At 69.2% G+C, this 55950-nt stretch carries 54 protein-coding genes (2 of these 54 running past the window's edge); 35 read left to right on the plus strand and 19 right to left on the minus strand.

The genetic code is table 11. The features are described 5' to 3' along the window. The 7 genes from fabZ to GGR66_RS00280 all read left to right on the plus strand — a co-directional run. On the plus strand, window positions 1-35 hold the 3' portion of the coding sequence (gene fabZ, locus GGR66_RS00250) for a 3-hydroxyacyl-ACP dehydratase FabZ (protein ID WP_160970832.1). 421 nt of this gene lie to the left of the window's left edge; 35 of the gene's 456 nt are visible here — the last part of the coding sequence; its start codon lies off the left edge, out of view; it ends in the stop codon at window positions 33-35. 19 nt (window positions 36-54) lie between these two features. Then, complete coding sequence (gene lpxA, locus GGR66_RS00255; protein ID WP_160963990.1) at window positions 55-846, plus strand: acyl-ACP--UDP-N-acetylglucosamine O-acyltransferase; 792 nt, start codon at window positions 55-57, stop codon at window positions 844-846. Next, window positions 843-2153, plus strand: coding sequence for a lipid-A-disaccharide synthase (gene lpxB, locus GGR66_RS00260; RefSeq protein WP_184446803.1), 1311 nt, complete (start codon window positions 843-845; stop codon window positions 2151-2153). Before lpxA ends, lpxB begins: the two co-directional genes overlap by 4 nt. Further along, window positions 2150-2842 carry a ribonuclease HII gene (locus GGR66_RS00265; protein WP_184446804.1) on the plus strand — a complete coding sequence of 231 codons (693 nt, stop codon included), beginning with the start codon at window positions 2150-2152 and terminating at the stop codon, window positions 2840-2842. Before lpxB ends, GGR66_RS00265 begins: the two co-directional genes overlap by 4 nt. Window positions 2843-2999: 157 nt before the next feature. Beyond that, window positions 3000-6590 carry a DNA polymerase III subunit alpha gene (gene dnaE, locus GGR66_RS00270; RefSeq protein ID WP_160969942.1) on the plus strand — a complete coding sequence of 1197 codons (3591 nt, stop codon included), beginning with the start codon at window positions 3000-3002 and terminating at the stop codon, window positions 6588-6590. A gap of 56 nt (window positions 6591-6646) precedes the next feature. Further along, complete coding sequence (locus GGR66_RS00275; RefSeq protein WP_184446805.1) at window positions 6647-7510, plus strand: hypothetical protein; 864 nt, start codon at window positions 6647-6649, stop codon at window positions 7508-7510. Window positions 7511-7593: 83 nt separating this feature from the next. Beyond that, the gene (locus GGR66_RS00280; RefSeq protein ID WP_160969946.1) at window positions 7594-8553 is read left to right on the plus strand and encodes an acetyl-CoA carboxylase carboxyltransferase subunit alpha; all 960 of its coding nucleotides are present in this window, start codon (window positions 7594-7596) and stop codon (window positions 8551-8553) included. Between the two features lie 162 nt (window positions 8554-8715). Here GGR66_RS00280 and GGR66_RS00285 read toward each other — a convergent pair whose 3' ends face one another. Next, window positions 8716-9171 carry a CopD family protein gene (locus tag GGR66_RS00285; RefSeq protein WP_184446806.1) on the minus strand — a complete coding sequence of 152 codons (456 nt, stop codon included), beginning with the start codon at window positions 9169-9171 and terminating at the stop codon, window positions 8716-8718. Window positions 9172-9252: 81 nt separating this feature from the next. On the opposite strand from GGR66_RS00285, the gene GGR66_RS00290 reads away from it, so the two are divergent. Together GGR66_RS00290 and phaZ are read left to right on the plus strand one after the other, a co-directional pair. After that, the gene (locus GGR66_RS00290) at window positions 9253-9858 is read left to right on the plus strand and encodes a class I SAM-dependent methyltransferase (protein WP_184446807.1); all 606 of its coding nucleotides are present in this window, start codon (window positions 9253-9255) and stop codon (window positions 9856-9858) included. 63 nt (window positions 9859-9921) lie between these two features. Beyond that, window positions 9922-11232, plus strand: a complete 1311-nt coding sequence (gene phaZ / locus GGR66_RS00295) for a polyhydroxyalkanoate depolymerase (RefSeq protein WP_184446808.1) — start codon at window positions 9922-9924, stop codon at window positions 11230-11232. A gap of 44 nt (window positions 11233-11276) precedes the next feature. Here the strand turns inward: phaZ and GGR66_RS00300 are convergent, their stop codons facing one another. After that, complete coding sequence (locus tag GGR66_RS00300; RefSeq protein WP_184446809.1) at window positions 11277-12197, minus strand: sensor domain-containing protein; 921 nt, start codon at window positions 12195-12197, stop codon at window positions 11277-11279. Further along, window positions 12194-12559 (minus strand): PadR family transcriptional regulator, encoded by a 366-nt coding sequence (locus GGR66_RS00305; protein WP_184446810.1) that lies wholly within the window; start codon window positions 12557-12559, stop codon window positions 12194-12196. Before GGR66_RS00305 ends, GGR66_RS00300 begins: the two co-directional genes overlap by 4 nt. 170 nt (window positions 12560-12729) lie before the next feature. Between GGR66_RS00305 and GGR66_RS00310 the strand changes: the two genes are divergently transcribed. Both GGR66_RS00310 and GGR66_RS00315 read left to right on the plus strand, forming a co-directional pair. After that, a complete protein-coding gene (locus tag GGR66_RS00310; protein WP_184446811.1) occupies window positions 12730-14508 on the plus strand; it encodes an XVIPCD domain-containing protein in 1779 nt (592 codons plus the stop codon). A gap of 101 nt (window positions 14509-14609) precedes the next feature. Next, window positions 14610-15530 (plus strand): peptidylprolyl isomerase, encoded by a 921-nt coding sequence (locus GGR66_RS00315; protein WP_184446812.1) that lies wholly within the window; start codon window positions 14610-14612, stop codon window positions 15528-15530. A 24-nt stretch (window positions 15531-15554) separates the two neighbouring features. On the opposite strand, the gene GGR66_RS00320 is transcribed toward GGR66_RS00315, so the two are convergent. Together GGR66_RS00320 and GGR66_RS00325 are read right to left on the minus strand one after the other, a co-directional pair. Continuing rightward, on the minus strand, window positions 15555-16067 hold the full coding sequence (locus GGR66_RS00320) for a DinB family protein (RefSeq protein ID WP_184446813.1): 513 nt from the start codon (window positions 16065-16067) through the stop codon (window positions 15555-15557). Between the two features lie 99 nt (window positions 16068-16166). Then, the gene (locus GGR66_RS00325; RefSeq protein ID WP_184446814.1) at window positions 16167-17090 is read right to left on the minus strand and encodes a DMT family transporter; all 924 of its coding nucleotides are present in this window, start codon (window positions 17088-17090) and stop codon (window positions 16167-16169) included. 216 nt (window positions 17091-17306) lie between these two features. On the opposite strand from GGR66_RS00325, the gene GGR66_RS00330 reads away from it, so the two are divergent. Further along, window positions 17307-18248 (plus strand): LysR substrate-binding domain-containing protein, encoded by a 942-nt coding sequence (locus GGR66_RS00330; RefSeq protein ID WP_184446815.1) that lies wholly within the window; start codon window positions 17307-17309, stop codon window positions 18246-18248. Between the two features lie 337 nt (window positions 18249-18585). Here the strand turns inward: GGR66_RS00330 and GGR66_RS00335 are convergent, their stop codons facing one another. Beyond that, a complete protein-coding gene (locus GGR66_RS00335) occupies window positions 18586-18972 on the minus strand; it encodes a hypothetical protein (protein WP_184446816.1) in 387 nt (128 codons plus the stop codon). Between the two features lie 209 nt (window positions 18973-19181). Between GGR66_RS00335 and GGR66_RS00340 the strand changes: the two genes are divergently transcribed. The 5 genes from GGR66_RS00340 to GGR66_RS00360 all read left to right on the plus strand — a co-directional run bounded on the left by GGR66_RS00340 (window position 19182) and on the right by GGR66_RS00360 (window position 23465). Continuing rightward, window positions 19182-20288, plus strand: a complete 1107-nt coding sequence (locus tag GGR66_RS00340) for a histidine kinase (protein ID WP_184446817.1) — start codon at window positions 19182-19184, stop codon at window positions 20286-20288. After that, the gene (locus tag GGR66_RS00345) at window positions 20285-21064 is read left to right on the plus strand and encodes a LytTR family DNA-binding domain-containing protein (RefSeq protein ID WP_184446818.1); all 780 of its coding nucleotides are present in this window, start codon (window positions 20285-20287) and stop codon (window positions 21062-21064) included. The genes GGR66_RS00340 and GGR66_RS00345 overlap by 4 nt, the downstream gene beginning before the upstream one ends. A gap of 262 nt (window positions 21065-21326) precedes the next feature. After that, window positions 21327-21641 (plus strand): metalloregulator ArsR/SmtB family transcription factor, encoded by a 315-nt coding sequence (locus GGR66_RS00350; RefSeq protein ID WP_017909067.1) that lies wholly within the window; start codon window positions 21327-21329, stop codon window positions 21639-21641. 30 nt (window positions 21642-21671) lie between these two features. Further along, window positions 21672-23105, plus strand: coding sequence for a DUF2867 domain-containing protein (locus tag GGR66_RS00355; protein ID WP_184446819.1), 1434 nt, complete (start codon window positions 21672-21674; stop codon window positions 23103-23105). A 66-nt stretch (window positions 23106-23171) separates the two neighbouring features. Continuing rightward, window positions 23172-23465 (plus strand): hypothetical protein, encoded by a 294-nt coding sequence (locus GGR66_RS00360; RefSeq protein WP_160969972.1) that lies wholly within the window; start codon window positions 23172-23174, stop codon window positions 23463-23465. 335 nt (window positions 23466-23800) lie between these two features. Here GGR66_RS00360 and GGR66_RS00365 read toward each other — a convergent pair whose 3' ends face one another. Beyond that, a complete protein-coding gene (locus tag GGR66_RS00365) occupies window positions 23801-24613 on the minus strand; it encodes a DUF4349 domain-containing protein (protein ID WP_184446820.1) in 813 nt (270 codons plus the stop codon). A gap of 281 nt (window positions 24614-24894) precedes the next feature. On the opposite strand from GGR66_RS00365, the gene GGR66_RS00370 reads away from it, so the two are divergent. After that, window positions 24895-26709: a DUF885 domain-containing protein gene (locus GGR66_RS00370; protein WP_184446821.1), complete on the plus strand. Its 1815-nt coding sequence runs from the start codon at window positions 24895-24897 to the stop codon at window positions 26707-26709. Window positions 26710-26951: 242 nt separating this feature from the next. Here the strand turns inward: GGR66_RS00370 and GGR66_RS00375 are convergent, their stop codons facing one another. The 3 genes from GGR66_RS00375 to GGR66_RS00385 form a co-directional block, all read right to left on the minus strand. After that, window positions 26952-28799 carry a S8/S53 family peptidase gene (locus GGR66_RS00375; RefSeq protein WP_184446822.1) on the minus strand — a complete coding sequence of 616 codons (1848 nt, stop codon included), beginning with the start codon at window positions 28797-28799 and terminating at the stop codon, window positions 26952-26954. A 314-nt stretch (window positions 28800-29113) separates the two neighbouring features. Then, the gene (queA, locus tag GGR66_RS00380; RefSeq protein ID WP_184446823.1) at window positions 29114-30163 is read right to left on the minus strand and encodes a tRNA preQ1(34) S-adenosylmethionine ribosyltransferase-isomerase QueA; all 1050 of its coding nucleotides are present in this window, start codon (window positions 30161-30163) and stop codon (window positions 29114-29116) included. A 136-nt stretch (window positions 30164-30299) separates the two neighbouring features. Beyond that, on the minus strand, window positions 30300-30731 hold the full coding sequence (locus GGR66_RS00385) for an Lrp/AsnC family transcriptional regulator (RefSeq protein WP_160969980.1): 432 nt from the start codon (window positions 30729-30731) through the stop codon (window positions 30300-30302). A 128-nt stretch (window positions 30732-30859) separates the two neighbouring features. Here GGR66_RS00385 and GGR66_RS00390 point away from each other — a divergent pair, with 128 nt between their 5' ends. The 5 genes from GGR66_RS00390 (at window position 30860) to GGR66_RS00410 (ending at window position 38314) form a co-directional block, all read left to right on the plus strand. Then, on the plus strand, window positions 30860-32356 hold the full coding sequence (locus tag GGR66_RS00390; RefSeq protein WP_184446824.1) for an aminotransferase class III-fold pyridoxal phosphate-dependent enzyme: 1497 nt from the start codon (window positions 30860-30862) through the stop codon (window positions 32354-32356). Between the two features lie 226 nt (window positions 32357-32582). Then, window positions 32583-33626, plus strand: coding sequence for a hypothetical protein (locus tag GGR66_RS21060; RefSeq protein WP_255421537.1), 1044 nt, complete (start codon window positions 32583-32585; stop codon window positions 33624-33626). A gap of 547 nt (window positions 33627-34173) precedes the next feature. Then, window positions 34174-36468: a catecholate siderophore receptor Fiu gene (locus GGR66_RS00400; RefSeq protein ID WP_184446825.1), complete on the plus strand. Its 2295-nt coding sequence runs from the start codon at window positions 34174-34176 to the stop codon at window positions 36466-36468. A 63-nt stretch (window positions 36469-36531) separates the two neighbouring features. Continuing rightward, a complete protein-coding gene (locus GGR66_RS00405; protein ID WP_184446826.1) occupies window positions 36532-37224 on the plus strand; it encodes a Fe2+-dependent dioxygenase in 693 nt (230 codons plus the stop codon). Between the two features lie 169 nt (window positions 37225-37393). Further along, window positions 37394-38314 carry an FAD:protein FMN transferase gene (locus GGR66_RS00410; protein WP_184447418.1) on the plus strand — a complete coding sequence of 307 codons (921 nt, stop codon included), beginning with the start codon at window positions 37394-37396 and terminating at the stop codon, window positions 38312-38314. Between the two features lie 617 nt (window positions 38315-38931). Here the strand turns inward: GGR66_RS00410 and GGR66_RS00415 are convergent. The 3 genes from GGR66_RS00415 to GGR66_RS00425 all read right to left on the minus strand — a co-directional run bounded on the left by GGR66_RS00415 (window position 38932) and on the right by GGR66_RS00425 (window position 40929). Next, window positions 38932-39624 carry a response regulator transcription factor gene (locus tag GGR66_RS00415; RefSeq protein ID WP_160970010.1) on the minus strand — a complete coding sequence of 231 codons (693 nt, stop codon included), beginning with the start codon at window positions 39622-39624 and terminating at the stop codon, window positions 38932-38934. 132 nt (window positions 39625-39756) lie between these two features. Then, window positions 39757-40386, minus strand: a complete 630-nt coding sequence (locus GGR66_RS00420; protein ID WP_184447419.1) for a HutD family protein — start codon at window positions 40384-40386, stop codon at window positions 39757-39759. Between the two features lie 210 nt (window positions 40387-40596). Beyond that, a complete protein-coding gene (locus GGR66_RS00425; protein WP_160969990.1) occupies window positions 40597-40929 on the minus strand; it encodes a ComEA family DNA-binding protein in 333 nt (110 codons plus the stop codon). A gap of 204 nt (window positions 40930-41133) precedes the next feature. On the opposite strand from GGR66_RS00425, the gene GGR66_RS00430 reads away from it, so the two are divergent. The 4 genes from GGR66_RS00430 (at window position 41134) to murU (ending at window position 44974) form a co-directional block, all read left to right on the plus strand. Then, the gene (locus GGR66_RS00430; protein ID WP_184446828.1) at window positions 41134-42624 is read left to right on the plus strand and encodes a M20 family metallopeptidase; all 1491 of its coding nucleotides are present in this window, start codon (window positions 41134-41136) and stop codon (window positions 42622-42624) included. A gap of 250 nt (window positions 42625-42874) precedes the next feature. After that, window positions 42875-43144 (plus strand): GlsB/YeaQ/YmgE family stress response membrane protein, encoded by a 270-nt coding sequence (locus tag GGR66_RS00435; protein WP_010344083.1) that lies wholly within the window; start codon window positions 42875-42877, stop codon window positions 43142-43144. A 73-nt stretch (window positions 43145-43217) separates the two neighbouring features. Further along, entirely contained in the window at window positions 43218-44246 is a 1029-nt protein-coding gene (locus tag GGR66_RS00440; protein ID WP_184446829.1) for a phosphotransferase, read from the plus strand. Continuing rightward, on the plus strand, window positions 44243-44974 hold the full coding sequence (murU, locus tag GGR66_RS00445) for an N-acetylmuramate alpha-1-phosphate uridylyltransferase MurU (RefSeq protein WP_184446830.1): 732 nt from the start codon (window positions 44243-44245) through the stop codon (window positions 44972-44974). The genes GGR66_RS00440 and murU overlap by 4 nt, the downstream gene beginning before the upstream one ends. A gap of 59 nt (window positions 44975-45033) precedes the next feature. On the opposite strand, the gene hda is transcribed toward murU, so the two are convergent. From hda to GGR66_RS00460, 3 genes are read right to left on the minus strand one after another with little or no spacing between them, the layout of a single operon-like run. Then, window positions 45034-45765: a DnaA regulatory inactivator Hda gene (gene hda / locus GGR66_RS00450; protein WP_184446831.1), complete on the minus strand. Its 732-nt coding sequence runs from the start codon at window positions 45763-45765 to the stop codon at window positions 45034-45036. After that, window positions 45762-46931 carry an AI-2E family transporter gene (locus GGR66_RS00455; RefSeq protein ID WP_184446832.1) on the minus strand — a complete coding sequence of 390 codons (1170 nt, stop codon included), beginning with the start codon at window positions 46929-46931 and terminating at the stop codon, window positions 45762-45764. The genes hda and GGR66_RS00455 overlap by 4 nt, the downstream gene beginning before the upstream one ends. Then, entirely contained in the window at window positions 46928-48031 is a 1104-nt protein-coding gene (locus GGR66_RS00460; RefSeq protein WP_184446833.1) for a DUF2066 domain-containing protein, read from the minus strand. The genes GGR66_RS00455 and GGR66_RS00460 overlap by 4 nt, the downstream gene beginning before the upstream one ends. A 140-nt stretch (window positions 48032-48171) precedes the next feature. Between GGR66_RS00460 and purM the strand changes: the two genes are divergently transcribed. From purM to GGR66_RS00490, 6 genes are all read left to right on the plus strand, one after another. Next, window positions 48172-49194: a phosphoribosylformylglycinamidine cyclo-ligase gene (purM, locus tag GGR66_RS00465; protein ID WP_184447420.1), complete on the plus strand. Its 1023-nt coding sequence runs from the start codon at window positions 48172-48174 to the stop codon at window positions 49192-49194. 6 nt (window positions 49195-49200) lie between these two features. Then, a complete protein-coding gene (locus GGR66_RS00470; protein ID WP_184446834.1) occupies window positions 49201-49830 on the plus strand; it encodes a DUF2238 domain-containing protein in 630 nt (209 codons plus the stop codon). 8 nt (window positions 49831-49838) lie between these two features. Beyond that, window positions 49839-50285, plus strand: coding sequence for a hypothetical protein (locus GGR66_RS00475; RefSeq protein WP_184446835.1), 447 nt, complete (start codon window positions 49839-49841; stop codon window positions 50283-50285). Next, complete coding sequence (gene purN, locus GGR66_RS00480) at window positions 50282-50935, plus strand: phosphoribosylglycinamide formyltransferase (RefSeq protein WP_184446836.1); 654 nt, start codon at window positions 50282-50284, stop codon at window positions 50933-50935. The genes GGR66_RS00475 and purN overlap by 4 nt, the downstream gene beginning before the upstream one ends. 62 nt (window positions 50936-50997) lie before the next feature. Continuing rightward, complete coding sequence (locus GGR66_RS00485; RefSeq protein ID WP_184446837.1) at window positions 50998-51852, plus strand: DUF3108 domain-containing protein; 855 nt, start codon at window positions 50998-51000, stop codon at window positions 51850-51852. A gap of 2 nt (window positions 51853-51854) precedes the next feature. Next, a complete protein-coding gene (locus tag GGR66_RS00490) occupies window positions 51855-52538 on the plus strand; it encodes a DUF3108 domain-containing protein (protein ID WP_184446838.1) in 684 nt (227 codons plus the stop codon). Window positions 52539-52862: 324 nt separating this feature from the next. On the opposite strand, the gene GGR66_RS00495 is transcribed toward GGR66_RS00490, so the two are convergent. From GGR66_RS00495 to GGR66_RS00505, 3 genes are read right to left on the minus strand one after another with little or no spacing between them, the layout of a single operon-like run. Next, entirely contained in the window at window positions 52863-53177 is a 315-nt protein-coding gene (locus GGR66_RS00495; RefSeq protein ID WP_184446839.1) for an EF-hand domain-containing protein, read from the minus strand. Then, entirely contained in the window at window positions 53174-54448 is a 1275-nt protein-coding gene (murA, locus tag GGR66_RS00500; RefSeq protein ID WP_160970870.1) for a UDP-N-acetylglucosamine 1-carboxyvinyltransferase, read from the minus strand. Before murA ends, GGR66_RS00495 begins: the two co-directional genes overlap by 4 nt. Before the next feature lie 48 nt (window positions 54449-54496). Next, entirely contained in the window at window positions 54497-54739 is a 243-nt protein-coding gene (locus tag GGR66_RS00505) for a BolA/IbaG family iron-sulfur metabolism protein (protein ID WP_184446840.1), read from the minus strand. Between the two features lie 52 nt (window positions 54740-54791). Between GGR66_RS00505 and GGR66_RS00510 the strand changes: the two genes are divergently transcribed. Continuing rightward, window positions 54792-55793, plus strand: coding sequence for a KpsF/GutQ family sugar-phosphate isomerase (locus GGR66_RS00510; RefSeq protein ID WP_184446841.1), 1002 nt, complete (start codon window positions 54792-54794; stop codon window positions 55791-55793). A 90-nt stretch (window positions 55794-55883) separates the two neighbouring features. Next, a protein-coding gene (locus GGR66_RS00515) for an HAD hydrolase family protein (protein ID WP_017910666.1) crosses the window boundary here: on the plus strand, window positions 55884-55950 show its 5' end (the start). It continues 482 nt past the right edge of the window; 67 of the gene's 549 nt are visible here — the first part of the coding sequence; its start codon is at window positions 55884-55886; its stop codon lies off the right edge, out of view.

Genomic DNA, 55950 nt, shown 5'->3' on the forward strand with positions numbered 1-55950 from the left:
GCGCCGAAGTGCTGTGCGCCGGCACCCGCGAATGACCCTGGCAGGAGATCTGCGATGAGCGCCAACGCCCCTCTGATCCACCCGTCCGCCGTCATCGACCCTGCGGCGACGCTGGCGGCCGACGTGCGCGTCGGCGCCTTCACCGTGATCGGCGCCGAGGTGGAGATCGGCGAAGGTTGCGAGATCGGCTCGCATTGCAGCATCGTCGGCCCGACCCGGCTCGGCCGCGACAACCGCCTGGTCGGCCACGTCGCGCTCGGCGGCGACCCGCAGGACAAGAAGTTCGCCGGCGAACGCACCGAACTGGTGATCGGCGACCGCAACGTGATCCGCGAGTTCGTCACCATCAGCCGCGGCACCGGCAGCGGCGGCGGCATCACCCGCGTCGGCAGCGACAACTGGTTCCTGGCCTACACCCACGTCGCCCACGACTGCATCGTCGGCAATCACTGCGTGTTCTCCAACAACACCACCCTGGCCGGGCACGTGGAAGTGGGCGACCACGTGATCATCAGCGGCTTCGCCGGCGCGCATCAGTTCTGCCGGATCGGCGATCACGCCTTCCTCGGCATGGGCGCGCTGATCAACGGCGACGTGCCCCCGTTCACCATGGTCGGCGGCAATTCGCTGGGGCGCCCGCGCGGCATCAACAGCGAAGGCCTGAAGCGCCGCGGCTTCGACCCCGAGCGCGTGGCCGCGATCAAGCGCGCCTACCGCGCGCTGTACGTGGCCGGCCTGCCGCTGGCCGAGGCCAAGCACCAGCTGGCGGTGCTGGCCGAAGGCAGCGAGGACGTGCGCGCGATGCTGGAATTCATCGAATCCAGCGAGCGGCCGTTGTTGCGATGAATGCCGGGATTCGGGATTCGGGATTCGGGATTGGTAACGGCGGCGCTGCCGGCGCCGATAGCCCCGCTTCCGCTGTTGCGAATCCCCACTCCCCACTCCCCAATCCCCGCGCAGCACCGCTGCGCATCGCCCTGGTCGCCGGCGAAGCCTCCGGCGACCTGCTGGGCGCGGGGCTGATCGAGGCGCTGCGCGCGCGCTACCCCGACGCCGAGTTCGCCGGGGTCGGGGGCGAGGCGATGCGCCAGGCCGGTTGCCAGACCTGGTTCGACGCCAGCGAGCTGGCGGTGATGGGCCTGCTGGAAGTGCTGCGGCACCTGCCGCGCCTGCTGAAGCTGCGCCGCGCGCTGCGCGAGCGGCTGCTGGCCTGGCGCCCGGACGTGTTCGTCGGCATCGACGCCCCCGATTTCAATCTCGGCGTGGAGCGCTGGCTGAAGCAGCGCGGGCTGCGCACCGTGCATTACGTCAGTCCGTCGGTGTGGGCCTGGCGCGAGCAGCGCGCGGCCAAGATCGGCGCCAGCGCCGACCGAGTGCTGTGCCTGTTCCCGATGGAGCCGCCGATCTACGCCAGGCACGGCGTGGACGCGCGCTTCGTCGGCCACCCCATGGCCGACGCGATCGCGCTGCACGAAGACCGTGGCGCGGCGCGCGCGGCTCTCGCTGTGCCCGCCGACGCACCGGTGCTGGCGGTCCTGCCGGGCAGCCGCCTGGGCGAGATCGGCAAGCTCGGCGACACCTTCTTCGCCGCCGCCGCACGGGTGCTGCAGCAGCTTCCGAACGCGCGCGTGCTGGTGCCGGCCGCCAATGCCGCATGCAAGGCACTGATCGCCGAGCAACTCGCGCGCTCGGCCTTGCCGCCGGCCGCCACCCAGGTGCTGGACGGCCAGGCGCGCGCCGCGCTGCTGGCCGCCGACGCGGTACTGCTGGCCTCCGGCACCGCGACCCTGGAAGCGATGCTGGTGAAGCGGCCGATGGTGGTCGGCTACAAGGTCGCCCCGCTCACCTACCGCATCGTCAAGGCGCTGGGATTGCTGAAGGTAGACCGCTACGCCCTGCCCAATATCCTCGCCGGCCATGACCTGGCGCCGGAGCTGATGCAGGACGCCTGCACCCCCGACGCGCTGGCCACCGCGCTGCTGCACTGGCTGCGCAATCCACAAGCGGTGGCGGCGCTGCAGCCCGAATACGAACGCCTGCATCTGCTGCTGCGCCAGGACGCCTCGGCGCGCGCGGCCGATGCGGTGCTCGAGTTGCTTGAGAGCCGGGAGTCGGGAGTGGGGATTCGGGATTCGAGAGAAGCAAAGGCATGAAGCGCCCAGACTCCCCATCGCCGCAGCAGGAGCTGCTCTGCGAATCCCCACTCCCCAATCCCCAATCCCGGCTCTACGCCGGCGTCGACGAAGCCGGCCGCGGACCTCTCGCGGGGCCGGTGGCGGTAGCGGCGGTGGTGTTCGATCCGGCGCGCACCCGCATCAACGGGCTGGACGATTCCAAACAGTTGACCGCGGCGCGGCGGGAGACGCTCTATGCGCGCATCGTCGAGCGTGCGCTGGCCTGGCAGGTGGTGCTGATCGAGGCCGAGGAGATCGACCGCCTGAACATCTACCAGGCGACCATGCTGGGCATGCGCCGCGCGGTCGAGGGCGTGGCGCACGTGGCCGGCTTCGCCCGCATCGACGGCAACCGGGTGCCCAAGGGTCTGCCCTGCGCCGCCGAGGCGCTGGTCGGCGGCGACGGCCTGGACCGCGCGATCATGGCCGCCTCGATCGTCGCCAAGGTCACCCGCGACCGGATCATGCAGCGCCTGCACGACGAACACCCGCACTACGGCTTCGACCTGCACAAGGGCTACGCCACCCCGGCGCACCTGGCGGCGCTGGCCGCGCACGGCCCCTGTGTCCACCACCGGCGCAGCTTCGCGCCGGTCCGGATGGCCCTGGCGGGCCGGGATTCGGCAGTAGAGATTCGGGATTCGATGGAATCGCTGCAGCTGGCGTAGGACGTTCAGCGGAATCCCGGGCAATCGCGCGCACTCAACGCCCAGTGAGACCGCAACGAATCCCCAATCCCCACTCCCGAATCCCCGCCTCCACCTGTCAAGCCTTGCCCGGCTCGCCCCCCGCCGCTACCCTGCCCGGGCATCGCTCTGGTTCCGCATGTCCACTTCCCGCTTCGCCCATCTGCACATCCACACCGAGTTCTCGCTGGCGGATTCGACCATCCGTGTGCCCGAGAAACCGGATCAGGCTGACCCGAAGAAAGCCAAGCAGGCCAACCTGCTCAGCCGCGCGGTGGAGCTGGACCTGCCCGCGCTGGCGGTCACCGACCTCAACAACCTGTTCGCGCTGGTCAAGTTCTACAAGGCCGCCGAAGGCGTGGGCATCAAGCCCATCGCCGGCGCCGACCTGCTGATCGCCGACGGCACCCAGGCGCCGTGGCGGCTGACCGTGCTGTGCCGCAACCGCGACGGCTACCTCAGCCTGTCGCGGCTGCTGACCCGGGCCTGGCTGGAAGGCCACCGCAACGAAGGCGGCGTGGCGCTGCGCCCGGAATGGCTGCAGACCGGCAGCGACAACCTGTTCGCTCTGGCCGGCCGCGAGAGCCTGGCCGGGCGCCTGGCCAGCGAAGGCCGCCACGACCTGGCCGAGCAGCAACTGGCCGACTGGCAGCGCATCTTCGGCGACGGCCTGCACCTGGAACTGACCCGCACCGGCCGCGACGGCGAGGAGGCGTTCAACCAGTTCGCCCTGCACGCCGCCGGTACCCGCGGCCTGCCGGTGGTCGCCAGCAACGACGTGCGCTTCCTGTACGCCAGCGACTTCGCCGCGCACGAGGCGCGCGTGTGCATCTCCTCCGGTCGCGTGCTCGACGATCCCAAGCGCCCGCGCGACTACAGCGACCAGCAGTACCTGAAGTCGGCCGAGGAAATGGCCGCGCTGTTCGCCGACATCCCCGACGCGATCGACAACACGCTGGCGCTGGCGCAACGCTGCAACATCGAGATGCAGCTGGGCACCTACTTCCTGCCCGCCTACCCGGTGCCCGACGACGAGACGCTGGACAGCTGGATCCGCAGCCAGTCGCGCGACGGCCTGGCCGCGCGCCTGGAAAAGAATCCGCTGGCGCCCGGCAAGACCCGCCAGGACTACGTGGACCGGCTCGAGTTCGAGCTGGACACCATCATCAAGATGGGCTTCCCCGGCTACTTCCTGATCGTGGCCGACTTCATCCAGTGGGGCAAGAACCAGGGCATTCCGATCGGCCCGGGTCGCGGCTCCGGTGCCGGCTCGCTGGTGGCGTGGGCGCTGCAGATCACCGACCTGGACCCGCTGCCGTACAACCTGCTGTTCGAGCGCTTCCTCAACCCGGAACGCGTGTCGATGCCCGACTTCGACATCGACTTCTGCATGGATCGCCGCGACGAGGTGATCGACTACGTGGCGCGCAAGTACGGCCGCGACCGGGTCAGCCAGATCATCACCTACGGCACCATGGCGGCCAAGGCAGTGGTGCGCGACTGCGGCCGCGTGCTCGGCTTCCCGTACGGCCTGGTCGACGGCGTCGCCAAGCTGATCCCCAACATCCTCGGCATCACGCTGAAGGATGCGATGGGCGAAGGCAAGGACAGCGAGATGGCCTCGCCGGAGCTGATCCAGCGCTACCAGGCCGAGGACGACGTCCGCGACCTGATGGACCTGGCGCGGCAGCTCGAGGACCTGACCCGCAACGCCGGCAAGCACGCCGGCGGCGTGGTGATCGCGCCGACGCCGCTGTCGGACTTCTGCCCGCTGTTCGCCGAACACGACGTCGACAACTTCGGCAAGAACCCGGTCACCCAGTTCGACAAGGACGACGTCGAGCAGGTCGGCCTGGTCAAGTTCGACTTCCTCGGCCTGCGCACCCTGACCATCATCGATTGGGCGGTGAAGGCGATCAACGTGCGCCACGCGCGCGCCGGCATCCCGCCTGTGGAGATCGCCGCGATCCCGCTCGACGACGCGCCGACCTACAAGGGCATCTTCGCCTCGGGCAACACCGGCGCGGTGTTCCAGTTCGAATCCTCGGGCATGCGCCGGCTGCTGAAGGACGCACGCCCCGACCGCTTCGAGGACCTGATCGCGCTGGTGTCGCTGTACCGCCCCGGCCCGATGGACCTGATCCCCGACTTCAACGCGCGCAAGCACGGGCAGCAGGAGATCGTCTATCCCGATCCGCGCACCGAAGCGATCCTGCAGGACACCTACGGCATCATGGTGTACCAGGAGCAGGTGATGCAGATGGCGCAGATCGTCGGCGGCTACTCGCTGGGCGGCGCCGACCTGCTGCGCCGCGCGATGGGCAAGAAGGTGCCGGCGGAAATGGCCAAGCACCGCGAGATCTTCCGCGAGGGCGCGGCCAAGGGCGGCGTCGGCGAGGCCAAGGCCGACGAAATCTTCGACCTGATGGAGAAGTTCGCCGGCTACGGCTTCAACAAGTCGCACGCCGCCGCCTATGCCCTGGTCAGCTACCAGACCGCGTGGCTGAAACGCCACTACCCGGCCGAGTTCATGGCGGCCACGCTGTCCTCGGACATGGACAACACCGACAAGGTGGTCGGCTTCCTCGACGAGGTGCGCAACCTCGGCCTGACCGTGCTGCCGCCGCGCATCAACGCCTCGGCCTACATGTTCGAGGCGGCCACCCCGGACACCATCCAGTACGGCCTGGGCGCGATCAAGGGCGTGGGCCGCGGCGCCTGCGAGGCAATCGTGGCCGAGCGCGAGCGCGGCGGCGAATACGCCTCGCTGCTGGATTTCTGCACCCGCGTCGAATCGGCAAAGCTCAACAAGCGCACGCTGGAAGCGATGATCAACGCCGGCGCGATGGACGGGCTGGGCAGCAACCGCGCCACGCTGATGCTGCAGTTGCCGGAGGTGATGAAGGCCACCGAGCAGATGGCGCGCGAGCGTGCCTCCGGGCAGAACTCGCTGTTCGGCGGTGCCGACACCAGCGCCCCGGCGCTGCGCCTGGACCTGCCCGAGAGCAAGGAATGGCCGCTGGGACAGTTGCTGGCCGGCGAGCGCGAGACGTTGGGCTTCTACCTCAGCGGCCATCCGTTCGACCCGTACCGCGACGAAATGCGCGAACTGGTCGGCTGCGACCTGAGCGCGCTGGAGAAGATCTGCGCACAGTCCGGCGGCGGCCGCAGTGGCGGCGGCGATGGCGAGAAGCGCGCCTGGCGTCCGGAGGTCAGCGCGATCCTCGCCGGCCAGGTGGTCGGCGTGCGTCGCAAGGGCGACAGCCAGGTGTTCGTGCAACTGGAGGACGGCCGCGGCCGCATCGAGTGCAGCGCGTTCTCCGACGCCATCGCCGAGTTCGGCCACCTGCTGACCCGCGACCGCATCCTCATCGTCAAGGGCGGCGTGCGCGAGGACGAATTCAACGGCGGCTACGCGATGCGCATCCGCCAGTGCTGGGACTACGAACAGATCTGCACGCACCACGCGCAGCGCCTGTCGCTGCGCCTGGACCTGCGCCAGCGCAGCGCCTGGCCGCGCATCGACGGCCTGCTGGCCCGCCACCGCCCTGGCAAGACGCCGTTGCGCCTGGACCTGCTGCTGCAATCGGCGCAAGGCGGCATCGCCGGCATGCTCGACCTCAATGGCAGCCATTCGGTGCGTGTGGACCCGCAACTGCTGGACGCCTTGCGCGGCGACCCGGCGGTGCGTGCGGTGAAGGTCAAGTACAGCCCGCCGTGGGCGAGCTGACCCTCGCTGCAAGCCGAATCTACCGTCTCTTTTTTCCCTACGTTCTGGATATCCGCGTGCGCTTTTTGCTTCTGTCCTGCTGCATTTTGTTGTTGACTGCCTGCGGCAAGGGTCCGCAAACCTTCCGCTTCGACAATCCGACCGGGCAGGCCTTGCCGATCCAGGTCGATGGACAGTCGCACAGCATCCCCGCACATGCCGAACTGGCCCTGGAACTGGCGCCGGGCGCGCACACCCTGCAGACCGCGCAGCTCGGACGCGTGCCCTTCACCGTGTATGCCGATCACGACGGCGCCCTGGTCAATCCCACCCTGTCGGATTACTACTGGGTCGACGAGGTCTACTGGACCAGCACCGCCCGTCCGCGCGAGTTTCAGGGCGATGGAGTCGTCGAGGTGCGGGGCGTGGCACTGAAAGGCCGCTACGGGCAAGTCCACGACTTGTTCATCGTCAAGGACTGGGACTTCGACGTGCATACCCCATTCCCCGAGAACGCCGTCGGCGCAGTCGACAGCAGTGGCGGCCGGCGCATGCGCAAGATTTTCGCGCCCGACGACTTCGTCGCCTACGTCGAGAGCAGCCACGATGCCCCTGGCTATGTCGCGGCGCATCAGCCACGCGATTGGCAGCCGCCGCAGCGCCGGGTCACGCCCGCGGCCGAACGCCTGCCGGCCTTGCCGCCAGTGATGGAGGCGCACGCCGGGCCGCTGCACGCGCTGGTCAATGCCTACCTGCATGCGACCGATCCGGCCGAGCAACAGCGCCTGCGCAAGACCTACGTATCCACGCAGATCGACTTCACCCATGCCACCGCGCGCCTGTTCAGCGGCCTGTCGGTGGACGACAACAAACGCGTCAACGCCTTCGTCGAGGGCGTCAGCCAGATCATGACCAGCCCCGCGCTGGTGACCGGCCCCTGAGCCGAGTCACCGGACGGCCGCGTACGGGTCGCCACGCGGCATTCGGCTAAACTCCACCACATTCACGTTCACCACGGCGTCCAATGAACCCGAACTACCTCGACTTCGAGCAACCCATCGCCGATCTGGAAGCCAAGATCCAGGAACTGCGCAACGCCAGCACCGGCCCGGCGGTCAACGTCGACGCGGAGGTGGGCGCGCTGGAGGACAAGCTGCGGGTGCGTACCGCGCAGATCTTCCGCGACCTGTCCTCGTGGCAGATCTCGCAGCTGGCGCGGCATCCGCAGCGCCCGTACACGCTGGACTACATCAACGTGTTCTGCGACGAGTTCCAGGAGCTGGCCGGCGACCGCGCCTTCGCCGACGACAAGGCCATCGTCGGCGGCCTCGGCCGCATCGACGGCCGCGCGGTGGTGATCATCGGCCACCAGAAAGGCCGCGACACCAAGAGCAAGATCGCACGCAATTTCGGCATGCCGCGTCCGGAGGGCTACCGCAAGGCGCTGCGCCTGATGAAGCTGGCCGAACGCTTCAAGCTGCCGCTGTTGACCTTCATCGACACCCCCGGCGCCTACCCCGGCATCGGCGCCGAGGAGCGCGGCCAGAGCGAGGCGATCGCACGCAACCTGCTGGAGATGGCCGAACTGAAGGTGCCGGTGATCTGCACCGTGATCGGCGAAGGCGGCTCCGGCGGCGCGCTGGCGATCGGCGTGGGCGACCGCACCCTGATGCTGGAGTACGGCACCTACTCGGTGATCTCGCCGGAAGGCTGCGCCTCGATCCTGTGGAAGGACGCGTCCAAGGCCAAGGACGCCGCCGAACAACTCGGCCTGACCGCCAAGCGCCTGTCCGCGCTGGGCCTGGTCGACAAGGTGATCCGCGAACCGATCGGCGGAGCCCACCGCAACCCGACGCAGATGGCCAAGCGTCTGAAGGCGGTCCTGCTCAACGAACTGGACGCGCTGGAACAGCTGCCGATCGAGCAACTGCTGCAGAAGCGCTACGAGCGCCTGCGCGGCTACGGCGCCTACGAGACGGCGTGAGGCGCCAGTCGCCGCGCGCGGCGACTCGGGATTGGGGAATCGGGAATCGGGATTCGCAAAAGCGGGGCCTTCCGCTCCAGTGTTGATCGCGGCAACCCATAACACGTCGGCGCCGGGAAACTCGCTGTTACGAATCCCCAATCCCGAATCCCCAATCCCCGCTCAAAACGGCTTGGCCAGCACCAGCCAGATCACCACCAGCAGTCCGAGCACCGGCAGTTCGTTGAACAGGCGCAGCGCGCGCGAGGGCGGCAGCGGCTGTGCCTGGCCCAAGCGCTTGAGCCAGCGGCCGGTGAAGATGTAGTAGGCCAGCATCAGCGCCACCAGGCCGAGCTTGGCGTGCAGCCAGCCGCTGTGGCCGGGCGCGACCATGGTCGGGAAGTCCGGCAGCACTTTGTAGCCCAGCCACAGCGTCAGCCCCAGCAGCAGCGCCAGGCCGAACATGCTGTGGCCGAAGCGGTACAGGCGCCGCCCCATCAGCGCCAGGCGTTCCTGCACCTGCGGCTGGCCCGCGCTCTCGGCGACGTTGACCAGGATCCGCGGCAGGTAGAACACCGCCGCCATCCATGCGATCACGAACAGCAGATGCAGGGACTTGATCCACAAATAGAGTTGCATGCGCTGGCTCCGGGTCGCTGGCGTAGGATGTGCGGCCATTTTCGCCGATTCGTCCGGCGCCCGCACGGATCACACGCGCTCATGAGCAAACAGTACGACGCCGACTACTTCCAGCGCTGGTATCGCCGCGACGGCATCGGCGATGCCGCGCGCCTGACGCGCAAGGTCGCCCTCGCCGTGGCCCAGGCCGAGTACTACCTGGAACGGCCGATCCGCAGCGTGCTCGACATCGGCTGCGGCGAAGGCGCCTGGCGCGCGCCGCTGCTGAAGTTGCGGCCGAAGCTGCGCTATCTCGGCTTCGACAGCAGCGACTACGCGGTCGCCCGCTACGGCCGCCACCGCAACCTGCACCCGGCGCGCTTCGGCGATTTCGCCTGGCTGCGGCCGTGTGCGCCGGTGGACCTGCTGGTGTGCTCGGACGTGCTGCATTACGTGCCCAGCCGCGAGTTGCGTCAGGGCCTGCCCGGCCTGGTGGAGTTGTGCGGCGGCGTGGCGTTCCTGGAGACCTTCACCGCCGAAGACGACTTCGACGGCGACCACGCCGGCTTCCAGCCACGCGCGGCGCGTTGGTACCGGCGCCAGTTCGGTGCGCTCGGGCTGCGCCCGGTCGGCAGTCATTGCTGGCTGGCGCCAGCGCTGGCGGGGGATGCGGCGGCGCTGGAGACGATTGGTCTGGTTCCCCATTAAGGTGCAAACAGCGCGGATGCGTTATGCTGCACGGCAGCATACGCTCAGGATGGAAACACCGGCATGCTCTACCAGTGGCACGAACTGACCCGTAACCTGCTCGCCCCCTGGGTGCACCAGGCCGAAGCCAACGCCAAGATCTTCTCCGATCCCAACAGCCTGTGGTCGACGCTGCCAGGCGCCGAGCGCCTGGCCGCCAGCAACGAGCTGATGCACCGCCTCGGCAAGGACTACGAGAAGCCGGCCTGGGCGCTGGACCATGTCGAGGTCGACGGCCACGCGCTGCCGATCGTCGAACAGGAAGTGCTGCGCAAGCCGTTCTGCCGTCTGCTGCGCTTCAAGCGCTTCAGCGACGACGCCAAGGTCGTGGACGGTCTCAAGAAGCAGCCGGCCGTGTTGGTGGTGGCGCCGCTGTCCGGCCACCACGCCACGCTGCTGCGCGACACCGTGCGCACCTTGCTGCGCGATCACAAGGTCTACGTCACCGACTGGATCGACGCGCGCATGGTGCCGCAGGCCGAAGGCGACTTCGGGCTGGACGACTACGTGCGCTACGTGCAGGACTTCATCCGCCACATCGGCGCCGAGTCGCTGCACGTGATGAGCGTGTGCCAGCCGACCGTGCCGGTGCTGGCCGCGGTGTCGCTGATGGCCGGGCGCGGCGAGACCACGCCGCGTTCGCTGGTGATGATGGGCGGCCCGATCGACGCGCGGCGCAGCCCCACCGAGGTCAACAACCTGGCCACGCGCAATCCGCTGTCCTGGTTCGAGCACAACGTCATCCACACCGTGCCGCCGTCATACCCGGGCCACGGCCGCGAGGTCTATCCGGGCTTCCTGCAGCACATCGGCTTCCTGGCGATGAACCCGAGCCGGCACTTCATGTCGCACTGGGATTTCTACGCCAACCTGGTCAAGGGCGACCTGCAGGACGCCGAGGCGCACCGCCGCTTCTACGACGAGTACAACGCGGTGCTGGACATGCCGGCCACCTACTACCTGGACACCATCCGCGTGGTGTTCCAGGAGTTCCTGCTGCCGCGCGGCGAATGGGTGATCGACGGCGAACGCGTCGATCCGGCCGCGATCCGCGACACCGCGCTGCTCAGCATCGAAGGCGAGCTGGACGACATCTCCGGCCTGGGCCAGACCGCGGCCGCGCAGGACCTGTGCACCGGCATTCCCGCCGCGCGCCGCCAGCATCTGGAAGTGCAAGGCGCCGGTCATTACGGCATCTTCAGCGGCCGCCGCTGGCGCGACATCGTGTATCCGCAAGTGCGCAGCTTCATCGCCGCCAACGCCGCTGCCAGCCGCGCGCCGGCGACCGGCAACGTCACCCCGCTCAAGCGCCGCGGCAGCCGCAAGGCCGGCTGAGCCGGTAACGTCCGCGGCCGGCAGCTGCCGGCCGCGGCACCTCGTCATTGCCCCGCGCTGTGCACCAGCAAGTGCTTTGCCAGCAGGCCATGCAGCTTGCCGACCGCGCGCGCCAGGTGCAGCGTACCGAACAGCAGCACGATGCCCAGCGCGCTCCACACCGGCAGCAGCCACGGCGCGCTTTCGATGACGTTCCCGTCGACGAACATCGCATTGAACTGCTGCGGCAGGAAGAACCCCAGCGGCGCCGCCGCGAGCGCCAGCCCAATACTCAGCAGGGTGATGAACACGCTGAAGTAGAAGGTGCCCAGCGGCAGCATCAGCAGGAAGTACAGCATCGTGGTCCAGGTGCGCGCATCGGTGAACATCTGCCCGATGCGCCGCAGCCACGGTTGTTGCGGCGCGCTGTACAGCGGCCGCCGCGGCATGCGTTCGCCCAGCAGCACTTCCACGATGCGCCCTTCCACCAGCGACAGCACGCGCACCGAGCCGAAGAACAGCACCAGCAGCGGCACGCCGACGATCAGGATCAGCATGCCCGCCGACACGCTGATGCCGGTGACCAGCCAGGTGAAGTAGAAGATGCCGGTGACCAGCGACAGCAGCATGTAGAACAGGCTGCCGTAGGCGCGCGGGTCGGCGACAACGCCGAAGAAGCGACCGGACAGCGAGCGGCGCTTGGGAAGCGTCGGCGGGCGCAGTGCACGGTTCACCGTCACTTCGGTCTCACGGTAGATCTCGGCCACCTCATCCGGCGCACCGTAGCTGCCGGCCACACCGGCGATGACCTCGGCCTCGCTCTTGCCCGGCTGCTCGGCCAGCTCCGAACGCAGGTATTCCTCCGCGTCGTACAGCGCGTCCTGGACCAGCGCCGGGTCGGCGCCGGCCAGCGCCGCGCGCAGTTGCGCCAGGTAGTCGGGAATGGTGGTCGGCAAGGGCCGCGGTGCGGTGTGTGCGCTGCTCATTCTGAAATCCCCTTCAGCACGGAATCGACGGAATCGCGGGTGGCGCGCCACGCCGCGGCCCATTGCCGCAGCGTGGCCAGGCCCGCCGCGGTGATGTGGTAGTAACGCCGCGGCGGCCCGGCCACCGACGGCTCGACATGGCTGGACAGCAGGCCAGCCGCCTCCAGGTTGCGCAGCACCGGGTACAGCGCGCTCTGCTTGCCGCTGAGCACGCCCTTGCCCACCTGCTCCAGGCGCTTGGCGATCAGGTAGCCGTACAGCGGCGCCTCGGCCGCGGCCAGCACCGCCAGCAGGGCCAGCGACACCGTGCCGGCGCTCAGCTCCTTCTGGAACTTCTTCAGTTGTGCATCCGGCTCGACCATGGCGCCCTCACTAGGTTGAGATAGATACTAGTACCGAGTTCGACATAGTCCCTGTGCCGTTGGTCATGCCTGCCTCGCCTGCCCGCCACCGGTGCGACAAACGATTCGACAACACCGCGCTGACTACACTCGGAAGACTTCTTTCTCGCATGCCATCCAGGAGGTCACGCATGAGTTCGACGCCCGCCACCCCACAGCCCGGGCAGGCCACCGACGCCAGCTTCGCCGGATCCGGCAACCAGTTCTCGGTCGGCGGGGTCAAGCGCGACCCGGCGGCCGGCTCGGGTTCGCTCGAGTACAGCCGCACGGCCGCAGAGGCCAAGTACGGCCCGCTGGAATACGCGGTGGTGCATACCGGCAAGGTCGGCGCCGGCCGCAAGGAGGAAGACGGCAAGACCACGTTCAACGTCGAGATGGAGTTCACCCAGGGCCATCGCATCCAGGGCGACTTCAAGGCCGGGCGCCTGGCCGCCGACGGCAGCCTGACCCAGGCCACCGGCGAGCGTGGCCGCTACGAGGTCAGGCTGCCCGGCGCGGCCACGGCCGACGCCGCTGCGCGGGTGAATCCCTTCGATCCCACGACCATTCCGGAAGGCGGCCGCGTCAGGCTCGATGGCCAGGTATTCGCCAAGACCTCGATGGAGGCCGCGTTCCGCGGCTTCGCCACGTCAAGCGAGCGCACCGACGCGGCCGGCATGAGCTATGCGGTGGAGCGCCTGGACGCCGACCGCGTCCGCGTCGCGGTCGGCCCGACCCAGGCGGTGGAGCGCCTGGAGGCGGTGGGGCTGAAGACCGACATCGCCCAGGCCATGCTCGGCCGGCAGGACGCGCTGGGTCAGGCGACCATGCGCACCGCCACCTTCGACCTGCGCGAGCCGCAGGCGCAGGCCGCCTATCGCACGTTCCTGTCCAGCGGCCGACTCGCCGCCGACGCGCCCGGCGTCGGCGACGTGCAGAAGGTCGAAAGCCTGACCATGAGTTCGGAGACCCGCGCCCAGCTCGGGCTGGGTCCGTTCAAGGCCGAACTGGGCGGCCAGCGCAACAGCGGCGAGAACGTGCGCACCACCTATGCCGATGGCAGTTCCAGCGTGGTCGGCAAGGTGCAGTACGCCGGCAACGTGCCGATGACCCTGACCCGTCAGTTCGATCCGGCGGGCAAGGAGCGCGTGGACGAGCGCAGCTACCAGTTCACCTTCGACAAGGTCGACCACAACCAGGCGCAGCTGCTCAACGCCGCGCTGACGGGCAAGGACACCGCCTCGGCCGATACGCCGATCGCGGCCGGCCAGAACGCCACCCTGCGCTTTTCCGAACAGCAGATGGACGCGCTGCGCCAGCAGTATCAGCGTGCCGCCCAGGCCAGTCCGATGACCGCGCACGAGGCCGCCCAGTATGAAAAACAGAGTCCGCAGGACTTCGCAATCGGGCTGGCGCGAAACCTGGGCAATTCCCAGTACGGCCTGAGCGAGCGCCTGTTTCGCGTGGCCAGCAGCGCCGGCGGCACGCCGGGCGGCGACCTGGTGCGCATCGACGCGCAGGTCGAGCGCGCCGACCAGCCATCACCGTCGGCGCCCGCGCGCTCCGCCCCTAGCACGGGCACCGCGCCCGATGCGCATGCCGTCGCCGATCCGCAGCAGCAGGCGATGCAGCAGGCGATCGCGAGCAAGCTCAGCCCCTACGATGCCAACGTCGCCAGCAGCCTGCTGCTGGCGGCCAGGCGCGACGGCCTGACCCAGGTCGATCACATCCTGCGCAACGACAACGGACGCGTGTTCGCGGTGCAGGGCGATCCCATGTCCGGCGACAAGCGGGTGGCCTACGTGGACGCCGCGCAGGCCGCGACCATCCCGGCCGCCGAAAGCGCCAGGCAACTGGCCGCGCTGCCGCCGGCCCCAAGCCAGGCGCCGGTGCAGGAGGCGCAGGAACCGCAGCGGCGCGCGCTGTCGTAGGCGGCACTGCCGGCGGCACGGCGGTCGCGCCATGCCGCCGGCGCATTGGCAGCGGCCGCCGCTTCGGTGAGAATCGAGCGCTCACCGACCGGGCCGCCCTCATGCCGCTGCGCACTTCCCTGCTCGCCCTCGCGTTGTCGCTGTCCACCTTCGCCGCGGCGGCAGGGGCGCCGCCGCCGGCCGTGCCGTACCGCAGCCCGCAACAGATCCTGGATGCCTCCAAGCCCAGCGACTGGCGCACCCTGGATCCGGCGAACACGCTCTACCTGGAACTGGAGACCGGCCGCGTGATCATCGAGCTGGCGCCGGCGTTCGCGCCGCAGCACGTCGGCAACATCCGCACCCTTGCCCACGAGCACTTCTGGGACGGCCTGAGCATCTACCGCTCGCAGGACAATTTCGTGGTGCAGTTCGGCGACCCCGATGGCGAGGAGCCGGGCAAGGCCAAGTCGCTGGGCAGCGCCAAGACCCACCTGCCGGCCGAATTCCAGCGTCCCGCCGCGGGGCTGGCGTTCCAGCCCCTGCCCGACCGCGATGGCTGGGCGCCGCAGGTGGGCTTCGTCGACGGCTTCCCGGTGGCGCGCGATCCCAAGGCCGGCACCGCCTGGCTGGCGCACTGCTACGGCACGCTCGGCGCCGGCCGCAACAACGATGAGGACAGCAGCATCGGCGCCGAACTGTACGTGGTCACCGGACAGTCGCCACGGCAGTTGGACCGCAACATCACCGTGGTCGGCCGCGTGGTCAAGGGCATGGAACTGCTCAGCGTGATCCCGCGCGGGCCGGACCCGATGGGCTTCTACGAAAAACCCGAGCAGCGCACGCCGATCCGCGCGATCCGCCTGGCCAGCGACGTGCCGGAAGCCGAACGTACCCCGCTGCAAGTGTTGCGCACCGACACCCGCACCTTCCGCGAAGTCGCCGAAGCGCGGCGCAACCGCCGCGACGCGTTCTACAAGCGCCCGGCCGGGCACATCGACCTGTGCAACGTGCCGCTGCCAGTGCGCACGCCGCCGCAATAGCGCATTCCGCGCGACACTGCGCGCTCAGGCGCCGCCGCCAGCGCGCCGTTGCGGCTGCTGCGCGTGCAGGAAGCGGGTGAACAGTTCGCGCGGCTGCTCCACGTCGCACTCGGTCAGCAGCATGGCGATGTTGCCGCGGTGGAAGGCGCCGTGCGCGAGCACGTGGAACAGCATTTCCTGCCGGCTCATGCTGCCGGCGTCGCCATCGGTGAAACGGAACGCGAGCGTCTGCTGCAAGGCGGCCGCGTCGAGCCGGGCGACGTAATCGGCATACCATCGGTCCGATTCGGTCACGGCCGCGCCCAGCGCCACCAGTTCCGGCGTCTGCGGCGTGTTGCTCGCGGTGAATGCATGCGTGCCGCACTGCAGGTGCGCGGCGAAGATCCGGTCCACCACGTAGGTGTGGTTCAACAGCCGGATCGCGCGCTCGCGCTGCGCCGGAAACGCATCGCCGTCGATCTGCGCCAGCGCCTGCAGCAGTTCGACGTTGGCCCAGGCCTTGAAGGCGAACTGCGATGCGAGCAGGGAATCGGTCATTGCGTTGTTCTCCAAGCCAAAGGCGTGCGCCACACGGCGATTAGGGCGCGCCGGTGCGCCGCCAGTTCGGGCATCTTCGCGCACGTTGCCGCGGCGCTGCTACCGCGCGCGCTGGCTGAAGGCGACGCTGCCCAGGATCAGCATGCCGGCCAGCAACATGGTCCAGGTCAGCGGTTCGCCGAGCAGCGCCCAGGCCAGCAGCGCGCCGAACACCGGCACCAGGTAGGTCACCGTCGACGCGCGCGCCGGGCCGATGCGCTGGATCAACCGGTAGTACAACAGGAACGCCAGCCCGGTACACAGCACGCCCAGACCGCCCGCGCAGGCCCAGGCGACGGCCGGCACCGGGGCGGCCGGCCAATGCGTCCAGGCCAGCGGCGCCAGCAGCAAGGCGCTGCAACCCAGGGTGGACGCGGCGGCGGCGGCCGGCGGCAGATCGCTCATGTGCCGCTTCACCAGGCTGTAGCCGATGCCATACAGCAACGAGGCGGTGGTGCCGGCCAGCGCGGCGGGTCCCACGCTGATGCCAGCCGACTTGCCGGTGGCCAACACCACGATGCCGGCGAAGCCGATCAACAGCGCCAACGCGCGGCGCGTGCCGATCTTCTCGCCGAAGAACAGGAACGCGATCAATGCGGTGAACAGCACGGTCATTGCGTTGCAGATCGCGCCGATCGCCGCCGGCGCATGTTGCGCGCCCCAGGCGAACAGCAGGAACGGCAACGCGGAGTTGAGCAGGCCGATCCCCGCCAGGGTCGGCCAGCGCCGCAGCGGGAAGCGCGCCCGCGCCAGCCACAGGAACGGCAGCAGCACCGCCGCGCCCAGCGCCAGGCGCAGTTCCACCAGCGCATAGGCGCCGAACTGCGGCGCGGCCACGCGCATGAACAGGAACGAGCAGCCCCAGACGATGCCGAGGAAGCCCAGTTCCAGCGGCGTGCGCCAGTCGCGCGTCGCAGCGCCGTCGGGTGCGGACGCAGCAGGGACGGAGATGGCCGGCTGCAGAGAGGTATCGGAAGTAGGCATGGAGGAGGCTCGTGGTCGACCGGGAACGCGCCGCAGCGATCGTGCGACGCCACGCATCCGCGGCCGGCTGCGGGTGCCGAGCGGCGCCTTCGCGCCGACCCCGCCTCGCCGCTGCGCGCCGCGCATGTCGCGTTCGGCTGCCAGCATCATCCTGCGCCACGGGGCCGACAAGCGCGTAGTATCGTCGCGAGCCACAAATCTGCCGCGTGTCTGCTCATGCAACTGCGCCCGTCCCTGCTGCCCGCGCTTGGCGTGTTCGCCGCCGCGGCCCGCCACCAGAACTTCGCCCATGCCGCGGAGGAACTGCACCTCACCGCCAGTGCGGTCAGCCACCATGTGCGGCGCCTGGAAGCCCTGCTCGGCGCCACCCTGTTCCAGCGCCAGGCGCGCGGGGTCAAGCTGACCGCCGAAGGCCGGCAACTGGCCGATGCCGCCAGCGCGGCGCTGGCCGACATCGCCGCGGTGGCCGGCAACCTGCATCCGCAGGCCGACACCGCGCCGCTGCGCCTCACCACACTGCGCTCACTCTCGTACTGCTGGCTGCTGCCGCGCCTGCCGCGCTTCTGCCAGGCCTACCCGCACGTACGCCTGGAGATCCAGACCGACTCCGCGTTCTCGCGCTTCGAAGACGGCGGGCCGGAACTCGGCATCCGCTACGGCCAGGGCGACTGGCCGGGACTGACCTCGCACCACCTGATGGACGACGAACTGTTCCCGGTGGCCTCGCCGGCCCTGCCGCAACTGGCGACGCTGCGCCGGCCCGAGCAGATCGCGCAGTTGCCGCTGCTCACCGACATGTCGCCGCAGGGCTGGCGCGACTGGTTCCGCGCCGCCGGCGTGCGCGGCGTGGCGCTGCCGCCGATGCACACCTTCAACGACAGCACCGATGCGATGCGCGCGGCGGTGTACGGCGTGGGCGCGGTGCTGGCGCGCAAGCACATCGCCCAGCCCTACCTGCAACGCTACGAGCTGGTGCGCCTGCCCGGCCCGGCGCTGACCGCGCGCTATTCCTACTACATCGTGCATCCGACCCACCGCCTGCTCAGCCCGGCCGCCAGCCACTTCGTCGATTGGCTCAAGCGCGAGGCGCTGGACGAGCGCACGCCGATGCCAGCGCTGCCGGCGGAACTGCTGGGGTTGCCGCCGAAGGCGGGCTAGCGCCCCTGGCCGCACGCATTCGCGGGGGTGGCATCGACCACGACCGATGCCGTGCGTGCGCAGTGCGTGTGCAGTGAGATGGTGGCGCGACCGAGATCTTGCGTCTCACGGCGGGTCGCGTCGGGACTGAAGTCCCTCCCGCAGAGAGCGGAAGCCCCTCTCCCATCGAGAGAGGGGTTGGGGTGGGTCCGACGCACAAGCGACTCGCGGAATCCGGATGGACGAGGCTGCGCCCACCCCCTCGTCCGCGCCTGCGCTGCACCTTCCCCCGAAAAGGGGGCCATGATCCAGATGAGGAAAGGACACGCCGTCGTCTGTCTTCGATCGGGACAGCGGGTCAAGGTGAGGTTCCAGCCGTCTCAACGACCTGCGGCGCACGCCCGCCCGACTGCGAATGCGGCAACGGCCGAATGCGCACGCGGTGCGCGCAAATGTCCACATCCCGATACAGCATCGAACGTCCGTTGCGAAAGGTGAAGCGAAGATCGTAGCGGCAGGCATGACCGGCGAGCGGAAAGGTCGCTGCGTCGCCGCCGCCCCGCAACGGCGCGTGGAGTGCGACCTCGCGGAACTGTTCACTGCCTGGTGCAGCGACGGCCAGCGACGTCAGCGCGTCGTAGGCGCGGTTGCTCAGTTCCAGATAGCGCACCGGCTCGGCCGCGGCAGCCGGTGCGGTCGCAACGGACAGGGCAAGAGTCAAGGCAAGGACGCGGATCGAGGGCATGACGGATCTCCGATGGAAGGATGCGCCAGCCACGCGGGGTAGATTCCGCTGTGCTGGCCTGCCCATCAGGCCGGGTGATCGTGCGGCTGCAAATCGATTCGGGACGAATCGTCGTTCTCGCGCTCCCAATCGTAGTGGGCGCGCGCCGGCGCTTTCCACGGCGTGTCGCTGCGCCTAGGATGCGCCCGTCACCCCTCGACCACCTCTGGATGAACGTCCGACTCGGCAATACCGAAATGAGCCTGGGGCGCTATATCGCGCTGTGGACGCTGGTGGCCATGGTGTTCATGCTCCAGAACATCGTCAACAACGGTGCGGTTGCCAGCAGATGGCCTTTGGAGGTGCCCATCCGATGGTCGCTGATCCAGTGGTACAGCTGGGCCCTCCTGGCGCCCACCGTCTTCCGGCTCGCCGAACGCTTTCCTGTCCGTGGCGCTCAGCGCTTCCACGGGCTTGGCGCGCAGGCAGTCGCAAGCCTGTGCGTGACGTTTGCCGCGATGGTCATCGGCGCGCTGGCCTCCACCCTGTTCGAGCCCAGTGGTTTCGCTGAACAGCTGGGATATTTCCTGGAGCAGCACTTCGCCATCGGGTTGCTGACCTACTGGACCCTGTTCGCGATCCAGCAAGCGCTGCACTTCCACGCCGAGAAGACCCGGCGCGAAGTGGAAGCCAGCCGCCTGGCCGCCGAGCTCGCGCAGTCGCGCCTGCAAGTGCTGAAGAGCCAGCTGCAACCGCATTTCTTGTTCAACACGCTGCATGCCATCGTCACCCTGCTGGACGAAGACACCGTCGCCGCCGAGGACATGTTGCTGCGGTTGAGCGAACTGCTGCGGGCGTTCCTGGAAGAATACGACGGCCAGGAAATCACCCTGGAACGCGAACTGGCCCTGCTCGACCTGTATCTGGGCATCCAGCGCAAGCGGTACGGCGACCGCCTGAGCGCGAAGATCTATGTCGCCCCCGGCACCCTGCACTGCGCGGTGCCTAGTCTGCTGCTGCAACCCCTGGTGGAGAATGCGATCCGCCATGGCATCGGCCAGCGTGTCGGCAGCGACCGCATCGAGATCGAGAGCCGGCGCGAAGGCGAAACGCTCTCCATCGAAGTGCGCAACGGCAACAGCACGCTGGAGGAAAACAGCAAAGCGGGCGGACACGGCATCGGCTTCTCCAATACTCGCCTGCGGCTGCAGGAACTCTACGGCGACAACGCCGACATCCGGCTCGACATGCTCTATCCGCAAGGCGTTGCCTGCCGCATCCGGCTGCCGTTCCGCGAGCTGGACGCCGAGGAAGCCCCGGAGCACCTCCCTGCATGAGCGTCACCGCGCTGGTGATCGACGACGAGCCGATCGCACGCCACGCCATCGTGCGGCTGCTGCGCGCCGATCCGGACATCGAACTGCTCGGCGAATGCGGCGATGGCGCCTCTGCGGTGATCGCGATCCGCAGCCAGTCGCCCGACCTGGTGTTCCTGGACATCCAGATGCCGGCGATGACCGGCATGGACGTCGTCGCCACGATCGGTGCGGCCAACATGCCGGCGACGATCTTCGTCACCGCCTACGAGCACTACGCGGTCCGTGCGTTCGAGGCCAACGCGGTGGACTACCTGGTCAAACCCTTCAGCCGCGAACGCTTCGCCGAGACCCTGCAGCGTGCGAAACGGCGCCTGTCCGCCGGCATCGGCGTGGGCACCTCTTCCGAGGCGCGCATCCTGCAGACCCTGGATGCGTTGCGCCAGCGCGACGACTATCTGCAACGGATTCCGGTGCGCGTCGACGAAGCGGTGGTGCTGGTCGCGGTCGAGGACATCGTCTGGATCAAGGCCAGCCGCAACACGGTGCTGATCCACCTCGCCGACCGCACCCATGAACTGCGCGAGACCATGGCCACGCTGGCCGCGCGGCTGGACCCGCGCCACTTCGCCCGCGTGCACCGGTCCGCGATCATCAACCTGCGCCGGGTCAGGGCGATCCACCCCTGGTTCAACGGCCACCATGTGGTCACGATGGATACGGGGCAGCAATTGCGCATGAGCCGCTACCAGCACGAAGCCTTCCTGGGGCTGGTGACGACGCGCAAGGACCCTTGAACGAAACGCGGGCACTGCGCCGACCGCCTCGTCCGCCACGACCGCTCTGCTGATGGATGGCGAACGCCATGGAAGGGCACCGAGTCATCGCCATGCCGCCCGCCTGTGCGCGGACCGAAAATCCCCGTCGCGGCCGAGCCGCTTCCACCAGAAGGCAGCGCACGTGGCCCCCACCGCCGCGCCCGACGGCGCTGCCTCGGCACTTGACAGTTGCATGGCGACACGTCATTAATTAACTAATTCGTTAATTAGCTAAACTCCGATGTCCATCGATCGCGTTTTCGAAGCCCTCGCTTCGCGGCCACGCCGCGAGATCCTGGCCTACCTGTCGGCCCAGGAACTTACCGCCGGGGAGATCGGGCAGCGCTTCGCGATGAGCGCGCCGGCGATCTCGCGGCACCTGTCCGTGCTGGAAGCGGCGGGACTGGTGGCGAGCGAGCGCCGCGGCCAGTTCGTGGTCTACCGGCTCACCCCCGACAACCTGGTCAACACCCTCAGCGGTTTCGCCTTCGAGATCTGCCCCAGTGCCGGCCCGCTCAAACGCGAGTCGCGCAGGCAGGCCAAGCGCACCGCCTGATCCTTCCGCCACGGCAACAGGAGTCCGCCGATGACCGCCGCACCGCTCAGCGAACACGCCGCCGCGCAAACCGGATTTCCCTCGGTGCGCCTGCCCTCCTATAGCGGCGGCTTGCCGGTGGAGGTCATCCTGATCGCCCAGCTCGGCGTGGGTGCCGGCGATCCGCTGATCGCCCAGGCCTGCCTGCGCCAGCGCGCGCATCCGCAGTTCCGCGATGCGCTGGACGAACCCTCGGCGCGTCTGGCCGGCACCGATTTCGGCAATGGCGAGTCGACCGCACTGTATTCGTTCGCGGTCGGCAGCGGCGGCCATCCGTTCCATTGCCATGCCGGGCATCGCATGTTCACCGCGATCACCGGCAGCGGCGGCGCGCTGCTGCGTTTCAGTACCGCCTCGCCAGCGCAACTGCAGGAGGATCCCCAGCATTTCCTCGCCGCGCTGCGCCATGTCGAACTGCCCGCCGACTGCCTGTTCAGCGTGCGCTTCGGCGGCGGCACCTGGCACCAGTTCGCGCCGCTGCGCGCGCAGTCCGGGCATCCGGCGTTCTTCGCCCTGTCCTGCCACAGCGACGAAGCCGGCGGCGCGCTTGCCGAGGACGTGCGCGCGCAGGTCCTGGCCGGCACCGCCGACATCGCCACCCTCACCGAACTGCTTCCGGCCCCGGTCGCGGCGCTGCTCGCATCGCCGCAGGCGCAGGCGCTGCCCGTACCGACGGTGCGGCTGTCGCTGGCGGCGTCGCCAGGCAGCCGGCGCCTGGCCTGGTGCGCCGGCCTGCGCGCCCTCAGCGGACGCCTTCGGCAGCGGCTGGGCGCCTGGCGACATCCAGCCGGTTTCGCGGCGCTCGCGCCACGCTTGCCGCGGGCACGGGTGACGCGACAGTTGCTGCCCGGCTCGCTGCTCGAACAGCAGCTGCCCGCGCATCATCACCAGGACAGCGTGCGGCTGACGGTGCCGGCGCAGGCGCTGCGGCCACTGGGCGCACACGCACTGATGGCCGCCTTGCTGGACGGCTTCCTGCGGCACCCGCCGCGTACCGTGACCTGGCTGATGCGCCTGCGCAACGTGCTGGTCGCGCCGCTGCGGCTGCGCACCTCGCCGCTGGGCTGCCCGGTGTCCTCGCTGCTGTCGCCGCAGCGCGATCAGTTGTTCGCCGGCCGCTTCCCGGTGCTGGCGCAGGCCTCCACGGCGCAGGCGCGGCGCGTGCAGGTGCTGCTCGGCGCCGACGACCGCCACCTGGTGTTCCGCAGTTGCGTGGGCGTGACGCTGCGCGACGACGGCAGCGCCGAACTGAGCCTGGAGACGCGTGTGGCCTGCCGCAACCGCTTCGGACACCTGTACATGGCCCTGATCGCCGCCGCGCACCGCCGCTACATCGCACCGACGCTGCTGCACGCGGCCGCCGAGGCGCTGCTGCTGCCGGTGGCCGAGCATGCCGGGCCGGACGCGGTCGTGCCACTGCGCTGAGCGCGTCATCACCCCGCCTTAGCCGATGCCTGCCTAGCCTGCGCCTTCCCCCCAAGAGGAAGGCACATGCCCCAGCTCCGCATCCGCATCACCGGCAGCGAGGACGACGCCCGCGCCATCATCAACCTGCTGTCGAGCCTGGAAGGCATCGAACACGTCGAGGAAATCGACGACCTGATGCCACACATGGACGACGACGATTCGAGTTCCGCCGGTCTGCCCGACGATCAGGGACCGGGCACCCACGAAGTGGAAGTGGAAGCCGGCAACGCCGCCACCGCACAGAAGGTGCGCGAAGCGGTGGAAGCGCTGGCGTTCGAGCTGGACGTGATCGTCGAGTTCGAACAGGACGAAGGCTGACGCCGGCCGATGGGACGTTGCGCCGCGTGGCGCCGCGTCCCGGCAGGCCGCATGGCCTGCTTGCGTAGAAGTACGGTCAGCCGCGTCCCCTGGTTCGGGCACGTTGCGGCCATGCGTCGGGATTGAAGCATTCCCACGCTGCCAGCACGCGCATCGTCGATGTACCTGCAGGGGCGGCGTCAGCCGCGACCCGGGATCAATGACCGACCAGACCTGTTCGATGCCACGCCACCCTGCGTGGCATGCGTGCGGCAAGCGCAGCGCCGCCCCACCTCGCTGGCGTATCGCCTGGGGCGCTCCCGCCCGATCCACATCGGACGGGAAAGCCACGTCTCCTAAGCTGCGCGCCGCCGACGTCGACGCCAGGCGATCAGCCGCCACAGCGCATAGCCGAGCAGCACGAACGGCGCCAGGCCGACCACTGCGCGAATCGCCCAGGCGATCGATCCGGCAAAGATTTCGCCACTGTCGCGCAGCGCATCGCCGATGTCGCTGCGGCTACGCTCGGCGGTCGGCGCGACGAAGGTCAGCGTCACCCGCTGCGTATCCAGGCGTCGGCGCTGCTGCGCGGCTTCCTGGCTGGTGGCGAGCAACTGCGTCTCCACGGCGGCCAGTTTCTCCGACAGCGCGATCATATCGGCCACGCTGAGATCGCGGCGCTGCTGGAACTCCTGCAGGCGCCGCTGCTCGGCCTGCAGACGCTGGCGCTGCGCGTCGTTGTCCTGCACCTCCTGCGCCAGATCCTCGGCATGGGTGGTGCGGCTTTCGATCTGGCCACCCTGGCCTGCCTGCGCGATCAACGGCTCGACCCCGGCCGGCGCGATCCGCACGCTGAGTTCGCCGTGCGGCTGCTCGCCGCCACGCTGTTCGACCTGCAACACCGTGCAGGCCCCGAAACGCGACTGCTGGCACTCCTCCTGGAGTTGTTTGAGCCGCGCGGGGATCTGCGCCGCCGGCAGCGCCACATCGACCTCGTGCTCATAGGCCAGTGTCGCCATGGCGCGATGCTCTTCGCCAGGCGCACCCGCGGCGAAGGACGCATCTGCCGCCTGCGACGCGGCCTCGGCGGCACTGCTGGCAGCATCGGCGGCATAGGGCGGCGGAGCAGCGCTCTCGCCGCCACGGCTGCAGGCAGCAATCGCCGCCATCAACGCCAGGGAAACGCCCCAGCCGCGCCAGCGCCGGCTGCCAGGCCGCGGGCCGCGTCGAGCGCTCGCAGTCTCGGCACGCCCTGCCCCGGCTGCGGCAGGCAGTGCGGCATCGACCGTGGCGATCTCGGAATCGCACACACTGCGGCCGCGATGGCGACGTCCCTTGTCCTGCATTTCGATGCTCCGGAGTGGCGAAAGCGTCAAGGGTAATCCAATGGCAGGGGCGCCGGCAGCACGGCGGGGCTACCCTGGCGGATCGACCCACTCCAGGAACCCCGATGCGCAAGCACCTGCTCGCCGCCGCCCTGCTCGCCGCCCTCGCCGGCTGCCAGAAACCCGCCGATGCGCCCGCCGCCAGCAACGCCGCTCCCGGCCAGGCCGCGGCCGCCACCGATGCCGCCGCCGACGCCAGCTTCGCCGCGCTGTCCAAGCGCGCCGTCGACACCTGGATGCAGCTGTCCCCGGTCGGCGCCACCCAGACCGGCGACCACCGCTACGACAGCGAACTGGACGACCTCAGCGCCGCCGGCCGGCAGAAGAGCCTGGAGGCGAGCAAGCAGCTGCTGGCCGAGCTGGACAAGCTCGACGTGGCCAAGCTCTCGCGCGAGAACCAGGTGGACGCGGCGATCCTGCGCAACCAATTGCAGTCCGACATCTGGAGCAACGAGGTGGCGCAGGGCTGGGCGACCGATCCGCAGGTCTACAACGGCCTGGCCGGCGGCGCGATCTACGGGCTGATGGCGCGCGAGTTCGCGCCGCTGCCGGAGCGGCTGAAGTCGGCCACCGCGCGCATGGAGAAGATCCCGGCGTTGTTTGCGCAGGCGCGCGCCAACCTCGACCCGGCCCGCGTGTCGGAGATCAGCGCCAGGACCGTGGCCAAGCAGAACCGCGGCATCCTCAGCATCGTCGACAGCTTCATCGTCCCGCACATCCAGGAACTGCCGCAGGCCGACGCGCAACGCCTGCAGGCGGCGATCGAGGGCCTGAAGAAGGCCGTGGCCGAGCAGCAGACCTGGCTGGACCAGACCCTGGTGCCCAACGCCAAGGGCGATTTCCGCCTGGGTGCGGAGAAGTACGACCAGAAGCTGAAGTTCGCGCTCAACTCCTCGCTGTCGCGCGCCGACATCAAGCAGCGCGCCGAAGCCGAGCTCACGCGCGTGCGCCAGGACATGTACGCCATCGCCCGCACCGTGCTCAAGGACAAGCCCGGCGCTCCGGCGTTGGTCGACGCGCCCAGCGACGCGCAGCAGCAGAAGGCGATCGAGGCGGCGCTGGAGCTGGCCTACGCGCAGCATCCGGCGCGCGACAAGGTGGTCGAGGACGCCAAGGCCTCGCTGGCCGATGCCACCGACTTCGTGCGCAAGAAGGATCTGGTGACCCTGCCCGACGCGCCGGTGGACATCATCCTGATGCCCGAGTTCCAGCGCGGCGTGGCGGTGGCGTACTGCGATTCGCCCGGTCCGCTCGACAAGAACCTGAAGACCTTCTACGCGGTGTCGCCGATTCCCGACGACTGGACCGCGCAGCAGGCCGACTCGTTCCTGCGCGAATACAACAGCCGCATGATCCACCTGCTGAGCATCCACGAGGGCGTGCCCGGGCATTACGTGGAAGGGTGGCACTCGGCCAAGTTCCCGTCCACCCTGCGCGGCGTACTGCGCTCGGGCGTGTTCGCCGAAGGCTGGGCGGTGTACACCGAGCGGATGATGCAGGAGCAGGGCTATCTGGACAACGATCCGCTGTTCCACCTGGTGCAGCTGAAGTTCTACCTGCGCAGCATCGCCAACGCGCTGCTCGACCAGGGCGTGCACGTGGAAGGCTGGAGCAAGGAACAGGCGCTGCACCTGATGGTCCACGACACCTTCCAGCAGCAGAGCGAGGCCGAGGGCAAGTGGGTGCGCGCGCAGCTGACCTCGACCCAGTTGCCGACCTACTTCGTCGGCGTGCAGGAACACCTGGACCTGCGCAAGGCGATGCAGGACAAGCTCGGCGACAAGTTCAACCTCAAGGCCTACCACGACCAGGTGCTGTCCTACGGCGCCCCGCCGGTGCGGTTCGTGCGCGAGCTGATGCTGGACGAGCCGATCAAGTAGCGGGGATTGGGGATTGGCAACGGCGGCGTTGCCGATGCGCCTAGAGAAAAGCCCCCTCGATGGAGGGGGCTGCCGAAGACGGCACAAGGTGCGAACCGGAAGGCGTGGCTGCAATTGACGGTGCGCAGCGCACAGCGGACATCTCGCTGCGATCAGGCCGCGACCGCATCAGCCCGAGGCGAAACCAGCAGCGTGAAGGCATTGCCAAGCGCCGCCGCAATCAGCGGCGGCACCTGCGTCACTCACTCGCCGTAGACTTCGATTTCCGAGTAGGCCAACCACGAGTACGGGTTGTTGGCCTCGATCTTCAGGTACTGGGCGGTGCTGCCGTTCAAGGCGATGTACACCGGCGCCACATCGGACTGATCGGGCTCGGTGTAGTACTGCGGGTTGTCGAAGTACACCGGCCCGGGATTGGTGCTGCCGCCGAATACCGCGCCATGCCGGCCGGCGGAAACGGCGAAGTCGATCGGCTGCGCGACGCCCGCGGTTTCGCTGGCCGCGGTGCGCACGGTGATGCGCACGCCGGTGACCTTGCGCGTCTGCCCCAGGTTCACGGTGACGCTGCCCCAGTTGGTGCGTGCGTTCCAGTAGTCGGTATCGCTGAAGAAGCGGCCGTCGTACAGCGAGGCCAGGTTGTCCGAGTTGGTCGGCGACGTCGCGCCGACAATCGGCAGGCGCTTGATCAGGTTCAGCGACGACGGCGCCACGTACTGCACCTTGCGCAGCGGCAGGCCGGCCTCGCTGTAGCCGGTGTTGCTCAGGCCGGCCTTGATGTAGGCCTCTCGCTCGAGCGGCCGGGTCTGGGTGTTGCCGTAGCGCGAGGCGATCGCGGCAACGATCGGCGCGGCGAACGAGGTGCCGGAGACAGCTTCGGTGCCACCGTCGTAAATGAGGTTGGTGATTTCGTGCGCCGGCGCCCACGCCTCGACGCAAGGGCCGACGGTCGATCCCTTCGCATAGCCGCCCCAGCGATCGCTGTTCTGTGCGCCGGCAAAGCGCGAGCCGTCACGCTGCAAGCCACCGACCACGACGATGCCATCCATGTCGCGTGCGGCCCCCTGCTGGGTCTGCGGATCGATGTAGCCGAACGCCACCTTGCACGCGTCCTGCTCCAGCGGCGAGAGCCCGACGGTGTAGGCATTGCCCGCCGACTGGGTGATGAAGAAACGATTGCTCGCCGCGCGCATCCGACGGCCCCAACGATTGCTGGCATTGAACGGGTTGTAGGTCCCACCTGGGCTCTGATTGAACGACATGTTCAGGACGGCGAATTCGCCCGACGCTTCGGCGTAGCGCACTGCGGCATCCAGCGCGGTGGCCACGGTGCTTTCGTTCAGATCGGCAAGGCCGAACGCCTTGATCGGCTGGCCAGGATTGACGCCGCGCACCAGTTGTCCATTCTGCCTGGCACCGATCAGCCCTGCCGTCGCCGTGCTGTGCAGGGGGTTGGGCGAAAGCGTCGGGAAATCCTGGCGATACACCACGTTGAGCTCGGGATGCGGCGGATTGTCCAGCACCGCATCGAGCAGATACGCGGGATTGGACGTGGTGACTCCATCGTTGGTCTGCGTGTACGGCAGCGCCCAGGGCGTGATCTCGCCGCCATTGACGATGTCGCCCGCAGCGGAGAACGTGGCGTGCGTGGCTTCGACCCCGCGCACCGAGACCACCCAGTCGGCCTTGAGCAGTTGCGCCGCGGTGCGCTCCGGCATCCAGGCATAGACGGTGCTGGACACCGTGGACAGCACCCGCTCGATCTTCACCCCCGGCAGCTGCGCGATCTGGTCGGCGTAGTGGACCATGCCGGTGCTGTTCTCGTGCGCGCGGATCGCCGGATCCAGGGTGCGGTAGTCCGAGGGACGGGACTTGGCGTACAGGCGCGTGGTCTCCTGCAGCACGAACGGGTTGAGGTCGATCGCGTACAGGCGCCGTCCCTGCGTATCGGTGCGCGGCATGGTCGCTTCCTGCAGCATGCGCTTGGCCGGGAACTTGCCGCCGCCGGCGGCTTGCGGCTGCGCGTGCGCGGAGGCGACGGCCAGGCTCGCCAGCAGCGCGGCCAGCAGCAGCTCGGTCGATGTCTTCTTCATGGACTCATCCTTTGACTGGGAGATGCCCCGCGCGTCGGGGCACCGGAACAGGGGTTCCACCCATCAAGGACGAGGAGCGCATGCGCCTCCCCTACCGCGTGCGCGGCATCGTCTACTCAGGCAGACGCTGCGCGCTGTGCATCACAGTCCGCACGTTCGTCGCATCGATGCGGCAGCGTCGGCAAGGCGATATGGCGTGGGCACCGATGTCGCGGTGCAACGACGCAACTCACGCGTTCATGCACAGGCGCGAAGTGCGCAACCCGAGGCGCGCGCCGCCGCACCCGCGTGTGTGCGGGCACGCACGCGGCGCATCACGCGACGCGGTCTGCCGGCGTCTCGCTGCTCCACAGCAGCATCGCATCGCCATAGCTGAAGAAGCGATAGCGCTGGGCGATGGCGTGGCGATAGGCGGCGAAGATGCGCTCGCGGCCGGCGAAGGCCGAGACCATCATCAGCAGCGTGCTTTCCGGCAGATGGAAATTGGTCACCATCGCGTCGACGCTGCGGATGCGGTAGCCCGGCAGGATGAAGATCTGCGTCTCGCCGGCGAATGGGTGCAGTTCGCCATCCTTGGACGCGCTTTCCAGCGCGCGCACCACCGTGGTCCCCACGGCGATCACGCGGCCGCCGGCCGCGCGCGTGCGCCGCACCTGCTCGACCAGGCTGGCGCCGACGTTGAGCCACTCGCGGTGCATCTGGTGCTGCTCCAGCGCTTCCACCCGCACCGGTTGGAAGGTGCCGGCGCCCACGTGCAGGGTCACATGCCCCACCTCGACCCCGCGGTCCTGCAGCGCCTGCAGCAGCGGCGCGTCGAAATGCAGTCCGGCGGTCGGCGCGGCGACTGCGCCGGCCTCGCGCGCGAACACGGTCTGGTAGCGCTCGCGGTCGTCCAGGCCCGGCTCGCGGCGGATGTACGGCGGCAACGGCAAGCGCCCGGCCTGCTGCAGCCAGTGCTCCAGCGCGCCGTCCACATGGAACTGCAACTGGTAGAACTCGCCATCGCGGCCCAGTACCTCGGCCTCCCCGCCGGCGTCCAGGGCGATGCGCGCACCGGCCTTGGGCGACTTGCTCACGCCCAGTTGCGCCCGCGCGCGCTGGCCGCCGAGCAGCCGTTCGATCAGGATCTCGACCCGCCCGCCGGTGCGCTTCTGCCCGAACAGCCGCGCCGGGATCACCCGCGTATCGTTGAAGATCAGCAGGTCGCCGGCACGCAGCAGCTCCGGCAGATCGCGCACGTGCCGGTCGGCGAAGGGCGCCGGCGCCGGCGGTACCAGCAGCAGCCGGCTCGCCGAACGCTCGGCCAGCGGCGCCTGCGCAATCAGTTCTTCGGGCAGGTCGTAGTGGAAATCGGACTTCTTCACGGCGCCGGGAGAGATCGGGAATGGGGCCGGCCATTGTAGCGGCGCCGGGATTGGGGATTCGGGAGTGGAGATTCGCCAAGGCAGGCAGGACCGCGCTCTTGCGAATCCCCACTCCCGAATCCCGAATCCCAGCCCCTCAGCGCTCGAACTTGGTGGACAGAATGATCGACGAGGTCGTGCGCTCCACCCCGTCCAGCGCACCGATGCGGTCGGTCAGTTCGTCCATGTCGTTGACGCCCGGCACCACGCCGAGCGCGATCAGGTCGAAGGAGCCGCTGACCGAATGCAGCACGCGCACCGCCTCGATCTCGCGCAGCGCCTTGACCACCGAGGTCATCTTCTTCGGCAGAACGGTGATCAGGATGTGCGCGCGGATATGGCCCTGCTCGTAGTCGTCGCGGGTGCGCACGGTGTAGCCGCAGATCACGCCCTCGCGCTCAAGGCGCTCGATCCGGCTCTGCACGGTGGTCCGCGACACCCCCAGGCGACGGGCGATCTGGGCGGTGGAGGCGCGCGCATCCTCGCGCAGCAGCGACAGCAGGGCGTCGTCGGAAGCGGTGATCTTCATGGCCGGGGATTTTCGTCGAATCGACGAAATTGCGTCAATTCCTGCACGGATTCACGCTGCCATTCGACGATCCTGTCCTGATAATAGACAGGATCGTCGCCAGACAGCCCGCCTTCAGGAGATCCCTCATGACCGTACTCGGCCCCCTCGCCCCGCTCCGTGCCCACGCCGGCGACCGCCTGACCCAGGGCCTGGATGACGCCAGCATCGAGCGCTTGGCCGCCTCGCACCCCGCGTTGCGCGCGGCGATCGAGGCGGCGGGTGCGGAACATGCACGCATCGCCACCGAGTTCGCCGACCTGCTCGACCTCGACGAGGCCGAGCAGATCCGCCACCTGCAGGCCGGTTTCGTCAATTTCTACGCCGACGACGCGGTGACCCCGTACGTGGCGCTGAGCGCGCGCGGCCCATGGGTGGTCACGCTGAAGGGCGCGGTGCTGTACGACGCCGGCGGCTACGGCATGCTCGGCTTCGGCCACACCCCCGAGGCGGTGCTGGAGGCGATGGCGCGGCCGCAGGTGATGGCCAACGTGATGACCCCCAACCTGTCGCAGCTGCGCTTCGAGCGCGCGCTGCGCGCGGAGATCGGCCACCGCCGCGGCGGCTGTCCGTACAGCCGCTTCATGTGCCTCAACTCCGGTTCCGAAGCGGTGGGCCTGGCCGCGCGCATCGTCGACATCAATGCCAAGCTGCAGACCGATCCGGGCGCGCGTCACGCCGGCGCCAAGATCAAGCGCCTGGTGGTCAAGGGCAGCTTCCACGGCCGTACCGACCGGCCGGGCATGTATTCCGATTCCAGTCGCAAGACCTATCAGCAGCACCTGGCCAGCTACCGCGGCGACGATGCGCTGATCGCCATCGCGCCCTACGACGTGGACGCGCTGCGTCGCGCCTTTGCCGAGGCCGAGCAGCACGGCTGCTTCATCGAGGCAGTGTTCCTGGAGCCGGTGATGGGCGAAGGCGACCCCGGCCGCGCGCTGCCGCCGGCGTTCTACGCCGCCGCTCGCGAACTGACCCGCAGCCACGGCAGCCTGCTGCTGGTCGACTCGATCCAGGCCGGCCTGCGCGCGCACGGCGTACTGTCGGTGGTGGACTATCCCGGCTTCGAGCAGCTCGACGCACCCGACCTGGAAACCTACTCGAAGGCCCTCAACGCCGCGCAGTACCCGCTGTCGGTGCTGGCGGTGACCGAGCATGCGGCGCAGGTGTATCGCAAGGGCACCTACGGCAACACCATGACCAGCAACCCGCGCGCGCTCGATGTGGCCACCGCGACCCTGGCGCAACTGACCCCGCAAGTGCGCGCCAACATCCGCGAGCGCGGCGCCGAGGCGGTGCAGAAGCTGGAGAAGCTCAAGGCCGAGCTCGGCGGCGCCATCACCCAGGTGCAGGGCACGGGCCTGCTGTTCTCCTGCGCGCTGGCCCCGCAGTACAAGTGCTACGGCGCCGGTTCCACCGAAGAGTGGCTGCGCCAGCACGGCGTCAACGTGATCCACGGCGGCGAGAACTCGCTGCGCTTCACCCCGCACTTCGCGATGGACGGCGAAGAGCTGGACCTGCTGGTCGGCCTGATCGGCCGTGCGCTGCGCGAAGGTCCGCGCGTGGCGCAGGCTGCTGCGGCCTGAGTCCGCTCGACGCTGCACGCATCACGGCACCATGATCCTGCAGCAGAGGGACGGGCGATTTATTCGCTCGTCCCCACCATAAGCGCATGCGCGACCGTCATGCGCTTGTTTCGCGACGTCTCGAAGCACGACAATCGCGAGAGATTCGCGTATCGCATGGATAGTTCGCCAGCTTCGCGTGCGGCGAATCACCTATACTGATTCAAATTCAGCGATGGTCCATCGAATGCGCACCCCTCTTCTGCTTTCCATGGGCCTGTTGCTTGCGGCCGCTCACCCAGTGGCGTACGCCGCCGCTTTTTCCGAAGGCGAGCTGCTGTTCGACCAGCCCGGATGGGACTACTCCCCCAGCTCGCTCATCGATCTGGATGGAAAGGAAAAGGTTTGGTGGTGCGGCCATCTGAATGGCCACGATGTCGTCAAATACCGCGAGCGCACGGGAACGGGCAGTTGGAGCGCTCCCGTGATCGTCCTTCAAGCCAATCAGTTCTTGCGCGGCGCACGCCCGCTTACCTGGGAGGGCGTCCACACCTGCGACCCCACGGTGACCCGTGGACGGTGGAATTACCAGGGCCAGGACTACAGCTACGTGATGTACTACACCACGGAGCGGCCTGGCAGCAACGGCATCGACAATCGCATCGCCGTGGCGTTTTCCAACGATGGCATCAACTGGAAGAAGCACGACGCGCCCGTGATCCATGACGGCGACCCCGGCACCTATGGCACAGGACAATCCGTTGCCTGGAGCGCGGACGGCGCAGCCGGCATCAGAACCATCTACACCTATGTGGATGGCAACGGCGACATCAGCTATTTCTACCGGGAGTCGCCGGACGCAATCAACTTCGGCGAGAAGCGAAAGCTCAGCCAGAAAGGCCTCACCTTGAATGGACAAAGCGGCATATCGCATGCCAAGCCCGCGCTTGGCTTTGCGCCAGGGTCCTACAACGGACACTATTTTTATTACATGGCAAGCGTCTGCGAGGCCCATCTGGACTCCAGCTACGGCCCCGCCTATCCCGAGTGGGGTACGGCAAAAGGCGTCTGCGTTTATCGCGCGGAAGGAGAGGACGCGTTTACCGGCACCTGGACCAAGGTGTTGGACAGCGCGCACATAAAGCCGGTGGAGGTCGAACCCGGCTTTCTGACCAACATTTACGGCAGCCTGGACGGGATCCTGCCCACGATTTCAATCCGCTATGGATGCAGCGGATCCGGCGATCCGAACACGTGGGAGATCTGCTGGTCTGAGGGGAAACTCGATTAGCGCTTTCTCGACTTGAGACCGCGCCTGGGTCGCTGTGATCGACCCGATGTCGCATTCCAAGGCCGCCTCATGCCTACATCTTCCGCCCACCCTGCGCCGCCGCGGGTTTCTCCCCGATACGCCTGCGTTCTCTGACGCCGGCGGTGTCGCCGACCATCGCGCGGTGATGCGCCATCCCGCGGCGCTCGCACTTTCCCGCCTCCGCTATCGAGCGTAGGGCGGGGCGTGGCCACGACATCATCCCTGGCCTCACCCTTTCGGGCAGCGCGTCCATCTGCCGCAGCAACCCAACCCCGGTAGCCGTCGAACCCAGCGGCCCCCTCTCGGGCACCCCGCGCTAGGCAACGGTGACATCGCTGGCCCGAAAAACGACAAAGATATTGCAAACAATTCGCATTTGCATGGAAAATGAACGCACTGCCCGCATCGCACTCGCGGCAGACACCCTTTCGCACTGCCGCCCGACCGCGGCGCCGCGCCCGCTCCTGATGAGGGACGGCCGGTGTCCGCGGCCGGGTCGTCGCCCATCCTGCAAATCGAACCGCCCATGACCTCTCCGATCAAGCGCCGCAAACACCCCGTCACCCGCCAGGCCGCCGCACCGACCCTCACCACGGCCATGCTGCTCGGTGGGCTGAGCCTGCTCTCCTTCGCGCACGCGGCGGCGGCGGACCAGCCGACCACCCTGGACAAGGTCGACGTGCAGGCCCAGCGCGCCAAGCGCTACCTGGTGGAAACGCCGGATTCGCCGAAGTTCACGCAGCCGCTGATCGACACCCCGCAGACCCTCAACATCATCGGCAAGGACCTGTTCAACGAGCAGGGCGCCACCACCCTCTCCGAAGCGCTGCGCAACAGCCCGGGCGTGGGCACGTTCTATGTCGGCGAGAACGGCAACACCAGCACCGGCGATGCGCTTTACATGCGCGGCTTCGACAGCTCCAGCAGCATCTTCGTCGACGGGCTGCGCGACCTCGGCTCGATCTCGCGCGACGTGTTCAACATCGAGCAGATCGAGGTCGAAAAGGGCCCGGCCGGCACCGACAACGGCCGCAGCGCGCCGACCGGCGCGATCAACCTGGTGAGCAAGCAGGCGCACCTGGAGGATGCCAGCAGCGGCACCCTGTCCGGCGGCGACCATGGCCAGCGCCGCGCGACCGCGGACTGGAACCAGCACCTGGGCACCAGCAGCGCGCTGCGGGTGAACGTGATGGGCCAGGACAGCGACGCCATCGGCCGCGACCATGTCGCCAACAAGCGCTGGGGCCTGGCCTCGTCGCTGGCGTTCGGCCTGGGCACCGACACGCGTTACCTGCTCGACCTGCTGTACGTGAAGCAGGACAACGTGCCGGATGGCGGCGTGCCGACCATCGGTCTGCCTGGCTACAGCTCGCCCGATCCCGCGCGGCCGTGGCTCGGTGGCGCCGCGCGCGTGGACAGCGCCAATTTCTACGGCACCCGCGACGACCACGACGACGTGACCGCGAAGATGGCGACCTTCCGCATCGAGCACGACGTGTCCGACACGGTCAAGCTGACCAATACCGCACGCTGGGGCCGCAACGACCAGGACTACCTGCTGTTCGCGTTCATGCCCAATGCCGCCAACCTGCGCACGCCGAATCCGGCGGATCCGTCGACCTGGACGGTGCTGCGCAGCCTGCCGACCTTCAAGGACCAGCAGTACACCACCCTCGCCGATCAATTGAATCTACGTGTGGACTTCGCCACCGGCGCGGTGCGGCACAACCTCAGCACCGGCGTGGAAGCATCGCGCGAGGAACTGCGCAGCTGGGGCCACAACATCGTCGACCGCGCGGCCTGGTTGGCGGCCAATCCGGCCAACCTGTACGCGCCGGACTGGAACACCACGCCGCTGCGCACCGCGCGCAACGGCGCGCGCAGCCATGGCACCACCACCACCTACTCGGCCTATGCCTTCGACACGCTGAAGTTCGGCGACAGCTTCCTGATCACCGCCGGCGTGCGTGCGGACCGCTACAAGACCGACTTCGACAGCCTGGTGTGCAACTCCGCCACCTCCACCGCCGCGCCCTGCACCACCGTGGTCGGCCTGGACACCGATATCGCCGACACGCTGTTCAGCTGGAAACTCGGTGCGGTCTACAAGGCCAACGAGGACGTGAGCGTGTACGCGAATTTCGCCACCTCGCAGCAGCCGCCCGGCGGCAGCACGCTGGAACTGAGCAGTTCGGCCAACAACGCCAACAATCCGCGCTTCGACCCGCAGAAGGCCAAGACCGCGGAGGTGGGCACGAAGTGGAACTTCCTCGACGATGCGCTGTTCGCGACCCTGGCGCTGTTCCGCACCGACGTGAACAACGAGATCGTGCAGGGCAGCGACGGGCTGTACTACCAGAGCGGCGCCAAGCGCGTGCAAGGCATCGAACTGTCGGCGGTCGGCAAGCTGACCGAGCGCTGGTCGCTGTCCAGCGGCTACACCAAGCTGGATGCGCGGGTGCGGCAAGGCACGACGGTCTCGCAGGACGGCAGCCAGGACCTGGCCTACACCCCGGACAGCGCGTTCACCGCCTGGAGCACCTATACCCTGCCGTTCGGGCTGACCGTCGGCGGTGGCGTCCGCTATTCGGGAAAGATGCAACGCGGCCGCGACAGCGCGGTCGGCACGCCTGCGTTCGTGAAGTCGTACACGGTGTGGGATGCGGTGCTGAGCTACCCGGTCAACGATCACGTGGCGCTGCGCCTGAACGCCTACAACCTGTTCGACAAGGACTACGTCGCCGCGATCAACAAGAGCGGCTTCCGCTACACGCCCGGCGCGCCGCGCTCGGTACTGCTGACCGCCGAGGTCCGGTTCTGACCGACCGCGCCTGCCAACGTGCGGTGGACGCCCTATCCTGGGCGTCCACCGCCGGAGCGCCCCATGCTGCTGCACATTCCCGACATCCTCACGACCGATGAGGTCGCGCAGTTCCGCCAGGCACTGCAGTCCGCCGACTGGGTGGACGGCCGCGAAACCGTCGGCGTGCAGGGCGCGCAGGTCAAGCGCAACCTGCAGCTGGCCGACGCGTCGCCACTGAAGCAGGAACTCGGCCAGGCGGTGCTGAGCGCCCTGGCGCGCAGCCCGCTGTACTTCGCCGCGGCGCTGCCGCTGCGCACCATCCCGCCGCGCTTCAACCGCTATACCGGCTGCGGCAGTTATGGCCTGCACGTCGACGGCGCGGTGATGACCCAGGCCGCCAGCGCCGCGCAGCCGGCGCTGACCGTGCGCAGCGATCTGTCCTGCACCCTGTTCCTGAGTGCGCCGGAGGAGTACGACGGCGGCGAATTGCTGATCCACGACACCTACGGCGAGCACGAGGTCAAGCTGCCCGCTGGCGATCTGATCCTGTATCCGTCCAGCAGCCTGCACCGGGTGGCGCCGGTGACCCGCGGCGCGCGGCTGGCCTCGTTCTTTTGGGTGCAGAGCCTGGTGCGCGACGCCGGCCGGCGGCAGACGCTGCTCGACCTGGACACCGCGATCCAGGCGCTGACCGCCAGCGGTGCCGACGCAGCGGCGTTGCTGCGCCTGACCAACGTCTACCACAACCTGCTGCGCGACTGGTCGGAGACATGAACCGACTCGGCGACCAAAGCGCCAAACACACGGCCCACGCGCGGCCGCGTAGCGCCGCGCGCCTCCGCCCTGGCGTGGTAACGCCGCGCCCAGTCGACGCGTGAATCCCCCCCCTTCATCCACCGCATCGCGCTCCAGCGCCGGCATCGCCACGCTGCACGGCAGCAGCATGGGCACGCGCTGGAGCGTCAGGCTATTGCCGCCCCAAGGCAACGACCTGCACGCGCTGCGCGACGCGATCCAGGCGCAGCTCGATCTGGTCGTCGCGCAGATGAGCACCTGGGACGCGCAATCGGACCTCAGCCGCTACAACCGCGCCGATACCGACACCTGGCACGCCTTGCCCGCCGCGCTCGACACCGTGCTGCGCTGCGCACTGGACGTGGCACAACGCAGCGGCGGCGCCTTCGATCCCACCATCGGCGCCCTGGTCGGCGTGTGGGGGTTCGGCGCCATGGCAGGAGATCGGCGCGTGCCCGACGCGGGGGCATTGCGCCAGGCGCGCGCTGCCGGCGATTGGCGGCGGCTGCGCATCGATGACGACGGCCGTTGGCACCAGCCCGGCGGGCTGCACCTGGATCTGTCGGCGATCGCCAAGGGTTATGGCGTCGACCTGGCAGTCCGAGCACTGCAGGCACGCGGCGTGGCAAGCGCACTGGTCGAGGTCGGCGGCGATCTCTACGGCTATGGCCGCAAGCCGGATGGGCAGGCGTGGCGTGTGCTGCTCGAGGCGGCCCCGGAGGACAGCCTGCGTGGCGATGCATCCCCGCGCACGCTCGCGGTCGACGGCTTGGCCGTGGCAACCTCCGGCGACCGCTGGCAGCACTTCGAACAGGACGGCCACCGCTACGGACACCTGCTGGATCCACGCAGCGGCCAGCCGATCGCCGCGACGCTCGCCGCGGTCAGCGTCGTGGCCGCCGATACCATGCGCGCCGATGCCTGGGCCACCGCGCTCAGCGTGCTGGGCGCCGACGCCGGCCTGGCCTGTGCCGAACGCGAAGGGCTGGCGGTGCGCTTCGTGCTGCGCCAGCGCGGCGGCCTGCAGGAACGGGTCAGCCGCGCGTTCGCTGAACTACCAGAGGCGTGACGGCCGAGCACTGCTCCAGGATCTGCGGTCGCGGAGACCGGCCAGTGCACCGGGCGACACAACGCGGCGGTGGGCGGGACGACGAGCGGGCGTGCCACCGCTGACCGCCCGCAGTTGCGGCGGCTACGGCTACGGCGGCGATACGGTGCGACACGCAAGGGAATGCTTATCGGCCCAAGCACAAACGCTTGTCGCAGGGTGAGGGCCACATTGCGAGGACGTCTTCGGCGACACGACGGTGTGCGATCGGCCATCCGGCTGCGTTGCGCATGCACTCGGCGATGAAGATGCACATTGGAAGGTGCGAACGGACCGCCTCGCACCCAGGCCGTTTTCGGCAACGCCACGGTGTGCGATCGGCTACCCGGTCGCGTTGCGCATGCGCTTGGCGATGAAGATGCGCGTCGGGAGGCGCGAACGGAGCGACGCGACCTGAGGCAGTGCCTCGCCAGGCGCTACCGCGCCCAAGCGACGATCTGGAACACGCGCTGTCGAGACGCACCAGCCATTCCGCGGACAGGGCACACGCGTCGCGTTGCATCCCGCGCGTGGCCGGGCATATGCGGACGCGGCGTCCGCCGCGACGGGCATGGCAGGAGCGCCCGACCGTCACGCCATCAGCGCGCGGTCGGCAACCCCATGCGCTGCAGCTCGAACACATAGCCCTTGCCGCGCACCGTGCGGATCCATTGCGGCACGAGCGGGTCGTCGCCGAGCTTCTGGCGCAGCCGCGAGACCTGCAGATCGATGCCGCGGCTGCTCGGCGGCACGCTGGCCTCGCCGTCGCCCAACGCCGTCCGCAGCACCTCGCGGCTGAGCACTTCGCCGGGCTGTTCGAGGAACACCGCCATCAGCCGCAGTTCGCCAGGGGACAACGGGATCGTCCGCCCGTCCGGCGCCACCGCCTGGTGACGCGCGGCATCGACCTGCCAGCCGCCGTGCGCAGCCGGCGGCGGCTGGGTCGCACGCACCCGGCGCAGCACCGCGTTGAGCCGCGCCACCAGTTCGCGCAGATCGGGCGGCCGCACCAGGAAATCGTCCGCGCCCAGGTCCAGGCCGATCACCCGGTCCACCGGCTCGGCGCGGTCGCCCATCATCACGATGGCGATATCACCGCGGTCGCGCAGCTGCCGGCACAGGCGCAGGCCCTCGGCGCCGTCGAGGCCGGCGTCGAGTACCACTGCGTCGTAATGCCCGGCCGCCAGTTGCGCCTGCAGTTGCGGCGCGCTGTCGGCGTCGTGCGTCTGCAGGTTGAAACAGGCCAGGTAATCGCGAACCCGGCCGCGCAAGGCCGCGTCCGCGTCCGCCACCAGAATTTTCGCCAACCACCTGTTGTCCGAGACCACCTGTCGGCTTCCGCTGTGCGACCCGAATGGCCGCGTTCGCGCATTGGACGCGGTCGGCGCCGACGCCGCAAGACCCGCGCGCGCGGTCGCGCAGGCTCAGTCCGCGGACGTCGGTGCGGCCTCGATGCGCATCGCCAACAACTCCCCGCCCCCGCTCAAAGCGAAGCGGCGTCTGGCATCGGCGGCCAGCCAGGCGCTGTCGCCGGCCGCCAATGGCGGCAGTCCGCTGGCCGCATCGAACTGCGCTTGCCCTGCCAGAAGATGAACGGCCCAGGCGATACCCGGTTCGGCGAAGAACAACATCGGCCCGACCAGTGGCCGGTGCAGCAGTTGCGTGCGCAGCCGGTCGCGACGCCACATGAGGTTGAAATCGTGGGTCGGCCCATCGAGCAGCTCGCCGCGCAGCGGCCGCTCGCCGGCAAAGCGCAGGCGCGCGTACGGGTCCTGCAGCACCTGCTCCTCGCCATCGTCGAAACGCAGACGCACACCGTTGCCACGCAGCAGCACCAGTTCGCGGTCGATCCCGGGAAAGGCGGAGAACGCGGCGTCCTGCTCGATCTCGGCGATGGACAGGCGCAGCAGCCAGTCGTCGCCGGACATCGGCAAGCGCAGTATCTCCCGGGTCCAGCCCAGGCCGTTGCGCCAGCGTTCGCGGCGGTACTCGTTGGCGGGAATCATCCGCGCGGGCAGCGTGTGCAAATCCATGCGCGCATTCTGCACGATCATGGCAACGGCGCCTGTCCATAGCGCGCCCGCAGCTGCCAGGCAAGCCGCACCATGGCCCAAAAAAAACATCGCCCGGCTGCACGTCACTGTGCAACGCCGGGCGACGATGTACCTCCCTGTCGGCTTCCTGCCTTCCCCCCTCGCATCCTGCTCAGTGAGGCTGCGGCCGCGCGTCCAGCGCCGGCCCTATCCCTTTCGTTGCAAATCCCTTTAACGCCTTTCCACCGGCTTGGCAGCTGCCTGCTTGGCGGCTGTCGGCGCGGGTGCCTTCGTGGCGCCCACTTCGATCCGGTCGCGGTTCCGTTCGACCGTCTTGAGTCCGATGCCTTTCACCAGTGCCAGTTCCTCGGCGCTCTTGAAAGGTCCGTGCGCCTGCCGGTAGTCGACGATCGCCTGAGCCTTGGAGGCTCCCACGTTCACCAACACCTGGTCGATTTCCTCCGCTCCAGCGGAGTTGATGTTGACCTTGTCCGCAGCGAGCGCGGAACCGGACAGCATCAGGGCAACGACCAGCGACTTCAGGACCACGATAAAAGACTGCATGGCAACGCTCCTTGTGACTTGGATGGGGACTTCGCCGGCCTTTCCTGCCGGCGTTGTCAGCATCGCTCGCCACATGGGTACAGCCTATCGTCGGAGCGCGTCACAAACAGCAGGTAAACGGCGCGTCGCCGTGTAGGAAAAACCCTACACGGGCAGCGGGGCGTAGAATGAATGCACACGTGTGCAATCACCTCGGAGTTTTTCATGGACAGTGCCAAGATCGACCGTTTCCTGAGCGAAAAGTGGGATGACGACATCGTCCCGCAACTGGTCGATTACATCCGCATCCCCAACAAATCGCCGATGTTCGACGCCGATTGGGTCGCACACGGCTATATGGCCGATGCGGTGGCGCTGATGGAGCGCTGGGCGCGGGCCCAGGCCATCCCCGGCCTGCAGGTGGAGGTGGTGCAACTGGAAGGCCGCACCCCGTTGGTCTACCTGGAGGTGCCGGCCAGCAGCGAGGCGACCGGCGAGGACACCGTGCTGCTGTACGGGCACCTGGACAAGCAGCCGGAAATGACCGGCTGGGACGCCGATCTGGGCCCGTGGACGCCGGTGCTCAAGGGCGACCGCCTGTACGGCCGCGGTGGCGCCGACGACGGCTATGCGCTGTTCGGTTCGCTGGCGGCGATCCAGGCGCTGCAGGACCAGGGCATCCCGCACGCGCGCTGCGTGGTGCTGATCGAGGCCTGCGAGGAATCGGGCAGCTACGACCTGCCCGCCTACGTCGACCACCTGGCGGCGCGAATCGGCAAGCCGTCGCTGGTGGTGTGCCTGGATTCGGGCTGCGGCAACTACGAGCAACTGTGGTGCACCACCTCGCTGCGCGGCCTGGCCGGCGGCAACTTCAGCGTCAAGGTGCTCAGCGAGGGCGTGCATTCGGGCGATGCCTCCGGCGTGGTGCCGTCGAGCTTCCGCGTGCTGCGCGACCTGCTGTCGCGGCTGGAGGACGAGGCCACCGGCAAGATCAAGGTCGAGGGCCTGTATGCCGACGTCCCCGAGGAGCGGCTGGCGCAGGCGCGCAAGGTCGCCGAGGTGCTGGGCGACGAGGTCTACAGCAAGTTCCCGTTCCTGCCCGGCATGCGGCCGATGCACGAGGACCTGTCCGAGCTGGTGCTCAACCGCACCTGGCGCCCGGCGCTGTCGGTGACCGGTGCCGACGGCCTGCCGCCGCTGGCCTCGGCCGGCAACGTGCTGCGCCCGGAGACCGCGGTGAAGCTGTCGCTGCGCCTGCCGCCGACGCTGGACGGCAAGCGCGCCGGCGAACTGCTGAAAGAGGTGCTGCTGCGCGACCCGCCGTATGGCGCCGAAGTGTCGCTGGCGCTGGAGAAGTCCTCCTCCGGCTGGAACGCGCCGGCGCAGTCGCCGTGGCTGACCGACGCGATCGAATCGGCCTCGCAGGCGGCGTTCGGCAAGCCGGCGATGTACATGGGCGAAGGCGGCTCGATCCCGTTCATGGGCATGCTCGGCGAGAAGTTCCCCGGCGCGCAGTTCATGATCACCGGCGTGCTCGGCCCGCATTCCAATGCGCACGGTCCGAACGAGTTCCTGCACATCCCGATGGGCAAGCGGGTGACCGCCTGCGTGTCGCGGGTGATCGCGGCCCACCATGCCGCCAGCCTGCGCGGCGAGACCACCGGCAGCGCGGCGGTGGCCGGCGGCGAGCAGCATGGCGGGCACGGCTGCTGTTGATGGGGCTGGGATTTGGGAGTCGGGATTGGGGATTGGCGAAGCCGGTTTCCTGAGTGCCTGACTTCCCTGGTTGCTGCGGGAGAGGCGTCGATCCAGACGCGGCGCCTCTCCGTAGCCTGACCGCTGGGCAACGTGGGCGGCCGGTTCCATGGGCTGTAGCGCCCGCGCCGCGCGCGCAAGCATCGACGCCATCACCGTCGATCTGGCACGATCCGACGCTGATCTCCCCTCCGCGCTCGGAACGCTCTCCATGCACACTCTGTTCGGCAGTGACAGCTGGCTCTACATCATCCTGGTGGGCTTCGTGGTCGGCCTGCTGGCGCGGTTCCTCGGCCCCAGCAGCGGGCGCTCCGGCTGCCTGTTCACCGTGTTGCTGGGCATCGCCGGCGCGCTGCTGGCCGGCTGGTTCGGCCACTACATGGGCTGGTACAGCCGCGGCGAGCCGGCCGGCTTCCTCGGCGCGCTGCTCGGCGCCATCGCCCTGCTTGCGCTGTTGCGGCTGTTCTCCAGCAAGCGCTGAGGCACGTGGCGCGGCTCGCCACGGCGGCGGCGCCCGTTTACGCTGTGCGGCTCGTTTCCGCCGCAGCCTGCCGATGAGCGCCAGTCCGACCGTTCCCGATGTCCTTGCGGCACGCGCCGCGCACCGCCTGGCCTGGGCGCGCATGGCCCTGGACGATGCGCAGGCGACGCTGGAGCGCGCCTCGGTGGACGCCGGCCAGCGCAGCTACTGGCGCAGCCACGGCCACGGCATCAGCCGCATCGTGATGGATTCGCCACCGGACCTGGAAGACGTGCGGCCGTGGCTGCGCATGCACGCCCTGCTGCACGGCGGCGGCGTGCGGGTGCCGGCGATCCTGGCGCAGGACGCGGAGGCCGGCTTCCTGCTGCTGGAAGACCTTGGGCAACCGACGCTGGCGCAAAGCCTCGATACGACCACCGCGGACGCGCACTTCGACGCCGCGCTCGGCCAGTTGCTGCGCCTGCAGGCGATCGCGCCGCCGCCGGGCATGGGCGTGTTCGGCGAGGCGCTGCTGCAGCGCGATGCCGGGCTGTTCGAGGAGTGGTTTCTGCAACGCCACTTGGGAATCACTCTGGGAGACGACGAGCGCGCGGCCCTGCACGGGGTGCAGCGCCAGCTCATGGACAACGCGCTGGCACAGCCGCAGGTGCTGGTGCACCGCGACTTCATGCCGCGCAACCTGATGCTGGCAGCCGATGGCCCGGCGGTGCTGGATTTCCAGGACTGCGTGGTGGGGCCGGTGGCCTACGACCCGGTGAGCCTGTTCAAGGACACCACGGTGAGCTGGCCGCTGGCGCGGGTGGACGCCTGGCTGGCCGGGTACCACGCACGTGCGTTGCAGGCTGGGATCCCGGTGCCGCCGCTGGCGCAGTTCCTGCGCGACGCCGAATGGATGGGCGTGCAGCGCCATCTGAAGAACCTGGGCATCTTCGCGCGGCTGAACTACCGCGACGGCAAGACCTGGTACCTGGACAACGTGCCGCGCTTCATCGCCTACCTCGACGAGGCATTGCCGCGGCACCCCAGCCTGCAGCCGTTGGCGCAGCTGCTGCAGACGCGGATCAAGCCGGCCCTGGCGCAGCGCGCGGCGGGCGGCGCATGAAGGCGCTGATCTTCGCCGCCGGCCTCGGCGAGCGCATGCGTCCGTTGACTGCGTACACGCCCAAGCCACTGCTGGCGGTGGGCGGCACGCCGCTGATTGTCTGGCACCTGCGCAAGCTCGTCGCATTGGGCGTGCGCGAGGTGGTGATCAACACCTCGTGGCTGGCCGAACAGTTCCCACAGACGCTCGGCGACGGCAGCGCGTTCGGCCTGCGCATCGCCTATTCCTACGAAGGCGCCACGCCGCTGGAGACCGGCGGCGGCATGCTGCACGCGCTGCCGCTGCTCGGCGAGGCGCCGTTCCTGCTGGTCAACGGCGACATCTGGACCGACTTCGATTTCGCTCGGCTCGCGCCCGAGCCGCCCGGCCTGGCGCAACTGGTGCTGGTGGATCCGCCGGCTTATGCGGCGCACGGCGATTTCGCCCTGCAGGACGACGGACACGTGCACAACACCGGCGAACCGCTGCTGACCTACGCCGGCATCGGCATGTACCGCCCCGCCCTGCTGCGCGACTGGCAGACCATCGCCGCCCCGGCGCCCACCGCGCCGGGCGTGCCGCCACGCTTCTCGGTGGTGCCGCTGCTGCGTGCCCAGGCCGAACACGGCCAGCTGCACGGCCTGCATCACCGTGGCCGCTGGACCGACGTGGGGACGCCGCAGCGGTTGGCGGAATTGAATGAGGTGCTGGGATTGGGGAGTGGGGATTCGGGATTGGACAAGCGCTGAGCGCTCGAACTCTTTGCCAAATCCCGCAAACGCGTGCGCCAGCCAGGCCGAGCGACCGCCTAGCTCTTCTCGAATCCCGAATCCCCACTCCCCAATCCCCGCCCTTCCAGCACCCGCCGCAGGAACGGCACCGTCACCCGCCGCTGCGCCGCCAGCGATTCGCGGTCCAGGCGCTCCAGCAGGCCGATCAGGCCGGCCAGGTCGCGTCCGGCATGGGTGAGCAGCCAGTCGATCGCCGCATCCTCCAGCACCAGGCCGCGGCGCTGGGCGCGTTCGCGCAGCACGGCGGCGCGGCCGGCGTCGTCCAGCGGCGCCAGCGCGATGCGGGTGCACTGCGACAGCCGCGAGCGCAGATCCGGCAGGGACAGGGCGAGACCGTCGGGCATGGCCTGCGCGGTGTACAGCAAGGTCACCCCGGCGCTGCGCGCACGGTTGTGGAAATCGAACAGCGCCACCTCGTCCTCGCGCTGCCCGGCGATCGCGTCCAGGCCGTCGAGCGCGACCAGATCGCGACCCTCCAGCGCTTCCAGCGCATCGCGCAGACGGCCGGCGGCGGCCTGCAGCGGCAGGTAGGCGGCGCTGCGCCCGGCCTGTTCGGCGGCCGCGCACAGCGCCAGGGCCAGGTGGGTCTTGCCGGTGCCGGCGGGGCCGGACAGGTACACCCAGTCGTCGGCGGTGCCGTCGGCGACTGCCTGCAGCTGCGCCAGCAGCCCGTCCGGCGCGCCCAGATAGCGGTCCAGGCGCTGCTCCGGCGGATAGCGCAGGGCCAGCGGCAGTTGCGGCACGCTCACGGCTGATCGGGGCTGCGCGGCGGCAGTTCGATGATGGTGGTGCGCTCGGTGACCGTATCCAGCAGGATCGCCGACTTCTCGCCCGCGTACAGGTCGCTCTGCCGGTACTGCTCGTGCAGGTAGTGCAGCAGCACATTGGCCACCGCCGCCACCGGCAGCGCCAGCAGCATGCCGAGGAAGCCGAACAATTGGCCGCCGGCCATCACCGCGAAGATCACCGCCACCGGATGCAGGCCGATCTTGTCGCCGACGATGCGCGGGGTCAGCACGTAGCTCTCCAGCAACTGGCCGACGGTGAACACCACGCCGACCAGGATCAGCAACTGCAGGTCGAAGCCCTTGGCCTGCACCAGCGCGGCCAGCACCGCCAGCAGGATGCCGGTGGTCGCGCCCAGGTAGGGAATGAAGCTGATCAGGCCGGCGACGATGCCGATCAACAGGCCGAGCTTGAGGCCAACCAGGGTCAGGCCGCCGGCGTAGATCACGCCCAACGCCAGCATCACCAGGAACTGGCCGCGGATGAACGCGCCCAGCACCTCGTTGGACTGCTGCGCCAGGCGGGTGATGGTGCCGACATGGTTGCGCGGGATGGTGACCGCCACGCGCGCGACCAGCAGGTCCCAGTCGCGCAGGAAGTAGAAGGTCAGGATCGGCAGCAGCACCAGGTTGACCACCCAGGTCACCATCGCGAAGCCCGAGCGCGACAGGTAGCCGAAGAAGGTCGCGGCGACGCCGCCGGCCTGCTGCCAGTGCCCGCGGATCCAGTCGATCAGCCGCTCCGGGTCCAGCCAGGTCATCAGCTCCAGCCCGGTCTTCTGCTCGGCCCACGGGATCGCGGTGCCGATGAACCAGTCGCGCGCCTGCGGCAATACGTCGATGAAGGTGACGATCTGCCGCTCCAGCATCGGCACCAGGATCACCAGCGCCAACACCAGCAGCAGCACCATCAGCACGAACACCAGGGTCACCGCCATGTTGCGCGAGCGCCCGGCGCGCTCCAGGCGATCCACCAGCGGATCGCCGAGCCAGCCGAGCAGCAACGCCAGCACGAACGGGGTCAGGATCGGCGCCAGCAGCCACACCACCCACAGCACGCCAAGGATCACCGCCGTCCATTTCAGGCGGCGCAGGAACAGCGCGATCTCGGCTTCGGGCGACAACGTCATTTCAGGCGGTACTCCGTCGGCTCGCTGTTGAGGATCACCGGACCCTCGACCGGCGCCACCACCGGCTGCAGCGCGGCGTCCGGGCCGAGCATGCGGTTCAGCCCGGACACGCCGCTGAGCAGGTCCAGGTCCAGCTCCAGACGATCGCCATCGGCGCGGATCGGCACGATGCGCCGCACCACAGACGCGTTCTGCAGCGCGGCGGAGGCGCGCAGGTAGTCGTCGGCGCTGCGGATGCCGGTGATCACCACGCGGTAGATGCCGGCCGGGCCGGCGCTGACCGCCTTGGCGTAGCGCTTGACCAGGGCATCGGCGGCGCCGTCGGCACCGCTGGCCATGGCGCGGCGCGCGTCGGCGTCGCTGGACGACCAGGTCGACAGCACCTTGCCGCCGTCCACGAAGGTCCAGTCCGCGGTCCAGCCGCCGGCCTTGCCGCGGTACAGCTTGCCGATCAGTTGCATCGGCGGGCTGTAGCGCGACGAGGCGCTAGCCACGGCGGCGGTGTCCTGGCGCCAGATCGCGCCGGCAAGGGCCTGCTCGGCGGCGCTGCCGGTGGGCAGGCCGAGGCGGAAGCCGCGCTCGATCGCGCGGTCGAGCAGGCTGCGCGCGGCATTGGACTGCTGCACGCCGACCAGGCGCGGGCCGCTGCCGTCGTCGATGGCCAGCCACACCACCGGCTTGGGCCGCGGCTGCGGCCACACCGGCAGGCCCAGCGCCGCGGCCAGGCCGTCCACGTCCTGCGGGCGGAAGCGCGCCACCAGGATGGTGCGGAAGGTGGGCGCGCCGCTCGGCGAGGTGCCCTGGTCCTGGCGGTAGTCGAAGGTGTCGACCAGGTTCTTGGCGTTGCGCAGCGCCTGGCTGACCCCCGGGCGCGACATCACGCTCTTGTCGCCGGAGATCTTGCCCAGCACCACGCCGAGCGCGCGGGCCAGCGCGCCGCCGCGGTCGGCCTCGCTCTGGCTGTTGACCGGCACTTCGGCATCGTAGGGGCCGGTGGCGCCGGCCACGTCGCCCTCGGTGCGCAGATCGGCCTGGGCCAAGGCGCTCGCGGCGGGCAGGCACAGTGCGAAAGACAGAAGGAAGGCAAGGCTGCGGCGCATGAAGGGTCCAGTACTCGGCGTATCCGGGGCGAATTGTTGCCCGAATGCGGGCCTAGCGCCAATGCGGCCTGTTAAAATCGCCGCCTTTCCGCCCGACCCCGCCGCCCGTGACCACTTCCCAGCCCCCCGCCGCCGCCCCGTTGACCTACCGCGACGCCGGCGTCGACATCGATGCCGGCAATGCCGTCGTCGAACGCATCAAGCCCCTGGTCAAGCGCAGTTTCCGCCCCGAGGTGATGGGCGGGCTGGGCGGCTTCGGCGCGCTGTTCGACCTGTCCGGCAAGTACCGCGAGCCGGTGCTTGTGTCCGGCACCGACGGCGTCGGCACCAAGCTGAAGCTGGCGCAGCAGCTCGGCCGCCACGACACCATCGGCATCGACCTGGTCGGCATGTGCGTCAACGACGTGCTGGTGCAGGGCGCCGAGCCGCTGTTCTTCCTGGACTACTTCGCCACCGGCAAGCTCGACGTGGAGACCACCGTGGCGGTGGTCGGCGGCATCGCCCGCGGCTGCGAACTGGCCGGCTGCGCGCTGATCGGCGGCGAGACCGCGGAAATGCCCGACATGTACCCGCCGGGCGAATACGACCTGGCCGGCTTCACCGTCGGCGCGGTGGAGAAGTCGCAGCTGCTCGACGGCTCCAAGGTGCGCCAGGGCGACGTGTTGATCGGCATCGCCTCCTCCGGCCCGCACTCCAACGGCTACTCGCTGATCCGCCGCATCTACGACCGCGCCGGGCGCCCCGACGCGCTGCAGGTCGGCGGCGTGGCCCTGGCCGACGCGCTGATGGCGCCGACCGCGCTGTACGTCAAGCCGATCCTGTCGCTGCTGCGCGAACAGGGCGAAGGCATCCACGCCATGGCGCACATCACCGGCGGCGGCCTGACCGAGAACATCATCCGGGTGATTCCGGATGGCCTGGGCCTGGACATCCGCGCCAGCGCCTGGACCCTGCCGCCGGTGTTCGAGTGGCTGCAGCGCGAAGGCGCGGTGGCCGACAGCGAGATGTGGCGCACCTTCAACTGCGGCATCGGCTTCGTGCTGGTCGCCGCGCCGGAGCAGGTGGCCGCGCTGGAGCGCAGCCTGGACACGCTGGGCCTGGCGCACTGGCAGATCGGCGCGGTGACGGCGGCCGGCGCCGGCGAACGCGTGCACATCGGCTAAAGGCACATGGCGGCGGCCAAGCGCGCCTGGCTGGCACTGGCGCTGGCGGTGTTCGCCGCCAGTTGGATACGGCCGCTATGGCCGGCGGAACAGGCCATGCACAGCTCCCTGACGGTGCTGGGCCTGGCCTGGCTGGTCTGGCACGACCGCCGCTGGCCGCTGCGCACCGGCCACTTCGCCGCCATCTGCATGTTCATCAGCGTGCACAACGTCGCCGCGCACTGGCTCTATTCGAATGTGCCCTACGACCAATGGTTGCGCACGCTGACCGGCGGTTGGTCGCCGAGCGCGGCCTTCGGCTGGCAGCGCAACCACACCGACCGGCTGATCCACCTGCTATTCGGCGTGTGCGTCGCGCCGGCGCTACGTGACCACGCACGCCAGCGCTGGCCGGCGTTGTCGGCGCGCCAGGCCTTCGTCCTGGCGACGATGGCGATCATGTGCGTCAGCCTGGTCTACGAATGGCTGGAATGGCTGATCGCGCTGCTGCTGTCGCCGCAGCAGGCCGAGTCCTACAACGGCCAGCAGGGCGATCCCTGGGATGCGCACATGGACATGCTGCTGGCCACCCTGGGCTGCGCCAGCGCCTGGCCGTGGCGGCGCGCCGCGCCCCCGCTTCCTTCCGCGCCGCGCTGAGACCGACGATGTCGCTGCCACCGCCCCTCCCCGTCCCCGGCGGCCGTGCCGCCGAAGTGGCGCGTACCACCACCGACCTGGACAACCTGGCGAGGCTGTACGCGGTGATGGCCGGGCTGCAGTTCTTCGTGGTGCTGTTGGTGGGCGCCGTGCTGGGCTACGGCGTGCACGAGGAGGCGCGGCTCAACGCCGTCGGCCAGAGTCCGGACCAGGCCCAGGGCGGCGTCATCGCGATCGTGATGCTGTCGGTGCTGCTCGGCTTCGGCCTGCTTTCGCTGGTGATCAAGGTGCTGCTTGCGCGCGCCTTGCGCCAGCGTCGCCAGTTGGGGCTGTGCTACACCGGCGCCGCGATCACCTGCCTGGGCTTTCCGCTGGGCACCGCGCTGGGCATCGCCACCTTGCTGACACTGCAACGCCCTGTGGTGGGCGACCTGTTCCGGAACCCTGCCCGATGACGCTTCGCCTCGCTGTGCTCGCCTCCGGCCGCGGTTCCAACCTGCAGGCCATCCTCGCCGCGATCGCCGCCGGCACCCTCGATGCCGAGGTGGTCGGCGTGTTCAGCGATCGCCCCGAGGCGCCGGCGCTGACGATGGTGGCGCCGGAGCGGCGCTGGTCGGCGCGGCCCAAGACCTTCCCCGACCGCGCCGCGTTCGAGCAGGCGCTGGGCGACGCGGTCGCCGCGGCACGGCCGGACTGGGTGGTCTGCGCCGGCTACATGCGCATTCTCGGCGCCGGCATCGTGCAGCGCTTCGGCGGGCGCCTGCTCAACATCCACCCCTCGCTGCTGCCAAAGTACCGTGGCCTGCACACGCATGCGCAGGCCTTGGCTGCGGGAGACGCCGAGCACGGCGCCAGCGTGCATTTCGTGGTGCCGGAGCTGGACGCCGGCGCGGTGATCGCGCAGGTGCGGGTGCCGGTGCAGGCCGGCGACGGCCCCGACGAACTGGCGCAGCGGCTGCTGCCGCGCGAACACCGGCTGCTGTGCGCGGTGCTGCGGCTGGCCGCGGCGGGTCGCCTGGCTGAACGGGACGGCAAGGTCTGGCTGGACGGTCAGTGCCGGTTTAGTCCGCTGCGCCTAGATTGCGACGACGTGCTGCTTACCTGAATGCGCTGCCGCACCTTCCGCGACCCCTCCCCTCTTCCCTCCCGCCCACGCCAGCCGATCCCATGAAGCTCGCTCCGCGTCCGTTCGCCCTCCTCGTTGCGTCCGGCCTCGGCCTGCTGGCGCCCATCGTCGCTGCGCAGGTCGCGCCGGCGCCCGCCGCGCAGCCGGCGCCGCAGACCGCCCCCGCTCCGACCACGCCCGCCACCGGCACACCCGCACCGGCCGCCGCGGCGTCGCCGGCGCTGCCCGCAGAGGCGTGGACGCCACCTCCGCTGCAGCCGTTCGTGGCCACCTACGACGCCCTGTACAAGGGCAAGCCGGCCGGCGACGCGCGCATGGACGTGGTGCATACCGGCGGCGACCAGTGGCGGGTCGACCTGGGCGTGCATGGCCGCAGCGGTTTCGCCAGCATCCTCGGCCTGAACATCGAGCAGAGCACGGTGTTCACCGTGCAGGACGGCCGCTACGTCCCGCAGAGCCAGAGCACGGTCAAGAAGGCGGTGTTCTTCGGCAAGAAGGTCACCGGCGTGTACGACTGGAAACAGGGCGTGGCGCGCTGGGACGGCGACCTGAAGAAGGATCGGCAGGCGCCGATCCCGCTGCAGCCCGGCGACCAGAGCGCGCTGCTGCTCAACCTCTCGCTGATGCGCGACGCGCAGCCGGGCAAGACCATGACCTACCGCTTCGTCGACGTCGGCCGGGTGCGCGAACATGTCTACCGCGCCGCCGACCAGACCGAGACCGTGCAGGTGGGCGACATCAGCTACGACGCATTGCGCGTGTCGCGCACCAACGGCGGCCGCAATGAGACCATCCTGTGGATCGCCAACGGCGTGCCGACGCCGGTGCGCATCCTGCAGCGCGAAGACGGCGAAGACCGCATCGACCTGCGCCTGACCGAATACCAAGGAGCCTGACCATGACCCGCATCGCCCGCCCGCTGACCGCCCTCGCTGCCGCCCTGCTGGCCACGGCAAGCCTGCCCGCCCTGGCCCTGGAGCCGTTCACCGCGGACTACCAGGCCAGCTACATGGGCATGCAGGCCAACGGCGTGATGACCCTGGCCAAGCAGGGCGGCGACCGCTGGCGCTACAGCCTGGCGATCAAGAACCAGGTCGCCGACCTCAGCCAGAGCACCGTGTTCGAGGAAAAGGGCGGGCAGCTGCGTCCGCTCAGCAGCGACGACCGCTCGGTGTTCCTGATCAAGAAGAAGGCGGTGACCGCCAACTATGACTGGAGCACCGGCCAGGCGACCTGGGGCGGCGACCTCAAGGCCGACCGCCGCGGCCCGGTGAAGCTGCAGCCGGGCGACATGGACGCACTGTTGATCAACTTGGCGATCGCGCGCGACGTCAATGCCGGCAAGACCCCGAGCTACCGCATGGTCGACGAGGGCCGCGCCAAGCCGATGACCTACCACGTCGCCGGCAAGGAAGCGGTCACCGTCAACGGCAAGACCGAGCAGGCGACCAAGGTCACCCGCACCGACGGTTCCAAGGAGATCGTGGCCTGGATCGTGCCGGACATGCCGGTGCCGGTGCGCATCCTGCAGCGCGAGAACGGCCAGGACGCGCTGGACCTGACCATCAAGTCGTTGCGCTGAGGGGCCGGGAATGGGGAATCGGGATTGGGGAATCGCAAAAGCGGCTCCCCGCTCGTGGCGGTTCCCATGTAGGAGCGGCTTCAGCCGCGACCCGGTGAGCCGGGATTGGGGAACCGCAACAGCAGTCCCCTAGCGCACAGTGTCCCCATGTGGGAGGGGCTTCAGCCCGACGCAAGGATGCGCATCATCCTGCGGAAACCGGCCGGCGATTTGCAGCAAACCCCCAAGGCGCGCGTCGAGTCCTCTCCATGAAACATCGGAGCATGGCGACCGACGTGCCTTGCTGATGCGGGCGCCGTCCATGCAGCGCCCTGCCCCACGCCCTTACTTCTTCTCCGCCGGCGCGGCCTTGAAGGTGGTGCGGCAATCCACGCGGATCTGGGCGCCGTTGCTGCGCCAGTAGAACGTGCTGCACTCGCGCGGGCCGTTCTGGGTGCGGCTCACGCCGACCGCGTAGAACGATTGCCAGATCTCGTCGCGGGTGACCTGGCCGTCGCCGTTCCAGTCCATGTCGCGCTCCTCGATGCCCTGGGTGATGGCGATGCCGGTGTACCAGGCATAGCCGACCCAGGCCAGCAGCACCACGACGATCGCCAGCAACACCTTGCGCCGACGGGTGAAGCGGCCGCTGAGGATCATGCGACGCGCCGGATGGACGCGCCCAGCGCCCCCAGCTTCTCCTCGATGTTCTCGTACCCCCGATCCAGGTGGTAGATGCGGTCGATGGTGGTGTCGCCGTCGGCGACCAGGCCGGCCAGAATCAGCGAGGCCGAGGCGCGCAGGTCGGTGGCCATCACCGGCGCGCCGCTCAGCCGCTCGGTGCCGCGCACGATCGCGGTGTGCCCTTCGATCTGGATGTCCGCGCCCAGGCGCAGCAGTTCGTTGACGTGCATGAAACGGTTCTCGAAGATCGTTTCGTTGATCACGCCGACGCCGTCGGCCACGCAGTTGAGCGCCATGAACTGCGCCTGCATGTCGGTGGGAAACGCGGGATACGGCGCGGTGGTCAGGCTGACCGCACGCGGGCGCTTGCCGTGCATGTCCAGGCGGATCCAGTCCTCGCCGGTCTCGATGCTGGCGCCGGCCTCGGTGAGCTTGTCCAGCACCGCGTCGAGGGTGTCGGCACGCGCGCGGCGCACGGTGACGCTACCGCCGGTCATCGCCGCGGCGACCAGGAAGGTGCCGGTCTCGATGCGGTCCGGCAGCACCGCGTGGCGGCCGCCGGACAGGCGTTCCACACCGTGCACGACGATGCGCGAGGTGCCCGCGCCTTCGATCTTCGCGCCCAGCGCGATCAGGCAGTCGGCCAGGTCGCTGACCTCCGGCTCCATCGCCGCGTTCTCCAGCACGGTGGTGCCGTCGGCCAGGGCTGCGGCCATCAGCACGTTCTCGGTGCCGGTGACGCTGACCATGTCGAACACGTAGCGGCCGCCCTTGAGCCGGCCGTTGCTGCTGGCCTTGATGTAGCCGTTCTCGACGCTGATCTCCGCGCCCAGCGCCTGCAGGCCCTTGATGTGTTGGTCGACCGGCCGCGAGCCGATCGCGCAGCCGCCGGGCAGCGACACTTCGGCCGCGCCGAACTTGGCCAGCAGCGGGCCCAGCACCAGGATCGAGGCGCGCATGGTGCGCACCAGCTCGTACGGGGCGACGTGCTGGTGGACCTTGCGCGGGTCGACGGTGATGGCGCTGCCGCGCGACAGCGTGCCTTCGTCGATGGTGACTTCCGCGCCCAGCTCGCCGAGCAGCTTCACCGTGGTGATCACGTCGTGCAGTTGCGGCACGTTGGTGATCTCCACCGGCGCATCGGCCAGCAGGGTCGCGCAGAGGATCGGCAGCACGGCGTTCTTGGCGCCGGAAATGTTCACTTCACCGTGCAGCGCGTTGCCGCCGGTCACTACGATTTTGGCCATGGGTCTCGTGGGGGAAGGAAAGAAGGGGAATGACGGGCACGCGGCGGCTCAGCCGGCGACGCGCCCGGCCTGCTCGGGGGTCAGGGTGTTCAGCGCCAGCGCGTGGATCGCGCCGCCCATCAGGTCGCCCAGGGTGGCGTAGACCATGCGGTGGCGGGCCAGCGGCAGCTTGCCGGCGAAGGCGGCGCTGACCACGGTGGCTTCGAAGTGCACGCCGTCGTCGCCCTGCACCTGCACCTGCGCGTCCGGCAGGCCGGCCTCGATGAGTTTACGGATGGTTTCGGCGTCCACCGGGCTTTCCTCATAAAATGATCGGCCATTCTACCCTCCGACCGGCACCCGCATGGATGTATCGCCCCTGTCTCCCACGACGCCCGACGACGCCGGCCTGGTCGCCAGCGGCCGCCGTGTGGTCGAGATCGAGCAGGCCGCGCTGGCGGCGGTCGGCGCGCGCATCGGCGCCGATTTCGCCGCCGCCTGCCGGCTGATCCTCGGTTCGCGCGGGCGCGTGGTCGCCACCGGCATGGGCAAGTCGGGCCACGTGGCGCGCAAGATCGCCGCCACCCTCGCCTCCACCGGCACCCCGGCGTTCTTCGTGCACCCGGGCGAGGCCGGGCACGGCGACCTGGGCATGATCACCGATGCCGACGTGGTCCTGGCGCTGTCCTATTCCGGCGAATCCGACGAGATCCTGATGCTGCTGCCGGTGCTCAAGCGCCAGGGCAACGCGGTGATCGCGATGACCGGCCGCCCGCAGTCCACGCTGGCGCGCGAAGCCGACCTGCACCTGGACGTCAGCGTGCCGGCCGAGGCCTGCCCGCTGGACCTGGCGCCGACCTCCAGCACCACCGCCTCGCTGGCGCTGGGCGATGCGCTGGCGGTGGCGCTGCTGGACGCGCGCGGCTTCACCGCCGACGACTTCGCCCGCTCGCACCCGGCCGGCAGCCTCGGCCGCCGCCTGCTGCTGCACATCACCGACGTCATGCATCGCGGCGACGAACTGCCCAAGGTGCGCGAGGACGCCAGCCTCAGCGAGGCGCTGGTGGAGATGAGCCGCAAGCGCCTGGGCATGACCGCGGTGGTCGATGCCGACGACCGCCTGCTCGGGCTGTTCACCGACGGCGACCTGCGCCGCACCCTGGACAGCGCGCTGGACGTACGCCAGACCCGCATCGCCGAGGTGATGACCCGGCAGCCGCGTACCATCGGCGCCGACCAGCTCGCCGCCGAGGCCGCACTGCTGATGGAGACCCACAAGATCACCGGCCTGATCGTGGTCGATGCGGCCGGCCGCGCGGTCGGCGCACTCAACATTCACGACCTGTTGCGCGCCAGAGTGGTTTAACAGGCTGAACCCGTTCACCGCCCGCCGGCGTCCCCACGCCGCTGGCCCTGGCCGCTGGAAAGCCGGCCTCCCCGCCCCGATATCCCGAACATGCCCTATTCCCCGCTGGCCGACCTCCCCGCCGACCTGATCGACCGCGCCGCCCGGATCCGCCTGG

Source organism: Xanthomonas sp. 3498, from assembly GCF_014199795.1.
GTDB classification, from domain to species: Bacteria; Pseudomonadota; Gammaproteobacteria; order Xanthomonadales; family Xanthomonadaceae; genus Xanthomonas_A; species Xanthomonas_A rydalmerensis.

Coding starts and splice junctions, on each gene's coding strand:
- GGR66_RS00305 (WP_184446810.1), bottom strand. CDS start 12,559: ATGGTCGAGCCGGATGCACAACTGAAGAAGTTCCAGAAGGAGCTGAGC.
- GGR66_RS00345 (WP_184446818.1), top strand. CDS start 20,285: ATGAGCGTCACCGCGCTGGTGATCGACGACGAGCCGATCGCACGCCAC.
- GGR66_RS00470 (WP_184446834.1), top strand. CDS start 49,201: ATGGCGGCGGCCAAGCGCGCCTGGCTGGCACTGGCGCTGGCGGTGTTC.
- GGR66_RS00315 (WP_184446812.1), top strand. CDS start 14,610: ATGCCGCTGCGCACTTCCCTGCTCGCCCTCGCGTTGTCGCTGTCCACC.
- GGR66_RS00340 (WP_184446817.1), top strand. CDS start 19,182: ATGAACGTCCGACTCGGCAATACCGAAATGAGCCTGGGGCGCTATATC.
- GGR66_RS00485 (WP_184446837.1), top strand. CDS start 50,998: ATGAAGCTCGCTCCGCGTCCGTTCGCCCTCCTCGTTGCGTCCGGCCTC.
- GGR66_RS00435 (WP_010344083.1), top strand. CDS start 42,875: ATGCACACTCTGTTCGGCAGTGACAGCTGGCTCTACATCATCCTGGTG.
- GGR66_RS00325 (WP_184446814.1), bottom strand. CDS start 17,090: ATGCCTACTTCCGATACCTCTCTGCAGCCGGCCATCTCCGTCCCTGCT.
- GGR66_RS00335 (WP_184446816.1), bottom strand. CDS start 18,972: ATGCCCTCGATCCGCGTCCTTGCCTTGACTCTTGCCCTGTCCGTTGCG.
- GGR66_RS00400 (WP_184446825.1), top strand. CDS start 34,174: ATGACCTCTCCGATCAAGCGCCGCAAACACCCCGTCACCCGCCAGGCC.
- GGR66_RS00375 (WP_184446822.1), bottom strand. CDS start 28,799: ATGAAGAAGACATCGACCGAGCTGCTGCTGGCCGCGCTGCTGGCGAGC.
- lpxA (WP_160963990.1), top strand. CDS start 55: ATGAGCGCCAACGCCCCTCTGATCCACCCGTCCGCCGTCATCGACCCT.
- GGR66_RS00310 (WP_184446811.1), top strand. CDS start 12,730: ATGAGTTCGACGCCCGCCACCCCACAGCCCGGGCAGGCCACCGACGCC.
- GGR66_RS00290 (WP_184446807.1), top strand. CDS start 9,253: ATGAGCAAACAGTACGACGCCGACTACTTCCAGCGCTGGTATCGCCGC.
- purN (WP_184446836.1), top strand. CDS start 50,282: ATGACGCTTCGCCTCGCTGTGCTCGCCTCCGGCCGCGGTTCCAACCTG.
- GGR66_RS00320 (WP_184446813.1), bottom strand. CDS start 16,067: ATGACCGATTCCCTGCTCGCATCGCAGTTCGCCTTCAAGGCCTGGGCC.
- GGR66_RS00300 (WP_184446809.1), bottom strand. CDS start 12,197: ATGAGCAGCGCACACACCGCACCGCGGCCCTTGCCGACCACCATTCCC.
- GGR66_RS21060 (WP_255421537.1), top strand. CDS start 32,583: ATGCGCACCCCTCTTCTGCTTTCCATGGGCCTGTTGCTTGCGGCCGCT.
- GGR66_RS00490 (WP_184446838.1), top strand. CDS start 51,855: ATGACCCGCATCGCCCGCCCGCTGACCGCCCTCGCTGCCGCCCTGCTG.
- GGR66_RS00440 (WP_184446829.1), top strand. CDS start 43,218: ATGAGCGCCAGTCCGACCGTTCCCGATGTCCTTGCGGCACGCGCCGCG.
- GGR66_RS00410 (WP_184447418.1), top strand. CDS start 37,394: ATGGGCACGCGCTGGAGCGTCAGGCTATTGCCGCCCCAAGGCAACGAC.
- GGR66_RS00350 (WP_017909067.1), top strand. CDS start 21,327: ATGTCCATCGATCGCGTTTTCGAAGCCCTCGCTTCGCGGCCACGCCGC.
- GGR66_RS00385 (WP_160969980.1), bottom strand. CDS start 30,731: ATGAAGATCACCGCTTCCGACGACGCCCTGCTGTCGCTGCTGCGCGAG.
- GGR66_RS00355 (WP_184446819.1), top strand. CDS start 21,672: ATGACCGCCGCACCGCTCAGCGAACACGCCGCCGCGCAAACCGGATTT.
- GGR66_RS00475 (WP_184446835.1), top strand. CDS start 49,839: ATGTCGCTGCCACCGCCCCTCCCCGTCCCCGGCGGCCGTGCCGCCGAA.
- GGR66_RS00330 (WP_184446815.1), top strand. CDS start 17,307: ATGCAACTGCGCCCGTCCCTGCTGCCCGCGCTTGGCGTGTTCGCCGCC.
- GGR66_RS00365 (WP_184446820.1), bottom strand. CDS start 24,613: ATGGCGGCGATTGCTGCCTGCAGCCGTGGCGGCGAGAGCGCTGCTCCG.
- GGR66_RS00390 (WP_184446824.1), top strand. CDS start 30,860: ATGACCGTACTCGGCCCCCTCGCCCCGCTCCGTGCCCACGCCGGCGAC.
- GGR66_RS00455 (WP_184446832.1), bottom strand. CDS start 46,931: ATGACGTTGTCGCCCGAAGCCGAGATCGCGCTGTTCCTGCGCCGCCTG.
- GGR66_RS00285 (WP_184446806.1), bottom strand. CDS start 9,171: ATGCAACTCTATTTGTGGATCAAGTCCCTGCATCTGCTGTTCGTGATC.
- GGR66_RS00280 (WP_160969946.1), top strand. CDS start 7,594: ATGAACCCGAACTACCTCGACTTCGAGCAACCCATCGCCGATCTGGAA.
- dnaE (WP_160969942.1), top strand. CDS start 3,000: ATGTCCACTTCCCGCTTCGCCCATCTGCACATCCACACCGAGTTCTCG.
- GGR66_RS00425 (WP_160969990.1), bottom strand. CDS start 40,929: ATGCAGTCTTTTATCGTGGTCCTGAAGTCGCTGGTCGTTGCCCTGATG.
- GGR66_RS00405 (WP_184446826.1), top strand. CDS start 36,532: ATGCTGCTGCACATTCCCGACATCCTCACGACCGATGAGGTCGCGCAG.
- GGR66_RS00495 (WP_184446839.1), bottom strand. CDS start 53,177: ATGATCCTCAGCGGCCGCTTCACCCGTCGGCGCAAGGTGTTGCTGGCG.
- GGR66_RS00370 (WP_184446821.1), top strand. CDS start 24,895: ATGCGCAAGCACCTGCTCGCCGCCGCCCTGCTCGCCGCCCTCGCCGGC.
- lpxB (WP_184446803.1), top strand. CDS start 843: ATGAATGCCGGGATTCGGGATTCGGGATTCGGGATTGGTAACGGCGGC.
- GGR66_RS00430 (WP_184446828.1), top strand. CDS start 41,134: ATGGACAGTGCCAAGATCGACCGTTTCCTGAGCGAAAAGTGGGATGAC.
- murA (WP_160970870.1), bottom strand. CDS start 54,448: ATGGCCAAAATCGTAGTGACCGGCGGCAACGCGCTGCACGGTGAAGTG.
- GGR66_RS00360 (WP_160969972.1), top strand. CDS start 23,172: ATGCCCCAGCTCCGCATCCGCATCACCGGCAGCGAGGACGACGCCCGC.
- GGR66_RS00420 (WP_184447419.1), bottom strand. CDS start 40,386: ATGATCGTGCAGAATGCGCGCATGGATTTGCACACGCTGCCCGCGCGG.
- phaZ (WP_184446808.1), top strand. CDS start 9,922: ATGCTCTACCAGTGGCACGAACTGACCCGTAACCTGCTCGCCCCCTGG.
- GGR66_RS00460 (WP_184446833.1), bottom strand. CDS start 48,031: ATGCGCCGCAGCCTTGCCTTCCTTCTGTCTTTCGCACTGTGCCTGCCC.
- GGR66_RS00265 (WP_184446804.1), top strand. CDS start 2,150: ATGAAGCGCCCAGACTCCCCATCGCCGCAGCAGGAGCTGCTCTGCGAA.
- murU (WP_184446830.1), top strand. CDS start 44,243: ATGAAGGCGCTGATCTTCGCCGCCGGCCTCGGCGAGCGCATGCGTCCG.
- GGR66_RS00510 (WP_184446841.1), top strand. CDS start 54,792: ATGGATGTATCGCCCCTGTCTCCCACGACGCCCGACGACGCCGGCCTG.